The organism is Megasphaera sp. ASD88 (assembly GCF_002287425.1).
GTDB classification, from domain to species: Bacteria; Bacillota; Negativicutes; order Veillonellales; family Megasphaeraceae; genus Megasphaera; species Megasphaera stantonii.
Genome location: NZ_NQXW01000001.1, coordinates 52,555 through 110,225 on the forward strand (window position 1 = coordinate 52,555; position 57,671 = coordinate 110,225).

Genomic DNA, 57,671 nt, shown 5'->3' on the forward strand with positions numbered 1-57,671 from the left:
GGCAACAATAACTTCCATGTAAACGAAACCGGGAGTGTAACTGCACCAAGCGTAACCGGCCTTGAAAATACAGAATGGTCTGGCAATGCAGAAGATATTGTAGCAGACCGTGCAGCAACGGAAGGACAGCTGCAAGCCGTAGATACCAAAGTCAAGGCCAATGCCGATGCTATTAATAAGCTACAGACTGCAGGACAGGCTTTAAAAGAAACCAGTGCGCAAGTCGCTAACTTCGCGGCACAGACGCAGGGTATCAACTGGGATAATTTGAATGCCTTGTCACAAATTGCTCCTATGAGTTTGGATGTACCGATGATGACAAACAGTGTATTGTCGGCATCGCAGGAATCTCCAAAAGGGATGCGTGATCCGGATCCGAGTGAATGGGGCAACAATGTAACGACTGAAGATATGACGACTATTAATAATAATCTGACCGTTACGGGCGATACCCATCTGAAAGGCGATTTGAAAGTCGACGGTGAAGCTACGTTTAACAATAACGTTAGCATCAAAGGCGATCTGAACATGAACAACAACAAAATCACCGGCGTGGCTGACGGAGAAATCTCCGAAACGTCGAAAGACGCCGTCAACGGCAGCCAGCTCTACGGCGTACAGCAAGATGTCGAAGCTAACGCGAAGAACATCAGCACTCTCGGCGGCGCAGTCAATAAGCTGGGCAATCGCATTGATGAAGTCGGCGCGGGTGCTGCAGCCTTGGCAGCTCTCCATCCCCTTGATTTCGACCCGGACAACAAGTGGGACTTCTCGGCTGGGTACGGCAACTACCGCGGTGAAAGTGCTGTAGCCTTCGGTGCATTCTATCGTCCCAATGAAGACACTATGTTCAGTGTCGGCGGCACTGTCGGCAATGACGACAACATGGTCAACGCCGGCGTGTCCATCAAGATCGGCTCCGGCAGCAGCGGCGTTACTACGTCCCGCGTCGCTATGGCCAAGGAAATCAAGGCTATGCGCGATGTCGTCGCTAAGCAGGATGCGCAGATTCAGAAATTGACGGCTATGGTCAACGCTCTCGTCGGCATTCAGTCCGAACCGGATACGACGACGATGTTCCCGGATGTACCGGAAAACCACTGGGCTTACGAAGCTGTCGCAGCCATGGCTAGAAGCGGCTTAGTAAAGGGCTATCCCGACGGCGAATTCAAGGGCGATCGCACTATGACCCGTTATGAATTTGCCCAGATCATCCAGAACGCGATTCAGGCCGGAGCGGAAGTAGATTCCCGTCTGGTAGAAGAATTCAAGCCGGAGCTGGAATATTTCCACATCGCCACGGTCGCGAAGGATAAGGATGGCAACCCGACGATCGAACGCGTACGGGCTAACTAACTTCATACGGAAAGGCTTTGTGAATAGCTTATAGCTGACACAAGGCAAGAGAAACGAGTCGGGGGAAACCTCGGCTCGTTTTTTCTATCATTTTATTCATTTAAAGGAGGAACTTCCCATGAATCAAACCGTATGCCAATGGATAGAACGCGCTCAGAAAGGCGAGGAAGAGGCGGTCTTGCTGATATTGCAGCAGTTCCGGCCCTTGATTTGCAAGTACGCCCGGCGGCACCGCTATTGCTACGATTCGCTGGACGAGGCCGTGTCGGTGGCCCAGATGGCGATTTTGGAGTGCGTCCATGCCTTCGACGTAACTGGTGATGACGAAGCTCACAAGGCCTTCCGCCGGGCTGTAGACCGGGTGTTTAAGAAGGAGAGCCGGCGGTTTAAGGCCTATATGGAGAAGATAGAGACGGCTCTTCATATAGACGAGAGCGCCGAGGCCTTAGGCTTGATGGGCGGCGACGAGCAGGACCCGCACCGGCAGGCCGTGTTGTCTGAGATACGGGAGCTGGTACGCAAATGCCTGGATAACCTGACGGAAGAAGAACAACGATTTCTCCGCCTGCGCTGCCAGCACGACCTGACCTATCACGATGTCGCCAAACGCTGCGGCCTGTCCCTGTCGCAGGCTCATAAGCTGACGAAGGCGGCCATGGCCAAATTTCATGAGGCTATGGGCTGTCACGGCGGTGGAGAAGGCGAGGTTTATGGAGCACTGCGTCCAGACGGGCAGCTGTAGGCGGCAGGCCACACAATTTGACGATATTTTTTTGAAAAAATCATTGACGAATAGCCCCTGAAATGATATTATAATAAAGTATTTGCGTGGAGCGGTATCGAAGTGGTCATAACGGGGCTGACTCGAAATCAGTTAGGCCGAAAGGTCTCGTGGGTTCGAATCCCACCCGCTCCGCCAGACAAGAACCGCGCTGTTAAGCCATCTGCAAGGCTTGGCAGTGCGGTTCTTTTTTGCGTTTAAGAGCCTTTTACGGCTGTTTTTCTGCCTAAAAAACGGCATTGAATAGAATCATCGATGCTTGACATATAGCTTTCTACGCCGGTGCCTTCTCCATAAATATGGTAAAATTAACAAAGTAGCCGCATGAGAAAATAAGTCTTTGCATGCGGCCGTTTCTTTGATATGCGTGTAAACTATGTTGCATTATTATTAAATTTGTTATTTATCCCTATAATGAGAACCGCACTGGACGATTTTTATTATACCCTTTTCTATACGATACACGATGCGGTTAGAATCATCTATTCGACGACTCCAATAAGCAGATAAATCGCCGCTTAACAGTTCCGGCTTGCCAATTCCTTCATATCCGTTGCGGTCTATATCTCTCAGAAGTTGTAAAATGCGTTTCAGCGTTTTCTTATCTTGCTTTGTCCAATATTCAAAATCTTCCCAGGCTTCATCAGTCCATGCTTTGATCATCTGTAATTACCTCATGAATTGTACCGCCTGTAGCTTCCATCTGCGCGATAGAACGGCGAAGTCGAGCCATGTTTTTCTCAGAATAAAAGGGATCTATAGACACGTCGAAGGGGATACGTTTTTCCCTTGTCATTTTTTTGCCAGCATGGTAATAGCCGTAGTCATAGAAAGTCCCAGATCATTGCAAATGCGGTCAAATTCTTTTTTTAAGGATTCGTCCATTCGGACGCTGATTGTAGTTTGTGCCATCGTAAACACGCTCCTTTCTATTTATATTTTAATACAATATCCATACAACATCAATACAATTAGCAAAAAGTGTATTTGATGATTATTTGAAGAAGTATTGCAGAATGCAATGTTTCAAGAAAAATGGATATACTTATTGCCGCTGCAGCTGAATACAAAATCGTTGTATTTTTTACGTATATTTTTATCGATGAAACGCTTTAGGTTCATGAAGATATAAAAATTTAAGAGTATCACTCATTGTATGCCGAATATTCTAATTAAATTTCATCTTATGGTATAATATCTATATGTATATTGATTATAACAAATTCGGCGCAGGGAGGAATGCAGGATGTTTGAACTGGTGCAGGTCAACGAAAAGACTTATTATATCGAGAGTCCAGCGAAAATCGGCGTGTATGTAGCCAATGGCACGGATGTGTATTTGATCGACAGCGGCAATGACAAGGACGCAGGACGAAAGATTCGCAAGCTTCTCGACGAGAAGGGATGGACGCTGAAGGGGATTTTGAACACCCATTCCAATGCTGATCACATCGGCGGCAACGATTATTTGCAGCGTCAGCGGAAATGCAAGGTCTTTACGGGAGGGATTGAAACGGCGTTTACGAAGTATCCTATTTTAGAAACGTCCTTCTTGTACGGCGGCTATCCCTGCAAGGATTTGCGCCACAAGTTTTTGCTGGCGGCGGCCAGCGACGCCGTCGACTTTTCCGACGCCGATTTTCCTAAGGATATAGAAGTGATTCCCTTGCCGGGCCATTTCTTCGACATGGTCGGATTCCGCACGCCGGACAACACGGTCTTTCTGGCCGACTGCCTCAGCAGCGTAGAAAATCTCGACAAATACGCCGTGTCCTTCATTTACGACGTAGCGGCCTATTTAAAGACACTCGACGCCGTAGAGGCTATGGAGGGGGACATCTTTGTGCCGTCTCACGCGGCGGCCGGCTCGAAGGAGGACATGCAGAAGCTCGTACAGGCCAATCGGGATAAGATATATGAAATCAAGGCCTACCTCCTGTCGCTGTGCCAGGAGCCGATGATATTCGAGCACATCCTGCAGAAGGTATTTGACCGGTATCAGCTGGTCATGACGATAGAGCAGTACGTCCTGGTAGGCAGCACGATTCGCTCGTACTTGTCGTGGCTCCGCGATACGGGCGAGATGACCTATTCCTTTGAGGATCATTTGATGGTATGGAAAACTGTATAATGTATATATAAGAATAAGACGACAAGGCGCTTGCATAGGCAGGCGTCTTTTTTGTAAGAGAAATATGCCAGATAGGCAGGTTTGTTTGGGAAAAGTTTCACGTAAAATCTTGTTCATCATCCTGTGCACGAACACAACCGTGGAAAAGGCTTATTGTAATTGGATAGGCCGTATATACTATATAAGCGTCACATAGGTATGGTGGTTTTTATGATATAAATATATCATAAAATTAAAAATAAAATGAAAAGACTATTGCATTTTACTAACGAATGAGTATAATAAAGGTACAAACAAGGTTTACCAAGGTTTTACAGTATTCTTACATGACGAAGGGAAATGTATTGAAAGGACGGGATGACATATGCCAATGGATTCGGCAAATCAGGAAGTTTGGATTGGCGTCGACGTAGGGACGACAGGCGTGCGGGCTATCGCCTACACGGAAGAAGGGACGAACGTCTGCTCTTCCGAAGCATTTTATCCGCTGTTAACGCCTCATCCGGACTGGGCGGAAGAAAGTCCGCTGCAAATTTATGAAGCTATCGAACAGGTCGTACGCAAGACGGCAGACCAACTCCGCTATAAGAACAAGGAGCTGGCAGGCGTAGCCCTGAGCACGGTCATGCATAGCTTTGCCGGTCTGGACGACATGAAGGAACCGCTCATGGATATGCAGACCTGGGCCGACAGCCGCAGCACGGGCATCGTGCGGGAAATGAAAAAGAATCCGGAGCTGTGCCGGTCGTTCTACGAACGGACAGGATGCCCCATTCACGCCTGCTATCCCCTGGCGAAGATCATCTGGCTGCGGGAAAACCAGCCGGAGCTGTTCAAACAGATGAAATACGTCGGTTCCTTAAAGGATTATATTTTTTACAACATGACGGGCGAATGGGTTATCGACAAGTCGGCGGCCAGCACGAGCGGCATGTACAACGAGCATACGCTGGACTGGGACGATGAAATCCTGGCGTACGCCGGTGTGACGAAGGACTACATGCCTCCCGTCGTATCGACGACGTACAGCCATCCGCTGACGGACGAAGCGGCGGCGGCCATGCATCTGCCCAAGGGATTGCCCGTCGTTATCGGCGCGACGGACGGCGTATTGGTCAACGTCGGCATCGGCGCCGTCGAACCGGGCCAGCTTAGCGGTACTATCGGCACGAGCGGCGCGCTGCGCATGCTGACGAAGGAACCGATGACGGACCCGCAGATGCGCACGTGGTGCTACAACCTGACCGACGACATGTGGGTAGCCGGCGGCGCTATCAACAACGGCGGCATGATCCTCCGCTGGGTCCGCGACAAGATCTGCCATTACGGCGGCAGCGCCCTGGAAAACCTGGATATCGACCCGTACGACCTCATGACCATGAAGGCGGAACACGTCGACGCCGGAGCCGACGGCCTCATCTGCCTGCCGTACTTTACGGGCGAACGGGCTCCGTACTGGAATTCGGAGCTGCGAGGCATGTTCTTCGGCTTCTCCCTCAACCACAGCCGGTCTCACATGATCCGGGCCGTCATGGAAGGCATTTGCTACAGCCTGAACAGCGTCATGCAGGCCTTGAAGGAATTCGGAGAGGTGAAGGACATCCGCGTCAGCGGCAGCTTTACGAAATCGAGATTGTGGATTCAAATCCTGTCGGATATCCTCAATCAGCCCATTACCTTGCCGGACAACAGCGAAGGCGCGGCATTCGGCGCCGCCGTACTGGGCTTCATTTCCAGCGGCAAGATGAAGAGCATCGCCGATACGGCTCACCTCGTCCATCCGCGCCGCATTTACACGCCGCAGGAGGAAAACCGCGAAGTGTACGACGAATTGTACGACATTTTCGTCCGCTTGTATCACAACTTACAGACTGAATTTTCCGATATTACGGAATATCAGAAGAAAATATAAGGAAGCAGAGAGGAGATAGATGATTATGGAATTACGGGATATCGGCGTCGTAGGCATGGCCGTCATGGGCAGCAATTTGGCTCTTAATATGGCCGACCACGGCTTTGCCGTATCGGTATACAACTACACGCCGGACTTGACGGAAAAATTTGTAACGGAACGGCCTCATGACAACATTAAAGGCTACTACGACTTGAAGGAATTTATCGGCTCCCTGAAAAAGCCCCGCAAGATCATGCTTATGATCATGGCCGGCGCACCTGTCGACAGCATGATTGAACAGCTTATTCCCATCCTCGATGCCGGCGACATCATCATCGACGGCGGCAACTCATACTTCGGCGACACGCGCCGCCGTTATGACCGCTGCAGCGAGGCGGGCATCCACTTCTACGGCATGGGCATTTCCGGCGGCGAAAACGGCGCCCGCCGCGGCCCGTCCATCATGCCCGGCGGCAACAAGGACACGTATCCGGAAATCCAGCCGGTCTACGAAGCCATCGCCGCCAAGGCTGCCGACGGCAAGCCGTGCTGCACCTACATCGGTGAAGACGGCGCAGGCCACTACGTCAAGATGGTCCACAACGGCATCGAATACGCCGACATGCAGCTCATTTCCGAAGCCTACCTGCTCTTGAAATACGTCGGCGGCTACGACAACGCCAAGATTTCGGAAATTTTCCATGAATGGAATCAGGGCGAGCTCAAGAGCTTCCTCATCGGCATCGCCGCCGATATCTTTGCAGAAGACGACGAAGCAGGCGGACAGGTCGTAGACTACATCGTCGACGCTGCCGGCCAGAAGGGCACAGGCCGCTGGACGAGCATCGAATCGATGAAGCAGGGCGTAGATATTTCCATGATTACGGCGGCCTGCAATGCCCGGGTCATGTCCAACCAGCCGGGCCGCAAGATGGCCCAGGAAGTCATCCATAAGCCGGCCCTTACGAAGCAGGAAGGGGAGGCCTTTATCGAAGCCGTCCGCCAGAGCCTGTACACGGCGAAAATCGTCGCCTACGCCCAGGGCTTCTCGCTGTACCGCAGCGCCTCGGAAACGTACGGCTGGAACCTCGACTACGGCCGCATCGCGTCTATTTTCCGGGCCGGCTGCATCATTCAGGCCGAGTTCCTGAACAAGATCACCGAAGCCTACGAAAAGAACCCGAATCTGGAAAACCTCATGTTCGACGAATTCTTCCTCGACAAGATCAACGCCAACCAGACCAGCCTGCGCAAGATCGTCTGCCTGGCCGTCAGCGAAGGCATTCCCGTACCGGCTTATGCCAACGCCATGGAATACATCGACGCCTACAGCAGCCCCCGCGTCGGCGCCAACCTCATTCAGGCCCTGCGCGACTACTTCGGCGCTCATACTTTTAAGCGCGTAGATAAAGAAGGCACGTTCCATCATCAGTGGAAAGAACATTATACGAAATAATAGAAGGAGGTTATACTCATGCCGCTAGTCATACTTGCCATCGGTATTCTCGTACTGTTTTTCCTCATCGTCAGAGTCAAGCTGAACAGCTTCCTGGCCCTCCTGGTCGTCGCCGGTCTCGTCGGCCTGGCTGAAGGAATGCCTATCGATAAGCTGATCCCGACTATTGAAAAAGGCTTGGGCGGAACCCTCGGCGGCCTGGCTATCGTCGTTTCCTTCGGCGCTATGCTGGGCAAGCTCATGGCCGAAAGCGGCGGCGCTCAGCGCATTGCCACGACGCTCATCAACGTCTTCGGCCGCGAAAAGGTAAAATGGGCCGTCTGCTTGACGGGCTTCATCGTCGGCATCGCCCTGTTCTATGAAATCGGCTTTGTCCTCTTGATTCCCCTCGTATTCACTATCGCCGCAGAAGCGAAGATTCCCCTTCTCGAAGTAGGCATCCCGATGGCCGCGGCCTTGTCGGTCACGCACGGCTTCCTGCCGCCTCATCCCGGCCCGACGGCAATCGCTATTATTTACAACGCCGATATCGGCACGACCCTCGTATACGGCGCGATTATCGCCATTCCGACGGCTATCGTCGCCGGCCCGCTGTATTACAATTTGACGAAGGATATTAACCCGGAAATTCCTAAGGGATTGTACAATCCTAAAATCTTTAAAGACGATGAAATGCCCGGATTCGGCGTTTCCGTTTTCACTGCTCTCGTGCCGGTCGTCCTCATGGCTGCATCAGCTATTGCGAAATTGGCTCTTCCCGAAGCTTCGGGAGCGCGCCATATCCTGACCTTCCTCGGCCAGCCGGACATGGCCCTGACCATCGCTGTGGCCATCGCCATTTACACCTTCGGCCTGGGCCGCGGCAAGAAGATGGATGAAGTCATGAAAATCGTCCAGGACGCTGTCTTGGCTATCGCCATGATCCTCCTCATCGTCGGCGGCGGCGGTGCGCTCAAGCAGGTCCTCATCGACAGCGGCGTCGGTACCTATATCGGTGATTTGGTCGCTGGTGCCGATTTGTCCCCCTTAGTATTGGCTTGGCTCGTGGCCGCCGTTATCCGTACAGCCTGCGGCTCGGCTACCGTCGCGGCCTTGACGGCTGGCGGCATTGCCGCTCCGATCTGTGCGGCTACCGGGGCCAATCCCGAGCTGATGGTACTGGCTACGGGCGCAGGCTCCCTCATCTTCAGCCCGCCTAACGACCCCGGCTTCTGGCTGTTTAAAGAATTCTTCGGCCTGACCGTCAAGGAAACGGTGCGTACCTGGTGCGCGCTGGAAACGATCATCGCCGTCATGGGCCTCCTCGGCGTACTTGTTATCGACGCATTTTTAGTATAAAATTAAATAGAGTCATAGAAATGCTATGAAAATTTGCAAGGTAGGGGAGACGCGCCTATGGATGAAAAAGCAATCCAGCAATTTCCCGTGCTGCGCAGCGCATACGGCGGTCTGACGAAATCAGAGCGCCGTATTGCCGATTATATCGTCGCTGCGCCGGAAGAAATCATGGAGCAGACTATTTCCGATATTGCCAACGCTACGGAAAGCTCGGAAATTACCGTATCGCGGTTTTGTAAAAAGCTGGGGTTCAGCGGCCTGCAGGAATTGAAGCTGAATCTCATTGCCGGCATGTCGGCGGCAGAAAATAAAGAGTTTCACGACATCCGCAGCGGCGACCGCTGTTCTGTCGTAGCGTCCAAGATGTTTCAAAACATCAGCGACGGCCTGCAGGATACGCTGGCCCTGCTGGACTACGACGCCGTAGACGATGCGGCCCGTATCCTGCGCCGGGCCCGTCGCGTCGCCGTGTTCGGCTTCGGCAACTCGGCGACGGTGTGCCGGGACATCGCCACGCGGTACCTCCGCCTGGGATTGGCGATTCAGGCCTATGCGGACTCGCACATGCAGGTTACGTCGGCAGCCCTCTTGTCGCCGGCCGATGCGGTCATCGCCGTCTCCCACAGCGGCGCGTCGCAGGAGCTGCTCCAGTCCGTGCAGGTGGCGAAGGACAGCGGCGCGTCTGTCGTCGTCATTACGAGTCATGCCAAATCACCGCTGGCAAAGCTGGCCGACGTGTGCCTGTGCGGCATGGGCCGTGAAGTCCGCTATTCCTCCGAAGCCGGCGCGTCGCGCCTCATTCACATGGCCATCGGCGACGTCCTGTACACGCGTATCGCCATGGCCGACGCCGAGCTGTTTCAGGACAACATGCAGAAAATGCGGCGGGAAATTACGAAAAAGAGAATATAAGGCATATCGCTTTGTGGTCTTGTATGCGAAAAAAGTATATAACTTGCCAAAGAAATGACACACAATTGTAACATTTGTGCTGTATACTATATGTATCAACCAAAGGAAAACACTGGAATGGCAGCTAAAGGAGTGGTACAGATGATGAAGCGCATAAAGAATATTTTGAAGATGACGTTGATCACGACGTTGGTACTGACGACGTTCAGCGGAGCCGTTGCCGTTCAGGCTGCCGGCCCGAGACACGACCGGCCAGGCTGGGAACAGCGCGACGACCGGTATCGTGACCATGACCGCCGCGACAGAGATCGCCGCGATCATGACAAAGATTGGAAACGCGACCATAAGAGCAAAACTCAGGAAGATGCTGACGATGCTAACAAGAAGGCAAACTGGGCCTTGGGCGTAGCTGCTGTCGCAGCGATTATCGCCATCGCCAAATAACATGGCTCCCCAATAGGGGAGGATATGATCTCCCTTTTAATCTCATATAATAAAATACCCGCAGGCAGCGACGACGAGCTGTCGGCGGGTATTTTATTGCCGTCTTGGGCTGGCGGCATATATGGCTTGACCGTGGTTTTTATGATACAATGTTTTCATAGCTTTTAAGAGTGAGGAACAGCAGATGAAACTAATCGTAGGAAACGTCATGCCCGAAGAAACGCGCATGGCTATCATAGAAGACGGTCGTCTCCGCGATTTCGCCGTCGAGCGGAACGACGAGACCCATATTGGCAATCATATTTACAAGGGAACCATACAGAATATCCTGCCGGCCCTGCAGGCGGCCTTTGTCAATATCGGCCGTAAGAAAAACGCCTTTTTGTATCTGGGCGATTTATTTCCCCGGGCGGCGACGAAGGAAGAAATTCAGCAGACCCATATTTCCGTCGGCCAGAGCGTCCTCGTCCAGGTCATCAAGGAGGAACGGGGCAGCAAGGGAGCCAAGGTGACGGCCAACGTCAGCCTGGCCGGGAGATACGCCGTCCTCATGCCGACGGTCGACTACGTCGGCGTGTCGAAAAAGATACGGGACGAAGAAGAACGGAACCGCCTGCGCGATATTACGGCGAAAATCAAGCCGGCCGGCATGGGCCTGATTATCCGTACCGTCGCCAAGGGCGTGTCGGAAGAGGCATTGCTGGCCGATATCCGCTATCTGCTGCGGACGTGGGACAGCGTGCAGCAGCGGTATAAGCTGGCGAAAAAGCCCAAGCTCCTGTACCGTGAGGCCGACTTAGTCATGCGGATGATACGGGATCACTTCACGGCCGACGTAAAGAAAATCGTCGTCGACGACAAGGATGCCTACGACCGCATCTGCCAAATCGTGACGGACGACCAGTGGCGCAGCCGCGTCGAGCTGTATCAGGGCGACCAGCCTGTTTTTGAATGCTACAATTTAGAAGACGAGCTGCGGCACCTTATGGCCCGTGAAGTCGCGCTGCCGTCGGGAGGCACGCTGGTCTTCGACCATACGGAGGCGCTGACGGTCATCGACGTCAACAGCGGCAAGTATACGGGCAACGGCACTCTGCAGGACACGATATTTCACGTCAATAAGGAAGCGGCCGTGGAAATTGCCCGGCAGCTGCGGCTCCGCGATATCGGCGGCATCATCATCATTGATTTCATCGACATGGCCCAGCCTGTGCGGCGCGATGAAATTCTGCAGATACTGGAACGGGAAATGGCCCAGGACTGCACGAAAACCCACGTCCTGGGCATGACGGCCCTGAATCTGGTGGAAATTACCCGCAAGAAGGCCCGGCAGGGCTTGTATCAGGTACAGTTCAGCCCCTGCGATATCTGCGGCGGCTCGGGATATTTGTATTCGCCCGAATCGGTGGCGATCCAGATTATCCGCCGCCTGCGCCATATGGTTCACGTGCGCCATATAAAGGGCGACCTGCTCATCTGCGCTCATGCCGACGTATTAGCCGTCTTAAAAGATAGAAAGCGGCGGGACGAATTGGAGCGGGAGCTGTCCCGGACGCTTCATTTTGAAGCGTCAGATCATCCGAACAGGGAAGTATTTTCGATTTTGTCGTATCATGAATAAATGAAAAACAGCTCGACACTGCATGTGTCGGGCTGTTTTTATGTTCGTCAATATGTTACTGGAGATAGAATGTCATGGTGACTGTTTCGCTTAAGGTGTTCGTGCCTGCTTCGACGGGGGCGTAGTCGGCGGCTTTTGCGGACATGCGCAGCGACGCGCCGGCGTATCCGTTTTCATAGGACGGCGAGCGGCCGGAAATGCTGATTTCCTTCACCTTGCCGAGGGACATGCCGGCGGCCTGGGCGGCGGCTTCGGCCTGCCGTCTGCCGTTGATGATGGCCTGCTTGACCAGGTTGTCCTTAATCTGTTCGGTCTTTTCGTTGGTGAAGCGGATGCCTTGAATAGAGTTGGCGTTCAGGTTGGCCGCCTTGGCGATGATGCGGGGAATCATGTCGAGATCGGACACTTTAATTTGCAGATTATTCGTTACGGTGTACGATACGATCTTGCGGCTCTTGCTGTCGTAGTTCGGCGACATGTAGAAGCCCATGGTCTTGAGGTTTTCCGGGGCGATGCCCATAGATTTCATGGCCGCCGTGACCTGGCTCATGACTTCGTTGTTCTGCGTGCGGGCCTGCTGAGCGTCTTCTCCTGTCGTTTCCATGCCGATGGTGACGTAGGCCGTGTCGGGAGCGACTTCCTGCTGGGCGTAGCCCGTGACATGGATGACCGACGGTTCGGGAGCTGCGGCATAGGACGGGGACATAAAGGCCGTGGAACCGATGAGCAGGGCGGCGACGGCCAAGGCTTTGACGGGATAATATTTCATGATAGGACCTCCTTTTAGCGCAATGTATCTTATTGGTAGGCCTATTATAGCATTTCACCGGAAGGCCCTTCAATACGAAGGGACGGACTGTGCAGAAACTGTAACAATTATGTCAGATAGTTGTGCTTTGCTTACTTCCGCCGCCGGCTGCGGAAGAAATCGCGCATGATGGCGGCGCATTCGTCGGCCCGGACGCCGGCCGTCACTTCGACGCGGTGGTTTAAAGCCGGATTGTCGACGATTTGAAAGAGGGAGCGGACGGCGCCGCCCTTTGGATCGTCGCAGCCGTAGACGATGCGGTCGAGGCGGCTGTTGACGATGGCACCGGCGCACATGGGGCAGGGCTCGACGGTGACGTAGAGGGTACAGCCCGTAAGCCGCCAGCGTCCCAGGGCCCGGCAGGCTTTTTCGATGGCCAGGAGCTCGGCGTGGGCCGTGGCGCAGGGCAGGGTTTCACGCAGGTTGTAGGCTCGGGCAATGGCCCTTTTTTGATAAATGACGACGGCACCTACGGGAATTTCCCCGACGGCGGCGGCGATTTTCGCTTCTTCTATGGCTTTGCCCATGTAAAATTCGTCTTTTGTCATGACGTGTCTTGATTCTCCCTATATAATATAGTATGGTAAGGTATGTATTGTATTATTTTACTAAATCGAGGTGTCATATGCAATCTATTTGGTGGCAGGTTTTTGATATATTGGGAACGTCGGCCTTCGCCTTGTCAGGGGCGCTGGTGGCGATTTCCCGTCGCATGGATTTATTCGGCATTTTTGTCCTGGCGGCTGCGACGGCTGTCGGCGGAGGAATTGTCCGCGACCTGATGCTGGGTCATACGCCGCCGTCGGCGTTCCGCACGACGCTGTACGTCTGGATTATCGCCCTTTCCATCGTCGCCGTCGTCTTATTTATCCGCTACGTCAACGTGTCGTCTCGCCAGCGCCTGGTTCATCAAATGGAATCAGTCTATCTCGTCTGCGACGCTATCGGTCTGGGTTCCTTTACTGTCACGGGGACGCTCATGGGATTTTATTACTATCCCCAGTACTGGGTGCTGAACGTCACCCTCGGCGTGCTGACCGCCGTAGGCGGAGGCGTCGTCCGCGACGTGCTGGCCGGGCAGATACCAGGCGTATTGAAAAAGGAAATTTATGCGACGGCGGCCTTGGCCGGGGCGTGCATATTGCTTTCCGTCCACATCTATTGGGGCTTCACTATATACGCCGCGTCGACCTTGAGCTTTGCCTTTACGGTCTGCCTGCGGCTAGTTGCAGTGCGCCTTCACTGGAACTTGCCCCGCGTGCGCAGGACGACGAAGAGTTCCATTTTTTAACGGAGTTTGCTATAATCATTACAATGATTTCATTATATTTGATAGGAAGTGGTACTTTTGAAGGGTTGGCAAAAAGCCGTAGGCGCCGCCGTCTTGTCCATGCTCATGAGCGTCGGGCCGACGGCGATGGCGCGGACGATTTTATACGTTCCCCAGGATAATCGTCCCGTCGATCTGGCGTATACGGTCAACACGGCGGAAGACGCAGGATATACGATTCTCACGCCGCCGGAGCAATATTTGTCCGGATCTAATTTCCAGGGCTCGCCGGACCGGCTCCTGCGCTGGGTCAATGAGAACGCCGGCCTGGCCGACGCGATGGTCTTATCTATTGATTCTCTGGTATACGGCGGCCTCGTCGATTCGCGGAAGCACAATTTCGACATGGAAACCCTCGTCGGACGGCTGGAAAAGGTGGAAAACCTGCATAAGCTTCATAAAAACGTGCCTATTTATGCTTTCAGCACGGTCATGCGCAGCCCCTGGGCCGGCGGCAAGGGCGTAGAGCCTGACTATTACCTGAAAATGGGGACGGACATGTATCAGCTGGCGGCCCTGCAGGCCAAGATGGACGTAGATAACCTGACGCCCCAGGAGCGGAGCAGCTGGTTTGCCGTCATGCGCCGTATTCCTCTGGAATATCTGCAGGACTGGTATAATCGCCGGCAGAAGAACATGATGATCAATTACCGCCTCATTCAGGACGCCAAGAAGGGGATTTTCAAGTATTACAGCCTGGGCCATGACGATAATTCCGTCAATACCCAATCGTCCCTCGAATCGAAGTATTTGGAAATGGCCGGCGCCGACGTGCCCAAGACGTCCTTCGGCTCTTTCCCCGGTGCGGACCAGCTGGGGCTGCTGCTTATCACGCGGGCAAACAATGATTTTACGAACTATCATCCCAAGGTCACGGTGATTTATCCCCTGGGCGGCGGCGAGAAGACCGTGCCGAGCTACGACGGACAGGCTATTGGCAAGACGATTGCCGCTCATATCGAGGCGATTGGCGGGACGGTAACGGAAACGGAACGGCCCGATTTACTGCTGGCAGTGAACACGCCCCTTACGTCGTCGACGAGCGAATCGGGGAATTTTGAAAACTTCCCCATCATGCTGCAGTCGACGCGGGAATTCCTGACGCAGATAGAAACGGCCGTCAAGGCCGGCATTCCCGTCAGCCTCGTCGACATGGCCTTTTCCAACGGTTCGGACAATACTCTCGTATACGGCTTATATCAGGACAAGATGATGTACCGTTTGGCGGCGTACAACGGCTGGAACACGGCGAGCAATTCCGTCGGCTACGGCTTGTCTCAGGGCGTCCTGTCGCGGTATATGACGCCGGAAGCGCACCGCGACATGCTGACGACGCAGTATCTGGACAACTGGGCCTATCAGGCCAACGTGCGCGACTATATTTCCCGCATGGACCAGAAGCTGGAAGCCGGCACGGTGAAGCGCTATTATCCGACGGTGATGAGAGAGCTTCAGAGCCTGACGAAGGAGCAGCTCCAACGCTATGCCGGCACGTATTTGGGCGTCGACCCGCGGACCGTCGATGTAACCTTGCCGTGGAACCGCTTGTTTGAAGTGTACGTGGATGTCCACGATAAGCCCGACGTCGATCTGGAATGGCGGGAACGGCAGAAATTGAAGCAGAAAGAGCTGGATCGTCTGGGCAAAGTCCTGAACGACGCCAAGAAGGCCTTGGAGGACGCTAAGAAGGCTGCTAAGGGAGGCAAGGTGGACCCGGCCTTGGAAAAACGGCTGAAAGAGGCCGAAGCCGCTGCGAAAGCCGCGTATGAAGCGGAAAAGCAGGCCCAGGAATTGAACGCCAAGGAAGAAGCAGCTCAGAAAAACCGTACGTGGGCTCCTAAGTAATCGAAAGGGGAAGCGCGGCAAGCCGCATTGTGTCGACAATGACATCGTGCTGTAACAAAATTGTAACAATTATTAGCTATACTATTCATATACCAAACGTATTTGAATAAAGGGAGCTGATATACGATGAAATTGAAAGATTCGCTGCGCAAAAAGATCATAGCCTCTGTTATGACCGGCGTCATGGCCGTCGTTGTAGCCGCGCCGTATTCTATGGTTTCGGCTGCCGATATGACCCATGGAAGACTGCCTGTCAAAGCCGTTCAAAAGGACGGGCCTAAGCATGATAACGACATGCGGAAGCCGGGAGACCGGAAAGACGTGCGTAAGGACGTTCGGAAGGATGTCAAAAAAGACCGCAAGGCCGATAAAAAAGACATAAAGAAAGAATTAAAGAAGGATGCAAAGAAGCCCGGCGTCATGAAAAAGCAGCCGCCTAAGAAGGGCGACGTCAGAAACGGCAAGGATACGGTCAAGCACGACCAGAAGGGCCATGGCGACAAAAAAGATACGCCTCGCCGCGGACGGGCTTAATTAGGAATCAGATGGGCGACGGGAGAATATACTCCCTGCGCAGTTAAGCATATGAAACCACAGAAAGCGTGAAGGAGCTGAATCATATGAAAACGACAACATGGCGTAAAAAATTGGCATCTTTTGCATTAGTAGGCGCTGCTGCCGCCGTCATGACGGTTATGCCGAACAGCCAGGCTTCGGCCGCCGATATGCGTCCCGGCCCGCCGCCTCCGCCGCACCGCATCGGTATGGCCGGACCGGGGTTCCACGGCACCTTTGATTTTTCGCATCGCGTGCAGGCTATGGTACGGGACGGCAAGATTACGCAGGACCAGGCCTTTAAGCTGTATGACGAAATGGAACGGTTTGAACGGAAGGGGCAGCGGGATCATCGGCGGTTCATGCATAAGCTTCCCGAAAGGACGGGAATTTCTGAAGATACGCTGAAGGAATTGTTCGCACCGCCCCAGAGAGATCAGAAGTTTAAAGACGGCAAAAAGCATCGTCCGGCGCCGCCTCATCGCCGCGGCGACCGCCGGTAGCTTCATTGCTATGGAGAATCTGAACGATGGCTCCGGGCCATTGGCAATACAGCCGTAATGCGGTATAATACTGCCTATGGAACATAACAATAAGTATTCAGAAAAAAATAAAGAACATAAGGAAACGCAGGAAGTACGCAATACAGCTCCGGGCCGCCGAAAACGGCGCGCCGCAGGGGCTGTTCTTTGCGCGCTTCTTTTGTCTGCGGCCTTCGTGGCGGCGGCCTATGGCGCGCCTAGTCTTTTCCTGCCGGAAAAACGAGGCTACGTCCATGTTCGCAGCGACATGACGGCGTCGGAGGTGGCCGATATGCTCTGCGAACAAGGCTATATTGCCAGCCCCCTCCTGTTCCGCGCGGCGGCCGTGGCTACGGGGCAGGCCGGCGATATCAAGGAAGGCGAGTACGTCATCGATACGTCTATGAGCGTCCACTCTATTCTGGAAAAGCTGACCAGCGGCAAGTCGGAGGCCCTGCGCCTGGTCGTTCCCGAAGGCTACACGGTGTGGCGCATTGCCAAGGAAGTGGCGGCCATGGGAAAAATTTCCGAAAAGGATTTCCTGGCGGCGGCTAAAAAGGAAGAATATCTCTATCCGTATATGAAGAGCCATCGCGACGTAACCTTCCCGACAGAGGGCTTCCTCTTTCCCGACACGTATTTTATTCCCCTGAACGCGACGGCTGACGACATCGTCAAGATGATGCTGAAAAACTTCGACGACCATCTGACGGAGGAAATGAAAAAGGGCATCGACGAGGAAAACCTGTCCATTTACCAGTTCGTTACCTTGGCGTCGCTCATTGAAAAGGAAGCGAAGTACGAAAAGGACCGGCCCCTCATCGCCTCGGTATTCCTCAACCGCCTGGACAAGCACATGAAGCTCCAGTCTGACGCCAGCATTTCCTATGCCATGGGGACGCACAAGGCGGCGTACAGCATCGCCGAGACGCGCTACGATTCGCCTTATAATACGTATATGTACGAAGGCCTGCCGCCGGGACCGATCGGCAATCCCGGCATGGACTGCATGAACGCCGTACTGAAAGCGCCTCATACGTCGTATTTGTATTTCGTAGCCGATGAAGACGGCCACAACTACTTTGCCGCGACGTACGAAGAGCACATGAAAAATGTAGAGGAGCACATGCCATGACGGAGCTGTGGGCAGAGATGAAGGCCTATGCCAAAATCCACCAGGTTCCGATTTTGCGCGACGCCGAGCTGCTCTTATTCCGCGGCCTGGTGACGGCGGCTCGTCCGTCGTCGGTCTTAGAAATCGGCGCGGCTATTGGGTACTCGACCTTGCAGATCGCCTCGTGCCTTACGGCGGAAAGCCGCATTACGACAATTGAAATCGATGCGGAACGCATTGCCGCGGCCCGGGATTTCATCGGCCGCTCGCCCTATGGCGAGATGATACGCCTCCTCGAAGGAGACGGCACGGCCCTCCTCGACGAGCTGGACGAGACGTGGGATTTCGTTTTCCTCGACGGCCCGAAGGGCCAGTATTCGCGGCAGCTGGCAAAAATCATGCCCAAGCTGCGGCCCGGCGCCGTCGTCGTAGCCGACAATATAAGCTACCATGATATGTTTTACATCAAAGGAACGGTGCCCCATAAGCACCGCACGGCTGTAGGCCGCCTGCGCGAATTCTTGGACATGGTCTATGACGACGGCCGGTTTGAATCGGTGTTTTTTGAAAACGGAGACGGCATGACCGTTTCCCGATGGAAAGGATAGATAATACGCATGCAGAAAATGGAGTTGCTGGCTCCGGCCGGCAATATGGATAAATTGAAAATGGCCCTGCTGTACGGGGCTGACGCCGTGTATTTAGGCGGCAAGTCCTTTGGGCTGCGGGCTTTCAGCGACAATTTTTCCCTGGAAGAAATGGAAGAAGCTGTCCGCTACGCCCACGGGCTGGGGAAGAAGGTTCATGTGACCGTTAATATCTTTCCCCACAACGCCGACTTAAACGGTTTGCCCGAATACCTGACCAGCTTGCGGGATATTCACGTTGATGCCGTGCTCATTGCCGATCCCGGCATATTCAGTCTGGCCCGGCAAATCGTGCCTGATCTGCCCGTTCATATTTCGACGCAGGCCAACGTGACCAACTGGGTGTCAGCAAAGTTTTGGCATGACGCCGGCGCCAAACGCGTCGTCATGGCCCGCGAGGTCAGCTTAAAAGACGTAAAGGCTATTCACGACAAGGTGCCCGTCGAGCTGGAAGGATTCGTGCACGGTGCGATGTGCATTTCGTATTCGGGGCGCTGCCTGCTGAGCAATTACTTTACGGAAAACCGCGATTCCAACCGGGGCCAGTGCGTCCAGTGCTGCCGGTTTAAATACAACGTCGTAGAAGAAAAGCGGCCGGGCCAGTATTTCCCGGTCATGGAAGACGAACGGGGCACTTATATCTTCAATTCCAAGGATCTGTGCCTTCTGCCGTATCTGCCCGATCTATACGACGCTGGGTTATGCAGCCTGAAAATAGAAGGCCGCATGAAGAGCGTCCATTACGTTGCGACGGTCGTCAAGGTATACCGCCAGGCCATCGACGCGTATGAACGGGACCCGGAGCATTTCCGCGTCCTGCCCGAATGGATAGAGGAATTGGAAAAGATTTCTCACCGGCCGTATACGCGGGGCTTTTCCGTATCTCGTCCGACGGAAGCCGATCAGGTGTACAGTCATTCAAGCAATACGCAGACTCATGAATTCATCGGTCTCGTCCGCTCGTATGATGCAGAGCGGAAGCTGGCCTGGATTGAGCAGCGCAACCATTTCAAAGTCGGACAGACCGTCGAATTTCTCCAGCCCAAGGGACATCTGGTCCGCTGTACGGTCAGCCGTATTATCGATGAAACCGGGCAGGATCTCGACGCGGCTCGCCACGCCCAGCAGGTTGTTGCCATTCCGGTAGACGAGCCGTTGGAGGCCTATTCTATGATGCGCCGGGAGATGAAACGCCATGCTTGAGCCAGAATGGGTGTATTTCCGCATTCCTCCGCAGGAAATGACGTATCTCACGCGGATTCTTGAGGGCTGCGAGTATTTGGGCGTCGTTACTGCAATAGATGGAAAAGCTGGCGTCGGCTTCGTGCGGACGACGGCCGATACGGCGGCGGAGACGCGGGACGTCCTGCTGTCTCTGCCCTTTCCTGTCACATTGCTTTCGCATGAGGAAGCCTGTCGTTGGCAAGCCGGGAAAGAATAAATTATCAATTTATAAATATTTAATATGCATGAAAAGTTACGGAACCGCGTCTGCTTGGCAGAGGCGGTTTTTTGTTGCGAAACGGTAATCTTTCCGTAAAAAGTCAATAATATCTGTGAAAAAGACGTAATTTGCAGCGCGATTTACTCTTAATTTTCTTGGCAAAATGTTGTATAATTAGCGTATATTATTTAAAATATGCATAGCTATTCGCGGAAGTATATTTATAAAAGAAAATCCTATAGCATATAGACATAACGCGCGCGTTTGACAGAGTATGACTGGGATTTTCTTGACGTGAGGAGGAATTTTATATGAGAAAATCCAATTGTCTGGCAATGATTCTGGCTGGCGGGCGAGGGAGCCGTCTGGGCGTCCTGACGAAAGATCAGGCAAAGCCCGGACTCTTGTTCGGCGGCAAATACCGCATTATCGACTTTCCGCTCAGTAACTGCCGCAACTCCGGCATCAATACCGTCGGCATCCTGACCCAGTACCAGCCGCTGGAACTGAACTGGTACGTCGGCAACGGCAGCTCGTGGGACTTGGATTCCAATCGGGGCGGTGCATATATCCTGCCGCCGTATGAAAGCGACGGCGGTTCCAACTGGTACCGCGGCACGGCCGACGCTATTTATCAGAACTTGAATTTCGTCGAAATGGTCGGAGACGACTACGTCCTCATCTTGTCGGGCGACCATATCTATTCTATGGACTACGCTAAGATGCTGGCCTTCCACAAAAAGCATCAGGCGAAAGTCACCATCGCGACGATCCGCGTTCCCTGGGACGAAGCCAGCCGCTTCGGCATCATGGTCGCCGACGAAACGATGCGCATCAATAAATTCCAGGAAAAACCGGCTAAGCCCGAAAGCAACCTGGCTTCCATGGGCATTTATATCTTCGACCGCGACGTATTGGAAAGCTATTTGAAAGCCGACGCGAAGGATGAAAAATCGGAACACGACTTTGGCAAAAACGTCATTCCCGCTATGCTGAAGGACAAGCTGCCCCTGTACGCCTATCCCTTTGAAGGCTACTGGAAGGACGTCGGAACGATCGACAGCCTGTGGCAGGCCAATATGGACCTCATCGCCGACGAACCGCCCCTCGACCTGAACAATCCGGCATGGCGCATTTATTCTGCCAGCCAGAGCATGCCGCCTCATTTCGTAGGTCCCGAAGGCAGCGCCAAGAGCTCTATCGTCGCCGAAGGCTCGGCTATCCTGGGCAACGTCATCAACTCGATCATCTTCTATGACGTGACGATTGAAAAGGGCGCGAAGGTAAGCAATTCCGTCATCCTGCCGGGCACGGTCATCAAGAAGGGCGCCGTCGTCGACAAGGCGATTATCGGCGAACGCTGCGTCATCCATGACGGCGCCGTCGTACAGAATGAAGACGGCTCTATCGCCGTATTGGGCAGAAACGAAGAAAAGCTGGCAGCTAAAAAAGGGGAGGCATAACATATGAACAGCAACATGATTGCAATAATTAACCTTAGAAACGAAAGCCCGCTCCGCGAGCTTAATGAAAAACGGCCCTTGGCGACCATTCCCGTAGGCGGCAAATTCCGCCTCATCGACTTTACGCTGTCCAATCTGGTCAACGCCGGCGTATCGCAGGTCGGACTCTTGTTGTCGGCCCAGTCGCGCTCCGTATTGGACCACATCCGCTCCGGTAAGGAATGGGGCCTGGCACGCAAAGGCGACGGCCTGTTCTATCTGCCGGAAGAAGTAGAAGATGTCGTTCATCCTACGGAAGGCGACGTACCGGCTTACTATAAAAACCTCATGTTCGTCGAACGGGGCAATAAGCCGTACATCTTGCTGACAGGCTGCGACATGGTGCAGAACATCGACTACGACGAAGTGCTCCATTTCCACCGCCGTCACAACGCCGACGTCACCCTCATTTACCAGAAGCAGAAATACGAATTTAACCGCAGCGGCTACGCCCTGAATGTCGGCGAAAACGACCGCGTCCTGGACATTGAATCGCGGGAAACGCTGGCAGCCGGCGAAAACCTGTATCAGCGGGGCGTCCTCATCGACAGCAAGGTCTTTGAAAGCTGCATCCGCAAGGCCTATACGCAGGGGTACAACTACCTGATTACGGACGTGCTGAAGCGCAATGTAGACCGCTTGCGCATTTTCGGTTATAATTATCAAGGATATGCGAAGCGGATCGATACCATCGATTCGTACTTCCAGGTCAACATGGATCTGCTCGACGCCAAGACGTGGCACGACTTGTTCCTCAAGGACAAGCAGCACCACATCTACACGAAGATCAAAGACGAAGCGCCGGCTAAGTACATGGAAGAATCGCATGTCAGCAATTCTCTCGTAGCAAACGGCTGCATTATCGAAGGCCGCGTCGAAAATTCCATCTTGTTCCGTAAGGTCAAGGTCGGCAAGAACGCCGTCATCCGCAACAGCATCATCATGCAGCATACGGTCATCGGCGACGACGCCCAGCTCGACTACGTCGTATGCGATAAGAACGCCGTAGTGCAGCCCGAGGCCATTTTGTCCGGCACCAAGGACAAACCGCTGTGCATCGGAAAATGCACTGTAATTTAAGAAGAGGTATAGAAGAACAATGAAAAAATGGCAGGATAAGGAAGAATTCAAGAAGATATTTACTGAAAAGGCGCATGTCTTGTGGGAAAAAGAGCTCAGAGATCTGACGCTCAACGAAGTATACCAGACGATTGCCTACATGATACGCGACTTGGTCAGTGAAGATTGGATTCGTACGAACGAAGTGTACGCCGAGCAAAAGGCGAAACAGGTCTATTATTTCTCGATTGAATTTTTGCTGGGACGCTTGCTCCAGTCCAACCTCATCGGCATCGGCTTGGAAGACATTTGCCGGCAGGGCTTGGAAGATCTGGGCTGGAAGCTGGAAGACGTCGTTCCGCAGGAACGGGACCCGGGCTTGGGCAACGGCGGCTTAGGCCGTCTGGCAGCCTGCTTCATCGACTCCCTGGCGGCGCTGCAGCTGCCGGGACACGGATGCAGCATCCGCTACCAGTACGGGCTGTTCAACCAGCGCATCGTCGACGGCCAGCAGGTTGAGCTTCCTGACAACTGGCTGGTCAACGGCTATCCCTGGGAAGTCAAGAGAGTAGATAAGGCCGTAAACGTCCGCTTCGGCGGCAACGCCTACATGCGGCCGACGGAAGACGGAGAACTTGAATGCGTTCACGAAAATTATTCGTCTGTCCGCGCCGTCCCGTACGACGTTCCTGTCATTGGTTATCATAACGACACAGTCAATACGCTGCGCCTGTGGCGGGCCGAATACTCCCGGGAAGACTTGTACCGCGAGCTGACCCTCGGCGACCGCCACCGGGCGTTCCGCTACAAGAACAACGTACAGCTCATTTCCCGCTTCCTCTATCCGGAAGACAGCACGGAAGAAGGCCGCCGCCTGCGCCTGATGCAGGAATACTTCATGGTTTCGGCAGGCCTGCAGAGCATCGTACGTCACTATAAGAGAAAATACAAGGAAAGCATGTACAAGTTCGACCAGTACATCGCCATCCACATCAACGACACCCATCCGGCTCTGGTCGTGCCGGAACTGATGCGTATCCTCCTCGACGAAGAAGGCATGGCCTGGGAAGACGCATGGGATATTACGTGCCGTACCGTGGCCTATACGAACCACACGATTTTGCCGGAAGCCATGGAAAAATGGTCTATCCCCATGTTCCAGTCGCTCCTGCCGCGCATTTATCTCATCGTCGAAGAAATCAACAACCGCTGGCTCAAGGAAGTGCGCCGCCTCTATCCGGGCGACGAAAACAAAGCCCGCAGCGTAGCCATCCTTTGGGACGGCCAGGTTCACATGGCTCATTTGTCCGTATTGGGCAGCCACAGCGTCAACGGCGTTGCGGAAATCCACTCGCAGATCCTGAAGGATTCGACGCTCCATCAGTTCTACACGATTTTCCCGAACCGTTTCTCCAACAAGACCAACGGCGTTACGCACCGCCGCTGGCTTATTGAAGCCAATCCGCAGCTGTCGAACCTCATCGACGAAGCCATCGGCGACGAATGGCGCCTCGAACCGTCCAAGCTCATCCGCTTGAAGACCGTTTCCAGCGACAGCGCTTTCCTGGATAAGCTGGCTAAGGTGAAGAAAGCCCGCAAGGAAATTCTGGCTGACTATATCAAGAAGGAATACGATACGAATATCGCCGTCGATTCGATTTTCGACATTCAGATCAAGCGCATTCATCTATACAAACGGCAGCTGTTGAATATCCTCGGCATCCTTCACCTGTACTATACGCTGAAAGCAAATCCGGACCTGCGCGTCCGCCCGCACACGTTCCTGTTCGGCGGCAAGGCTGCGTCGGGCTACGGCGAAGCTAAGCAGACAATCAAGCTTATCAACGTCGTGGCCAACATGATAAACCGCGACAAGCAGGTGAACAAGCAGCTGAAGGTACTGTTCCTGGAGAACTACAACGTATCCTTGGGACAGCTCCTGTTCCCGGCGGCCGACGTGAGCGAGCAGATCTCCACGGCCGGCAAGGAAGCGTCCGGCACGGGCAATATGAAATTCATGATGAACGGGGCCATTACGCTGGGTACGATGGACGGGGCCAACGTAGAAATCTGCCGCGAAGTCGGCATGGAACACTGCGTCATCTTCGGCCTGCGGGCGGAAGAAGTCATGAATTACTACATGCACGGCGGCTATTCGTCGTGGAACATGTACAGCTCGGACCCGCGTATCCGCCAGCTCATGAACTCGCTTGTAGACGGCTCCATCAACGGCGAACATTTCGGCATGCTGTACGAATCGCTGCTGGACCGCAACGACGAATTCTTTGTCCTCAAGGATTTCGCCGCCTACTGCGAGGCCCATACGGAAATATCCCGCCGCTACGCAAATCAAAAGCAGTGGTTCCATTCCAGCGCCATCAACATCGCCCATTCGGGCTACTTCTCCAGCGACAGGACGATTCAGCAGTATGCATCTGACATTTGGCGTATTAAACCCGTCAAGGTATAATCAGTCAGGGGGAATGCTTACATGAAACTCAGTGCAATTGACGAATACGGTACGTTTCTGTACCATCAGGGAACAAACTACGCCAGCTACCGTTTGTTCGGCGCTCATTTTACCGTTCTCCGCCGCAGATCGTGCGTGCGCTTTTCCGTCTGGGCTCCCCATGCCCAGAAGGTAAGCGTCGTCGGCGATTTCAACCAGTGGGACATTGAAGCCAATCCTATGGAACGGTGCGGCGCCGGCAACGGCATCTGGGTTACGTATATCGAAGGCCTTCAGGAAGGGGACATTTACAAATACGCCGTCACGACGGCGTCGGGCGAAGTGCTCATGAAGAGCGATCCCTATGCCTTCTGGTCGGAAGTGCGCCCCAACACGGCCTCTAAGATCACCAAGCTCCGCTATACGTGGAAGGACAAAAAGTGGCAGAACAGCCGCGAGCAGTACGACTCGTACCGCAAGCCCATGCTGACCTATGAAGTGCATCTCGGCTCGTGGTGCCGCGACGAAGAAGGCAATATGCTGACATACCGCGAAATCGCCGACAAGCTCGTGGAATACGTCACGTCCATGAACTATACGCACATCGAAATCATGCCCCTGTGCGAATATCCCTTCGACGGCTCGTGGGGCTATCAGGCGACAGGGTACTTCTCGGCGACGAGCCGCTACGGTGCGCCGGAAGACTTCATGTACCTCGTCGACACATGCCATAAGCACGGCATCGGCGTCATCCTCGACTGGGTGCCGGGCCATTTCTGCCGCGACGCCCACGGTCTGCGCTATTTCGACGGCGAGCCCTGCTATGAATCGGGGAACCCCATGCTGGCAGAAAACAAAGAATGGGATACGATGAATTTCGACTACGGACGGACGGAAGTACAGTCCTTCCTCATTTCCAGCGCCATGTTCTGGCTCAGCCAGTTCCACATCGACGGCCTGCGCATCGACGCCGTGGCCAACATGCTGTATCTCGACTACGGCCATCCCGATGGAAATTGGCAGCCCAATAAGTACGGCGGCCGGGAAAACCTCGAAGCCATTGATTTCCTGCGCAATTTGAATAAAGCTGTGTTCAGCGAATTTCCCCATGCCCTCATGATTGCCGAAGAATCGTCGGCCTGGCCGCTGGTGACCAAGCCTGTCGACGTCGGCGGCCTGGGATTCAACTATAAGTGGAATATGGGCTGGATGAACGACATGCTCCGCTACATGTCCATGGACCCGCTGTTCCGCAAGGATAATCACAATCTCGTTACGTTTTCCCTGTGCTACGCCTTTTCGGAAAACTTCATCCTGCCTTTGTCGCACGACGAAGTCGTCCACGGCAAGCACTCGCTCTTGGACAAGATGCCCGGCGACTACTGGCAGAAATTTGCCGGCCTGCGGGCTTTCTACGGCTACTGGATGTCTCATCCCGGCAAGAAGCTCCTGTTCATGGGCAGCGACTTCGGCCAGTTCATCGAATGGAAATACGACGACAGCCTCGACTGGCATCTGCTCGAATATCCCATGCACAAGGCCATGCACGACTACGTCAAGGAGCTGAATACGTATTATGTAGAGCATCCTGAATTCTGGGAAGAAGACTGCGACTGGTCGGGCTTCTCGTGGATCAGCTGCGACGACCGCGACAACAGCGTCATCGCCTTCTTCCGCAGCGGCCAGGAAACGGATGACATGACCGTCGTCGTATGCAACTTCACGCCTGTCGTCCGCCATTCGTACCGCTTCGGCGTGCCGCGCAAGGGGACGTATGTCGAAGTATTCAACAGCGATTCCGAAGCCTTCGGCGGCTCCAACGTCCTCAACGAAGGCGAATTTGAAGCGCAGGATATTCCCATGCACGGCATGGAACAGTCTCTGGAGCTGACGCTGCCGCCGCTGGCGACTATATATTTACAGCTCAAGACGTCGGCCGATAAAAAAAAATCTCTGAAGGCTGGCAGCAGTACTGCCAAGACGCGGAAGACGACTGGCTCGGCTAAAAAGGCCAAGAGCAGCGAAAAGAAACCGGCTTCCAAGACGACGAGAAAACGCGCCGTTAAAAAGACGACGAAAAGCGACGCGGCGAAATAAATAGTAAACTGCATTCCAAAGGGAAAGTGGGGGAGTTAAGATGGAAAAAATATTATTCGTGGCGTCAGAAGCCGTGCCTTTTATCAAGACGGGCGGCTTAGCCGACGTCATGGGCGCTTTACCGAAGGAATTGGCCGCCAAGGGCATGGACGTCCGCCTGGTCATTCCGAAATACAGCCTGATTAAAGACGAAGCAAAGCAGCAGATGAAGCAGGTGACGACGGGGATCGTCAATCTGGCCTGGCGTCAGCTGTACTACGGCGTCGACGAAATCGATATGGACGGCGTCAAGGTATACTTCATCGACAATGAATGGTACTTCAAGCGCGACCGCCTGTACGGCTATGCCGACGACGACGAACGGTTCGCCTATTTCTGCCGCGCCGTGCTGACGATGCTGCCGCGCATCGGCTTCCAGCCCGACATCATTCACGGCAACGACTGGCATACGGGCATGCTGGGCGTCTTCTTGAAGGAAGATTTCTACCATGACGATTTCTACAAAAATATGAAATTCGTCTATACCATTCATAACCTGAAATATCAGGGGATTTATCCGGCGTCTATCATGCAGGATATCATCGGCCTGCCGCAGCACTTGTTCGACAATGGCAATCTGGAATGCGACGGCTGCGTGAACTACATGAAATCGGGCATGGTCTACGCCGACTACATCACGACGGTCAGCCCGACGTACGCTCAGGAAATTACCTATCCGTACTTCGGCGAACGGCTGGACGGCTATATCCGCAGCAATCAGGACAAGGTCGTCGGCATTATCAACGGCCTCGACGAAGATGCCTATAATCCCGAAACGGACCCCTATATTGCCCAAACGTATACGTCGAAGGACGCCCGCGCCGGCAAGCGCGTCAACAAGGACGCCCTGCGCAAGGAATTGGGGCTGCGCATCAAGCGCGGCGTGCCCATGGTCGCCATGGTATCGCGCCTCGTCGAAGACAAGGGCATGGATTTGGTAACGCGCATTATGGACGAGCTCGTCGAAGACGACGTACAGCTGGTTATCGTCGGGACCGGCGACTGGCAGTATGAAGAAGCCTTCCGCGATTTGGCCCGCCGCTATCCGACAAAGGTATCGGCCAACATCATGTTCAACGAAGGCCTGGCGCACCGCGTCTATGCGGCGGCGGATATCTTCCTCATGCCCTCGCGGTATGAACCGTGCGGACTGAGTCAGCTCATCGCCCTGAGATACGGCGCCGTGCCCGTCGTCCGCGAAACGGGCGGCCTGCGAGACACCGTCGTTCCCTTTGATAAATACAAAAATCAGGGCAACGGCCTGACGTTCCCGAACTTCAATGCTCATGAACTGTTGTTTACGGCAAAGACGGCTTTGGGATACTACGAAGATACTGCCTTGTGGGATCACATCGTCAAGAACGCCATGGAAAGCGACTACAGCTGGAAGCGTTCGGCTCAGGCGTATGCAGACTTGTACAAAAAGGTATTGAACCGATAAGAACAATACAGCCAAATCCCCCGCCGTACTTGCTCGGCGGGGGATTTTACAAAAAGGAGATTTCATGGATTTAGGACTGTATCACAATTCACATGAATTTTATTGCCGCTCTGTTTTCGGCGCCGTTCCCTCGGGCAGCCAGGTCGTCCTGCGCCTGCGGGCCGACAAAAATATAGAAGAAAACTGGCAGGCCAGCGTGCGCCTGTGGCAGAGCAACGCCGGCGAAACGATCGTTCCCATGACCTGGGAGGGCGAGGCCTTCAAGGCGACGCTGACCATGCCGGATAAGGGGTGCCTCCTTTGGTACTATTTCATCGTTTCCTACGACGGCAAGACCGTCTATTACGGCAATAACCACGAGCAGCTCGGCGGCAAGGGCCGCATTACGGCTCAGGAGCCGCCATCCTATCAGATTACCGTATACGATAAGGACGTCAAGACGCCGGACTGGTTCAAGAATGCCATCGTCTATCAGATTTTTCCCGACCGGTTCCGCCGCGGCAAGGACACGACGGCGGTGCTTACGGGAAAGAAGGGCGCCGTCATTCACAGCGACTGGGACGACATACCGGCCTATTGGAAGAACCCCGATACGGGAGAGATTGCCTTTTACGATTTTTACGGCGGCAACCTGGCAGGTATCCGGGAAAAGTTTTCGTATCTGAAAGAATTAGGCGTGACGGCGATTTACCTCAACCCTATTTTTGAAAGCTGCACGAACCATCGCTACAGCACGGCCGATTACCACCGCGTCGATCCCTTCCTGGGGACGAACGAAGAATTTGCCGCGTTCTGCCGGGCAGCTAAGGAAGAGGGCCTGGCCGTCATCCTGGACGGCGTGTTCAGCCATACGGGGGCCGACAGCATTTATTTCAACCGCTTCGGCCATTACGACAGCGTCGGCGCCTACCAGTCCAAGGAATCGCCGTACTATTCGTGGTACCGGTTTAAGGAATACCCGAACGACTACGAGTCGTGGTGGGGCGTCATGGATTTGCCCAACGTGGAAGAGACAGAGCCGTCGTATATGGATTTTGTCATCCATAACGACGACAGCGTGCTGCGCTACTGGATGCGCCAGGGCATCAGCGGCTGGCGTCTCGACGTCGTCGACGAGCTGCCGGCGGCGTTTCTCCGCGATTTCTATAAGACGCTGAAGGAAGAAAACCCCGATGCCGTGCTCATCGGAGAAGTGTGGGAAGACGCGTCGAATAAGATCAGCTACGGCGAACAGCGCGAATACCTGTGCGGCTATGAGCTCGACAGCGCTATGAACTACGCCTTGCGGACGATTGCCGTCGATTTCATCATGGGGCGCAAGGAAGGACGGCGCATGCTGGCTGAAATGACCCATCTCATTGAGAATTATCCGCCTGAGCACTTTTACGCCATGCTCAACCTCATCGGCAGCCACGATATCGAACGCATCCTGACGGTCCTGGCCAAGGACGCCGACACCAATACGCTCTCGGCCGAGGACATTGCCAAGAAGCGCCTGCGCATGCTTCTGACCTGGCAGATGACGATGCCCGGCGCGCCCTGTATTTATTACGGCGATGAAGCCGGCGTGACCGGCGGAAAGGATCCGGACAACCGCCGCACCTATCCGTGGGGGCATGAGGACGAAGAAATCCTGTCGTGGACGAAAGGGCTGACGGGACTGCGCCGTAGCAGCGACGCCCTGCGCACGGGCCGTTTCATCCCGCTGTACGCCGACGGCGACGTCTTTGCCTATGCCCGCAGCATCGAAGGCGGCCGGGATATATTCGGCCAGAAAAAAGAAGACGGCTTCTTTATTATCGTCATGAATAAAAACACGACGTCCTTGCGGACGGTCAGCGTGTACACGAACGGATTAGCCTACGGCGAGCTGACCAATGCTTTGTATCCCCGCATGAAGCCTATCCGCACGATTAACAGCCGCTTCACCCTGACGCTGCCGCCTCTGAGCGCCGTCATCCTGAAAGGGCAGGAAACCCGCAAAAAGCGGGCCGGCGTCCTCCTGCATCCGACGTCGCTGCCTTCGGCAGGCGGGAACGGCGACCTGGGGCCCAACGCCTATCGATTTATCGATTTTCTCAAGACGGCCGGCCAGAGCCTATGGCAGATCCTGCCGCTGACGCCGCCGCTCATGGGCGATTCGCCCTATCTGGCCCGATCGGCCTTTGCCGGGAACGAACGGCTCATTTCCCTCGACGTGCTGCACGAATGGGGATGGCTGTCTGCTGAAGAGCTGTGCGAATATAAAGAAGCTGTCGGGAAGACGAAATCCTGGGACGAAGCCTGGAAGATCAAGAAGGACGCGCTCTGGCGCATGTCCCATAAGAAAGACCTGAACGTGCCGTGGTCGCCTTATGCCGATTTCTGCAAGGAAAACGCCTACTGGCTCGACGACTACGCCTTGTTCCGGTCCGTTAGCGATTTCTTCGGCGGCAAGGTCTGGACAGAATGGCCCGATAACATCCGCTGCCATGCTGCCGACGGCGTAGCCTATTATAAAAAAGAATTGTCCGGCGCTATATCCCATTATAAATTCTTGCAGTACATTTTCTGCTGCCAGTGGCAGTCCCTGCGGAAATATGCCCATGACAACGGCGTGCAGATCCTCGGCGACATGCCCATGTTTGTCGCTCACAACAGCGCCGACTGCTGGGCTCATCAGGAGCTGTTCCAGCTGGACGAAGCCGGAAATCCTACGGCCGTCGCCGGCGTGCCGCCTGATTATTTCAGCGTCGACGGCCAGCTGTGGGGCAATCCGCTGTACGACTACGAGGCCATGGCTGCCGACGGCTATCGCTGGTGGGTAGAGCGGTTCCGCGCGATATACCAGTTTGTAGACGAAGTGCGCATCGACCATTTTCGCGGCCTCGAATCGTACTGGGCCGTGCCCGCCGAAGCCAAGACGGCCCGCGAGGGCGCCTGGGTCAAGGGGCCGGGCCTCGACCTGTTCCGCGCCGTGTATAAAGAGCTCGGCTTCCTGCCCATGGTGGCGGAGGATCTGGGCATCATTACGGACGACGTATGCGCCCTGAAAGACGCCCTGCGCCTGCCGGGGATGAAGATACTCCATTTCCACATGGCAGAACGGGGCGACGGCCGCTATTCCTTCGATACGGAGCCGAACTGTCTTGTCTACACGGGAACGCACGACAACAATACGACCCTGGGCTGGTATGAAGACGACCTGGACGAATCGGGACGGCTGCAGCTGCGCCAGGCTTTGGGCCTGCCGGACGACGCCGCGCCGGAAGCTGTCGTCCGCGCTGTCATCGCCTATGTCTACAGCCGCCGTGCCGAAACGGCCGTCGTACCCCTGCAGGACATACTGGCCCTGCCGGGAAACTGCCGCATGAACGTACCCGGCGTTGCCGAAGGAAACTGGCAGTGGCAGATGGACGGCGGCATGCTCAAGCTGGACATCGCCAAATGGCTGTCTGAATTATGCAAAGAATACGGACGGTAACTGCGCCCGTTTCAGAGGGGGAAGAGACGCATGTCTGATATGACAGATAAAAATGAAAAATTTAAACGGGCCTTGGAAGTCCACGCCCAGCTGCACGGCAAACTAGCCATTCACAGCAAATTGCGGGCCGATTCCAAGGAAGCCCTGTCCATCTTATATACGCCCGGCGTCGCCGCGCCGTGCCTGGAAATCGCCCAGGATAAAGAGCTGGCCTATACGTATACCGGCAAGGGCAACGACGTGGCCGTCATTACCGACGGCAGCGCCGTCCTGGGGTTGGGGAATATCGGCCCTGATGCGGCCATGCCGGTCATGGAAGGGAAGTGCCTGCTGTTCAGCGAGTTTGCCGGCATCAACGCCGTGCCCCTGTGCGTAGGCACGCAGGACGTAGACGAATTTGTCCGCTTCGTCCAGCTGGCCAGCCCGTCCTTTGGCGGGATCAACCTGGAAGATATCAGCAGCCCGCGCTGCTTTGAAATCGAAAAGCGGCTTCGCGAAACGCTGAATATCCCCGTGTTCCACGACGATCAGCACGGCACGGCCATCATCGTCCTGGCCGGCGTCATCAACGCGCTGGAGTATTTAGGAAAGTCTGCCGAAACGGCGTCGGTCGTCATCAACGGCGCCGGCGCAGCCGGCATCAGCATCGCCAATCTGCTGCTGGAATATGGTTTTACAGACGTGACGCTCTGCGACATCAACGGCGCCGTCTGTGAAGGCGACGATACGCTCAATCCGGCTCAGGCCGCTATGGCGAAGCGGACGAACCGCCGTCACGCCAAGGGCAGCCTGAAGGATGTACTGGCAGGCAAGGACGTGTTTATCGGCGTGTCCCGCGGCGGCCTCGTGTCCCAGGAAATGATTGCCTCGATGGCTGAGAAAAACGTCGTCTTCGCCATGGCCAATCCCATCCCGGAAATCTATCCCGACGAAGCGAAGGCTGCCGGCGCGTCCGTCGTCGGCTCGGGCCGGTCCGATTTCCCCAATCAGGTCAACAACGTCCTCGTATTTCCGGGAATTTTCCGCGGGGCCATCGACTGCCATGCGTCGGATATCAGCGAGGGCATGAAGCTGGCTGCAGCGAGAGCCATTGCCGACGTAGCGAAGCAGGACGGCCTGCGGGAAGACTACATCCTGCCCGATGCCTTCGACCATCGCGTCACCATCGCCGTAGCGGCTGCCGTTGCCGAGGCTGCGGCAAACGAAGGCATCGCCGGCAATCCTTTGACCTATGAAGAAGAAGCGGCGAAGGCCGAAGCCTTTTTGAACGAAGTATAGCAGGCTATGAAAGCACTGGCGTCATCTGGCGGTGACGCCGGTGTTTTTTCGTTTCTGCTCGGGAAAAGCAGGGACGCAAGGCGCCTGCGTCGAATATTATACTATTACGGTATGTTGCGAACGGATTCTATACAGGCGGTGATATTGTGCATATCCATTACATGCATATTGAAAATTATCGAAATTTGACAGACGTGGAGATGACCTTTCATGAAAAGGCCAACTATCTCGTCGGCGAAAACGCTATTGGCAAAAGCGGGTTTCTGCGCTTGCTGTCGGTCATGAGCGAAGGCTTCGGCATCAGGGAAGACGATTACGCCGACCCGGCGCGGCCTATCGTCATTACGCTGGAAATGCACCTGCTTCGGAACCAAAACGAGTATTTCGCCGCGTTTCCCGATGAGCGGCGGGAGACGATGAAGGTGCGCCTGGAAAAGAGGGTGGAAGAAATCTACCCGCGGCTGTACGATGCAGAGAGAAACGAAGAACTGCCTCTCGACCTGATACGCTGCATCCATTATCTGCCCAATTCCGTCGTCGACCCGGAAGAACTCAAAGTGCCGGCAACGGTATACCGCGCGTTGGAACGGCGGCTGTATCAGTGGGAGCATTCCCATGACGACGGGCTGGACGAAGATACGCAGGCCTTTATCCATCATGAAGTGCAGGTAGGCAGCCTCGACTCGTCGTATTTTGTCAATATCTTCCTCTTGTCCCGCATCCTGAGCCGCCAGGATCGCTCGACAGCCGACAACATGAAGTTTATTTCCCTCGTCGCCCTGCGTATCCTCACGCAGATTTTCATCATGTCCCGAAGCAAGGCCATGCCCCTGGAGCAGAGCCTGATTATCGACGGCAAGGGGCGGCGCTATTTGCCTCTCGTCGTATCTATCGACGAGCCGGAGGTGCACCTCCATCCATACATGCAGCGGTCTATTTTAAATTATTACAAGCAGCTCCTGAGCAACGGCGATTCCCGCTTCTGCGAGCTCCTGAAGGATTTGTTCGGCATCGACGGCCTGCGGGGGCAGCTGTTCATCGTCACGCACTCGACAGACGCCCTCGTCGACGATTACCGCAATATCGTCCGCCTGTACCGCGGCGACGCCGGTCAGGTCTGCGCGGCCTGCGGAGCGACCTTTCATTTCAGCGAGGAAATCGAGAAGCACCTGATCATGCATTTCCCCGAAGTGAAGGAGGCCCTGTATTCGCGGAGCGTCCTCGTCGTCGAAGGGGAAACGGAGTTCGGCTGCTTCCAGCTGTTCGGCACGACGCTGGGGCTGCCCTTTGACTACTACGGCATCTGCCTCATCAACGCCCGCGGCGAAAGCTCGATTTCAAAGATAAAGAAGCTTCTGGAATACTTCAAGATTCCCACCGTCGCCTTATACGACGCCGACGTAAAGGGCGGCCATAAGGGCGAGACGGGCGTGTTCTTTACCGACGAAATTTGCTTTGAAATGGATTTGGCCAAGACGATGATCGACATGGGCCGCCGCCGCGAGCTGGACCGCATCATCAATACCGTAGCCGGCGAGCACGGCCGGGCCACGTCGGACATGATTAAAAAGGCCTGCCGCAAGCTGGACGTCAATTTCCACGACTATCCGCCGCGCATGCTGGGCAACGTCAACGCCCGCAATATCAAGGCACTGTACATCTATTATTTTGCCTGGCTGTACAGCAACAAGGGCGTCATCCTAGGCCGGCTCCTGGGGCAGTCCCTGCGCAGCCAGGAAATCCCCAGGGCCTTTGTCAAGGTCATCGAAGAGGCCGGCAAACTGGCAAAAGTATAAGCTGCCTTGCAGCAGACATTAGAGCAGGAGTTATCGTATAGTATGAAATTGTTTATCGCAGAGAAGCCCAGCATGGCCAGGGAACTGGCAAAATGCCTCCCGCAGCCGCAGCGGCAGGAAAAGGGCTTTATCCGTACGGGCGGCGGCATCGTCACCTGGGCCTACGGCCACATGCTGCAGCAGGCGGAGCCGCAGGATTATAATCGGCAATACAAGCAGTGGAAGGACGCCGATTTGCCCATTATTCCAGAGCATTGGAAGCTGCTCGTCAGCCCGAACAGCAGGGAGCAGTTCGACGTCATCTGCCGCCTCATCGGCGACGCCGACTCCATCGTCCATGCCGGCGACCCTGACAGGGAAGGGCAGCTTCTGATTGACGAAATACTCGATTATGTAGGCAATACGAAGCGCGTCGAGCGCATCCTTTTAAATGCCCTCGACGAAAAGAGCATCGGTGAAGCCCTTCATGATTTGCGGGATAACGGCGATTTTTCTCATCTCAAGGAATCAGCTTTGGCCCGCAGCCGTGCCGACTGGCTCATCGGCATGAACCTGTCGCGGGCTTATACGCTGGCCGCCCGCCGGCAGGGACACCGCGTCGTATTTCCCATCGGCCGGGTTAAGACGCCGACGCTGGCCTTAGTCGTCCGCCGCCAGCGGGAAATCGACAATTTCAAGCCCGTGACCTATTACGTCGTCAAGGCGCAGTTCAATCATGCCAAGGGCGTCATTACAGCCCAGTGGCAGCCTGGCGATACGCAGGCCGGCCTCGATTCGGAAGGGCGCTGCATCGATAAAAAGAAAGCTGAAGAAATAGTAGAAAGGCTGCGCGCTCAGCCCGATGGAACGATTGCCGAAGGGAAGAAGACGAAAAAGAAGGAAGCGCAGCGGCTGCCCTTGTCCTTGTCGTCCCTGCAGGTGCTGGCAGGTAAGCGCTACGGCTACAGCCCCCAGCAGGTATTGGACGCAGCTCAGCAGCTGTACGAACGCAAGCTGACGACCTACCCCCGGTCAGACTGCGAGTATCTGCCATTGAATCAACGCAAGGACGTGCCGGCTATTTTAGCTAATTTAGGCCGCCTTTCAGATAAAAACTTGTCCCAATGGGCTGGGCGAGCCGACGGCAGCATCAAGAGCCGGGCTTGGAACGACGGCAAAATTACGGCGCATCACGCGATTATTCCGACGACGGTGCCCTGTCCGTATGATAAGCTGACGGCTGTTCAGAAAAATATATATTTCCTCATTGCCCAGGCCTACATGGCGCAGTTCTATCCCGTGCATGAATATATACAGAACCGCATCGTCATCGCCGCCGCCGGCGAGCAGTTCGTCGCCCACGGCAAAACCGTCGTCGTGTTGGGCTGGAAAGAGCTGTATCAGTCCGATGGAGACGATGATGACGAAAAGGGAGAGCTACCGCCGGTCCGCAAGGGCGACGGCGTCCAGTTCCGCCGCGGCAAGGTCGAAGAAAAGGCTACGAAGGCGCCGCCGCGGTTCACCTCGTCGACGCTTCTTCAGGCGATGAAGGAAATTTATAAATACGTCAAGGACGATTCGCTGAAGAAAAAGCTTAAAGAAGTGCAGGGCATCGGTACGGAAGCGACGCGGGCCACGATTATCGGCGAGCTCATCGAGCGGAAATTTTTAGCCGAAGAAGGAAAGAAGAAGTATCTGAAACCGACGGATATGGCCTATCTTCTCGTCGATTCTCTGCCGGACGAGCTGCTGTATCCCGATGAAACGGCCGTTTGGGAAGAACGGCTGTATCAGATGAGCCTGGGAAAGGACAGCCTGGCCGACTTTCTCGGCGCCCAGGAATTATTTTTGCGCAAGCTCATTGCGGCAGCCCGGAACAATGACAGAACGCCGCAGCCGAAGGAAGGACGCGTATGTCCTCAGTGCGGCGGCGCTATGGTGCGCCGCCATGGAAAATACGGCGATTTCTGGGGCTGCACTAACTATCCCAAATGCCGCCATACGGAGCGCATCGACGCGCCGCCTGCGTCGGCAGCCGGCGACGGTTCATCTTATATTTGTCCGCGCTGCAAAGAGGGAATCTTTGTCCGCCGCAGCGGCCCGTACGGTCCGTTTTGGGCCTGCAGCAAGGAAGGCTGCCGCACGACCTGCGCCGATGTGAACGGCGTTCCCAGCATTTATGCCGCTTCGTCAAGAAAATAGTCCTGTCGGAGACGGGATACGGCGCGGGTGTCTGCGCCGTATAGTACAGCAGAGGAGAGGAGGGGCAAAGGATGGATACCGTGCAGGCCCGGCAGTGGTGCCGCAAACAGCAATACGATCAGGCAGCGGCTATGTACGCCCGGCAAATTGCCGCAATGGATACGTGGGGGCCGTGGGACTACTATTATTACGCCTACAGCCTGAGCAAGCTGAAAGAATATGCCGAAGGGCGGGAGATTTCCCGTCGGTGCATCATAACCTTTCCCGATTTCGCCCAAATCCGGGATGTATACGGCTGGTGCCTGTATTATCTGTATGTGCGTCCCTTTGTGCTAGGACAATCTGATGAAGGCGATTTCCGGCGGGCCGTCGAGTCCATCGTCAAGTACACCGAGCAAACGGCTCAATCCCCTTATGAACGGGCCGTCTGGAAGATGATCGACGTGCTGCGCCGGCAGAAAAAAGCTTCCGCTGAAGAAATAGACTCCTGGCTGACTCTCCTTAATCCCGACAGGCTGTCTTTGCAGCCGCAGGAGTACGTCAAGGACGGCGAATGGCTGAGCGGCGCGTCGTACCGCGAGCGGTGGTATGCCCTGAAGAGCGGCGTGTTGGTCAAGAAAGGGGAATATAATGCCTGCATTGCTGTCTGTAAAGAAGGGCTGCGTATTTTTACGGACTTTCACTATGACAATGATATCTGGTTCAAATATCGCATCGCCCTCTGCCGCCTCCGCCTCGGCGACGTAGGCGGCGCAGAGGGAGAATTTTCCGCCCTTTTACAGTATAAGCAGCATTGGATTATATACCGCGGGCTGTTTTACGCAGGGCAGGCGCAGAAAAGCCTGCGGAAGATGAAAACATACGGCGCAGCAGCCCTGCTCCTGCCGGGAGATATGGCCGATAAAGTTCAGTTCCTCGCTGAATTTGCCGATTCCCTGGCAGGACAGGAGGACTTGCGGACGGAACGGGCCTGGCACTATGCCCTGGCCTTGCGCATCCGGCAGGAACGAGGATGGTTTGTGCCGGATGCTCTGCGCAGGCAGGCCGCGACGTACGAAGGGCAGATTCCCCGTAAGGAGGAGCTGCTCCGATTGCTGCAGGAATTCTGGATACGGTGCCGGCACGACGGGGAAGAAGAAAAGCAGGGCTTTATCTCGGCCGTTTTGCCGGGGGGACGGGCCGGGTTTATCAAGGAATACGGCGGGCCGTCCTATTATTTCAAACGCGATGCCCTCTTGGGGCTGGACGCCGAGGCAGGGACGTACGTCACCTTTTTCGTCGAAGTCGGCCAGGATCGCTTTGGCGGCAAGGCATCGCGGCGGGCTGTCGATATCCGGAAAAAAGAAAGCCTGTTCTGACGATGAATTTTTCGCATATACTTTCTCATTTTGTATGGCGACGCGGCCTGTTTTGGTATATAATTTTGGTATACCACATGGAAAGGTGAAGGCACAACATGATTTTATCAGGCAAGGAAATCGTAAAGCATTTGGGTAAAGAAATTATCATTACACCCTTTCATCCCGAACGGGTCAATCCGAACAGCTATAATTTATCGTTATATAATCAGCTGATGGTATATGATGACTACGAACTGGACATGGCCAAGCCCAATCCAGCCTCGATTATCGACATTCCCGAAGACGGCTACGTCTTGCAGCCGAATAAGCTGTATCTGGGACGGACGAACGAGTATACGAAGACCGACGGCTATATTCCCATGCTGGAAGGCCGCTCGTCTGTCGGCCGTCTGGGCGTGTTCATCCACGTGACGGCAGGCTTCGGCGACGTCGGCTTTGCCGGCTACTGGACGCTGGAAATCTTCTGCGTCCAGCCGATCCGAATTTATCCCAACGTGGAAATCTGCCAGATTTACTACCACGACATCGACGGCGAGTACGACACGTATCAGCACGGCAAATACCAGAACAATACGGGGATTCAGCCGAGCATGCTGTGGAAGGATTTTCAGAAGAAATAATATAGGCAACGGATATAAAGCATGTCTGCGCGCAGATATGCTTTTTTGCGAAAGGAGAAAGGCTATGAAAGAAATTGCATTGCAGGATATTCAGGGATTTCGCATCGGCAACGCTCAGGATGAGCTGGGCGGCACGGGCTGTACTGTCCTCATATTTCCTGACGGCGCGCCCTGCGGCGTCGATATTCGCGGCGGCGGGCCGGCCAGCCGGGAGTCGGAGCTCCTCAATCCGACGGCGGCAGCGGAGAGAATTCATGCCGTACTGTTAAGCGGCGGCAGCGCCTTCGGTTTGAACGCCGCCGGCGGGGTCATGCAATATTTGGAAGAAAAGGGCATCGGCTTTCCGACGGGCATTTGCAATGTGCCCCTCGTCGTAGCGTCGTGCATTTTTGACCTGGGATGCGGCGACAACGTCCGTCCCGATGCGGCTATGGGCTATGCGGCCTGCGTCGCATCGGAGAAACATATGATCCGGGAAGGCAATTACGGCGCAGGAACCGGCGCGACAGTGGGCAAGCTCTGCGGCCCTAAAGGCATGATGAAGTCCGGCCTCGGCGTATACGCCGTCCAGGTCGGCGAGCTGAAGGTCGGCGCTGTCGTCGTCGTCAACGCCGTCGGCGACGTATTGGATGAACATAATGAAATCATCGCCGGCATGCTGAACGACGACGGCACGGGATTTGCCGATACGCGCCGCGTCATGCTGGAAGAATACGGCATGCACGATACGCTCTTTTCCCTGCGGGCGGCGGCCGGTACGACGAATACGACGATCGGCGCTGTCGTCACGAACGGCAAGTTCGATAAAAGTCACATGAAAAAAATCGCCGCTTTGGCCAGTAACGGCTTTGTGCGGACAATCCGGCCGGTCAACACGACAGCTGACGGCGATTCCTTGTATGCCCTGAGCGTCGGCGACGTAGAAGCCGATGTCAGCACGACGGGGACGATTGCCGCTTACGTCGTAGAACAAGCCGTACGCCGCGCCGTATTGACGGCGGAACAGGCATACGGCGTTCCGGCGGCTAAAAGCTTAACTACCTATTAATAAAAAACGGATTTACCATGCAGGCGTCTGATTCGCCAGGCTGCAGGTAAATCCGTTTTTGCGTTTTATATGAGTTTGATTAATACGACGCCGGCAATCATCGTCGCTACGCCGCATATGCCCAGAGGACGTATGCGCAGGCCGAAGAAGCGGGCGTCTACAGTCGTCGTCAGAATCAGGCCCAGGGCGCCGAACATGGCGTAGGCGATGCTCAAATCCATGATGCGGATGAGATGAGCCAGGCAGAAGAATGACAAGACGACAAAGGAGAGAGCGGCTATGCCGTACCGCTTTTGCGTAAATCCATTCGACTTTTTCAGACAAATATTGGCGCACAGGTCTAACCCGACGGCGCCGACGAGGAGCAGTATGCCCAAAAGATTAACTGTCATGAGAAGCAGCCTCCTTTTCCGGCAGGGACGTGCCCAGTTTAATCATGGCGAGTCCTGATAAAATGACAAAAAATCCTAATAGTTTCAGCGGCGGCATGGGTTCGTGAAATACGGACCAGGCGATGCATACTGTGCCGACGAGGCCGACGCCCTCCCATACGGCATAAGCCAGGCTGATGGGGATGCGGACGACGGCTTTACTGAGGACGAAATAAGACAATAACATACAAGAAATCATCGTAATATAGCCTTCGGAACCGCCCTGCATGGTAAAGTATTTCATCGACGACGTGCCCGTCAGCTCCAGCATAATCGCTAAAAACAACATAAACCAACAATATGCTGCAGTGTGCTTCATAGATAAAACATCCTTTCTGCTATCCTGTTGCCTTTTCTAGTTCCATTGGCTATACTAAGTATAAAGTATGGTGCAGCACCATAGTCAAGAGGTGAGTTTTATGTCAAAGAAATACCTGAAAACAGGAGAATTTGCCAGCTTGTGCGGCGTGACAAAGGATACGCTGTTTCACTATGACGACATCGGCCTGCTCAAACCGGCCCGGATCGGCGAGAACGGCTATCGTCTCTACGGCCTGTATCAGCTGGATACGTTCGATTTAATCAGCGTGCTCAAAGAAGTAGGGCTGACCTTACATGAAATCAAAGCGTATATTGAACGGCGAAATACGACGGAGTTTTTGCAGATGCTCAAAGAGCAGGACAAAGCCCTGGCGGCGGAAATTGAACGATTGAAACGCTTGCGGCGTATTTTAAAAAATACCATAGAGACTACGCAGAAGTCTCTTCATGTTCCTATCGACACTATTCAGTTTGTAGAAAAAGAGGAAGAATACTTTATCATTACGGACGGCCAGCGGAAGCAGGATGAAAAGTCCGTCGTAGAGGCAATCAGCGAACACTTCAAATACTGCAACGACCACCGTACGTACAACACCTTTACAATCGGCGAAATCATCGGGGAACAAGCGATTGCAGATCGGACCTATTACACGCAGTATTATTGCTCTAAAATCGACAAGCCCGTCCGGAGCAGGCACTGCCACGTCAAGCCGGCCGGCTTGTACGCCGTCAAATACATACAGGACTCGTACGACATGCTGCCCGAGGCGTATCGGCAGTTTGTCAACGAGGTGCAAGCCTTGGGATACAGGCTGTGCGGCAAGATATATGAAGAGGATATGCTCAATTATTTGACGGAAAAAGACGACGAAAACTATTTGCTGCGAATTGAAGGGCAGGTAGAGCCTGTGACCTGAGCGATGTATACGAAGAAAGCTATTGACTTTTGCAGACAAAAAAAGAAAGCATGAGGACGACGATGCGTATCTCATGCTTTCTTATATTGGTGACCCAGTAGAGATTCGAACTCTAGACCCACAGCTTAGAAGGCTGTTGCTCTATCCAGCTGAGCTACTGAGTCATAACGAAAATGGAGCGGGTGATGGGAATCGAACCCACGTAACCAGCTTGGAAGGCTGGCGCTCTACCATTGAGCTACACCCGCATGCTGCGATATGGTCGGAGCAGCAGGATTTGAACCTGCGACCCCCTGGTCCCAAGCCAGGTGCGCTACCAAACTGCGCTATGCCCCGCCAACAAAAAGTATTATATCGTGAATGAGTAAATTTGTCAAATTATTTTTTCACAAAGACGAGGACTATCGTATCGGCCAGTATCTATCCCAAAGCAATAGCCCGGCGAGGTTGGGCTCGTCGGGCTATATTGCTGCGTGATGAAAGAGCCAGCGTGACGCAGTGGGCGTTTTTGTACGTTTACAAAATGCGTTCCGGCGCGCGGCTGGAGAGAATTTTAAATGCCAGCGGAGAAATTTTCAGGATCTCCCTGTCTTCCGGCGCTAGCTTGGTACGGATCGCTTCGTCGTGCCCGTTTAAAAGCTTCGCAGCCCAGTTCGGGTCGATTAGGGCGGAACCGCCGACGGCGGCGATATCCGAGTGTTCGAGGGCCTGCTGTACGTCGCTGCGGGTCTGGATGTTGCCGACGGAAATGATGGGCAGCCGGCCGCGGACGGTTTCGTCAATATGCGCGAGAATCGGCTTGCCGCAGTATTCCGGCTCGGCGGCCGTGCTGGTAATATGGCTTTGGGAAATATGCAGGTAATCCAGCTTCAAAGAGGCGAGCTTGTCTACGAGGTACAGCGTATCGCCGAGGGCAATGCCCGGCGTCCATTGCTCGCGCGGAGACAGGCGATAGCCAACGATAAAATCTTTGGCTCCCATTTCTCGGACTGCGTCTAAGACGGCGTCGGCGACGGCCAGGGGAAAGGCGGCGCGGTTTTCCAGCGAGCCGCCCCAGCAGTCGGTCCGATTGTTGGAATGGGGAGAGAAAAACTGATGGATGAGATAGTTATTGGCCCCGTGGATTTCTACGCCGTCAAAGCCGGCTTTCATCGCGCGGACGGCGGCGCCTTTGAAATTTGCAATGACTTCGGCGATTTCTGCATCAGTCAAGGGACGGGGCGTACGGTATCCTTTCAAGGGCGCGGCGACGTCGCCGGCCGATACTAAATCATAGCCGAAAATAGCGTCTTCTTCAGCCATGCGGCCGGCGTGGAAGATCTGCATGATCGCCTTAGTGCCGTTTCGTTTGATTGCGGAAGCCATCTTGGACAGGCCGGGAATAAATGAATCGTCGTAAATGGCTTCTTCACCGAGCCAGCCGCGGCCGTTCGGCTGGATGTAGGAACAGCCTGTAATGTACAGGCCCACCTCGCCCGTACGGGAGGCGTAATAGTCGACTTCCTGCGGCGTGACATAGCCGTGGGGGTCGCTGAGGCAGACTGTAAGCGGAGCAATGGCCAAACGGTTTTTCAGCACAACGCCGTTGGGCAGCGTCAGTGTATCGTGGAATGAACGCATCGTATCACCTCTCTATACCATATAAGTTGATTAAAAAAGTATAAATTTATAGGGCCATTATATCATGAAACAGAGGCGATGCAAAGAGTGCCGATACAGTTCGTCATAAAAGGCACCGTCATTGTCATAGTGAAATCAGAAGCAATCAATGATACAATAAGAAGAACACCGAATCTTGTTGTCGTCGGCGAAGGAGGCATAGCTGTACGGTATGGAACAGAATAAACGCGGGGGCGCGGCGCCCGACTGCATTCAGATACGGGGCGCGCGAGTCCATAATTTAAAAAATCTCGATATAGACATCCCTTTGGGGAAGTTGGTAGCCATAGCCGGCGTATCCGGCTCAGGGAAATCGTCGCTGGCCTTGGGCGTATTATATGCCGAAGGGTCGCGGCGGTATTTGGAAGCCTTGTCAGTCTATACGAGGCGGCGCATGACCCAGGCAGCGGAAGCGAAGATCGACAGCATTGAAAACGTGCCGGCGGCCTTAGCCCTTCATCAGCGGCCGGCTGTGCCGGGTATCCGCAGTACCTTCGGCACGGCGACGGAACTGCTGAACAGCCTGCGCCTATTGTTTTCCCGTCTCGGCAGCCATCGTTGTCCCAACGGCCACTATTTGGAGCCGTCGGCTGCCGTGGCTATGGGGAAAAGGCTCGTTTGTCCTGTATGCGGCGTTGCATTTGACGGTCCGGCGGCGGAGGATTTTTCTTTCAACAGCGGCGGAGCCTGCAGGACCTGCGGCGGCACGGGCATCGTGCGGACTGTCGACGAGGCGTCGCTGGTTCCCGACGAATCCTTGTCCATCGACGAGGGAGCTGTCGCGCCGTGGAATTCTCTCATGTGGTCCCTTATGACCGACGTGTGCCGGGCTATGGGCGTCCGTACAGACGTGCCCTTTTCGGAACTGACCGATAGGGAACGGGACATCGTCTTTCACGGCCCGGCAGTCAAAAAGCACATTTTTTATAAGGCGAAGAGCAGCAACCAGGCCGGCGAGCTGGACTTTACCTATTACAATGCCGTGTATACCGTAGAAAATGCATTGGCGAAGGTCAAGGACGACAAGGGTATGAAGCGCGTAGAAAAATTTTTAAAGCAGGACGTCTGCCCTGACTGCGGCGGAACCCGCCTTAGCGAGCGGGCCCGGTCGACGCGCCTCTGCGGATTGGATTTGGGTGAGGCCTCGGCGATGACGCTGGATGCCCTTATCCCGTGGGTCCAGGCCGTACCGGCGGCTATGCCCGAATCGCTGCGGGATATGGCCGACAGCATAGCGGCTCAATTTCTCCATACGGCGAAGCGCCTTGTAGAATTAGGTCTGGGATACTTGTCTCTCGACCGGGCCGGCGCGACGTTGTCTACCGGCGAGCGTCAGCGCGTCCAGCTGGCCCGGGCCGTTCGGAACCGTACGACAGGCGTGCTGTACGTGCTGGACGAGCCGTCTATCGGTCTTCATCCGGCTAACGTCGACGGCCTTCTGGGGATGCTGGGCGATCTGACTGCACATGGAAACTCCGTCGTCCTCGTAGACCACGACGTGCAGGTCCTGAAAGCGGCGGACTGGCTCATAGAAATGGGCCCTGGAGCCGGAGCGCACGGCGGCCGCCTCGTCTGCGCCGGTACGGTGCAGGACGTAGCTCTGAATCCGTCGTCGCGCATCGGGCCCTTTCTTGCAGGGAGCGGCTCGCCAGTTGTGCGCCGGCGGGCTGATAAAGAAACGATGTTTGATCATGGAACGATACGCATGGTTTCCGGGCCGATTCACACGGTTCAGCCGTTAGACGTCGCGCTGCCCAAAGGAAGGCTAGTCGCTGTGACCGGCGTGTCCGGATCAGGCAAGACGACGCTGATTTTGGAAAGCCTGATACCGGCGCTGCAGCGTCAGGCCGACGGGCAGCCTCTGCCAGGACATGTCCTGGCCATAGAAGGCGGCGGCATACGAAGGGTCCACCTGATCGATGCCGCGCCGATCGGCGCAAATGTCCGCTCGACAGTAGCGACGTACAGCAACGTCCTGGACGACCTGCGCCGGGTCTATGCGGCCCTGCCGGCAGCGAAGGAAAAGGGCTATGGCATGAAGGACTTTTCTTACAATACGGGCTCGCTGCGCTGCCCGGCCTGCGACGGCACGGGACAGATTACGATGGACGTGCAGTTTTTGCCCGACGTGGCTGTGACTTGCCCGGCCTGCGGCGGCTCGCGTTACGGCAAAGAAGCCGCAGCCATTAGACGTCCGGCAAAGGACGGCGGCCAAGGGCTGTCTCTGCCGGAATTGATTGCACTGACAGTGGAACAGGCTTTGGAAGCCGTAAAGAACGTGAAAAAAGTCCGCGACCGCTTGCAGACATTAGTGGATTTAGGACTAGGGTACTTGACCCTCGGTGAAGCGACGCCGGCCTTATCGGGCGGCGAAGCCCAGCGGCTGAAGCTAGCCGCCGAAATCGGCAGGGGACAGGACGAGGCGCTCTTTGTTTTTGACGAACCGACGATTGGCCTTCATCCCTTGGACGTGCGCAGCCTCATCGCGATTTTTCAGCGCCTCATTGACCAGGGGGCGACAGTAATCGTCATCGAACACGACCTGGACATGATTGCCAACGCCGACTATATCATCGACATGGGTCCCGGCGGCGGTGCGCAGGGCGGCCGCATTGTAGCGGCAGGGACGCCAGGAGACATCGCGGCGGCTCCGCAGAGCGCGACTGGACGATATCTTCGCCCTTTGCTATAATCAGAGCGGCGAATGGTAAGCCGATGAAGTTATAGATATGAAATTGGAAAGGAGCATGACGGCATGGCCGAATATATTATGCTGCAGGGGACGAGTTCCCATGTCGGCAAGAGCGTATTAGCCGCGGCACTATGCCGCATTTTTCTGCAGGAAGGAAAGAGCGTCGTCCCTTTTAAGGCGCAAAACATGGCGCTGAACTCCTATGTGACGGCTGACGGCCGGGAAATGGGCCGGGCCCAGGTGGCGCAGGCCGAAGCGGCAGGATTGGAGCCGGCTGTCGATATGAATCCTGTCCTGCTCAAGCCTACGGGAAACTCCTGCTCCCAGGTTATCATCGACGGCCTGTCCGTAGGCAATATGTCTGCTAAGGAATACCATAATGGATATGCCTTGGAGGCCTTTTCGGCAGTACAGAACGCCTTGTCGCGCCTGACAAAGGCCTATGACACTCTGGTCATCGAAGGGGCCGGCAGTCCGGCGGAAGTAAATTTGAAACCATACGATATCGTAAATATGCGCGTAGCTAAATATCTGCATGCGCCGGTCCTTCTCGTGGCCGACGTCGACCGGGGCGGTTCGCTGGCAGCCTTGGTAGGTACGCTCGCATTATTGGAGGAAGACGAACGGGATTTGGTCAAGGGGCTCATCGTCAATAAATTCCGCGGCGACGTATCCTTATTTGCCCCGGCCGTAGACTTTTTGGAGAAGAAGACCGGCAAACCCGTCTTAGGCGTCATTCCCTATATAGAAAATTTAAACATTGACGACGAAGACTCGGTGTCATTGGAGGATAAGCCGGCAGATAGACAGGAAGGCGATCTGGATATTGCCGTAATCCGCCTGCCGAAGATTTCCAACTTTACCGATTTTGACAGTCTTCAAGGCGAAGGGGACGTATCTCTGCGCTATGTCCGCGAGGCGGCCGATCTGGGCCGTCCTGACGTCGTCATCCTCCCGGGAAGCAAGAATACCATTGAGGATATGGCCTGGCTGCAAGACAGCGGCATGGCGTCAGCCCTTTACCAGGTGCTGTCGGCAGGCGCGCCCGTCGTCGGCATCTGCGGCGGATATCAGATGCTGGGCCGATATATTTATGACCCGGAGCATACGGAGTCGTCGACGGAAGGAATAGGAGGATTGGATTTGCTGCCCATAGAAACGACCTTTACAGCCGGAAAGACCTTGGCCCAGGTCAAAGGCGAATGCTGCGGCCTGCCGTTTTTAGGGCAGGTGCTGTCGGCGGAAGGGCTGGAAGGCTATGAAATCCATATGGGCCATACGGCTGATGCCGAAGCAGGGCTGCTTCACCCCATCGTTGTGACGGAGCGGTCTCAGCAGGCCTGCCATGTCGTGCATGGCACGGCACGATGCGACGGCTTGGTTTGGGGGACGTATATGCACGGTATATTTGACAACGACGCCTTCCGCCGGGATTTCCTCAACTGCCTGCGGCGGCAGAAGGGACTGCAGCCCTTAGCGGTGCGGCGGAATTTCCGGGCGGAAAAGCAGAAGAGCTACGACCGGCTGGCTGCCGTCGTCCGCGCGCATTTAGACATGGATACGCTGCGGCGCATCATGGCTGGGAGGGACTGATCATGGCGGTTATCTGGGCGCTGCTGTTCGACACGCTGTTAGGCGACCCGCGCGTCAAAATACATCCTGTGGCGCTGATAGGGTCGCTTATTGCTTGGCTGGAACGGATATTTTACCGTTCGGCAGCAGGAAAAAAGGAGCAGTTCCTTGCCGGCATGGTCTTGTCTATCATTGTTCTGCTGGCCGTATATGATATCGTTTACGCCGTCATGCTGGGGATATCGTATATAGACAATGCCTATGTATCCTATGCGGCCGAAGGATTTATCTTGTTCTGGACGATTTGCCCCCGCAGCCTGGCCCAGGCGGCCAACGAAATCCGTCATTATTTGCTTCATCACCGCCTGCGCATCGCCCGGGCGAAGGTGGGCTGGATTGTCGGCAGGGATACGGAGAAACTGAGCGAGGGCGAGGTCGTGCGGGCGACGGTCGAAACGGTAGCGGAAAATACGATTGACGGTATTTTGTCGCCGCTGTTCTTTTTTGCCCTCGGCGGCGCGCCCCTAGCGGCATGTTACAGAGCGGCGAATACCCTCGATTCAATGATCGGCTATAAGAATGACAAATACTTGTATTTCGGCCGGTTTGCTGCCCGGCTGGACGACGTGCTCAATTACATACCAGCCCGCATCGGCGCATTGCTGTACATCCTGATGGCCGCGTTGTTGCGCTATGACTGGAAGGGAGCGTGGCGCATCGTACGGCGCGACGCGTCCAAGCACCCCAGTCCGAACGGGGGCTATGCAGAAGCTGCCGTAGCCGGCGCGCTAGGCATTCGGCTGGGCGGATATAATTCCTATTTCGGCAAGGTTTCCTTCCGGGCCTATATGGGCGATCCCAGGCACGAGCTGGGGCCTGGCCATATTCGTCAGGCCGTCCATCTCATGTATGCTGTTGCGTTGTCTGCGGCGGTGCTGACGGCGTGGTACTGCTGGCAGGTGGCGTGATGGAATTGATCGTGCGCGTTCCCGGTTCGTGCGGCGAGCTGGCGCAGGGTTACGCCAACGGAGAACCTTTTCTTATTACCTGCCCTATCGACCGCTGCGCCGAGGCCGTTGTCAAAGACGACGGCCTTCGATGTATTGCCGCCGGGGAAAAATCGCGGGCCGCTTTGGCGAAAACGCTGCAGTATCTGGGCGTCAGCCAGTTTCCGTTCAGCCTGTATGTGACGTCGGAGCTGCCGGCAGGGAAGGGGATGGCGTCGAGCAGCGCCGACATAGGGGCCGTCGCTGTAGCTGTTGCAGCGGCTTGCGGACGGGCGATAACGGAGCGGGAAATCGCCTCCATCGCCGCGTCTATCGAGCCGACAGACGGCGTATTCTGCCGCGGCATCGTGGCAATCAATTATCAAACCGGCAACATACTTCATTCTTTTGGCGTCATGCCTGCCCTGGCTATTGCTATGTTCGATTTGGGTGGGACCGTCGATACGCTGGCCTTTCATGAACAGTACGATGAAGCCGCCAGGATGTACAGCATTGACGCGGAGCAGATACTGCCGCTGCTGACGCCGCCATATACGGCGGAAAAGCTGGGCGCTGCCGCAACGCACAGCGCCCTGGCCCATCAGCGCGTCGTCTGTAAGCCGCAGCTGCCGGCGCTGCTGGAACTAGGGAAGGCATTCGGAGCTGTCGGTGTGAATATCGGTCACAGCGGCACGGTTTGCGGGTTGCTGTTTCCAGAACATTGCTCTTTACAATGGCTTGACGACTGCATGGGACCATACGCAGCGGAACGGCTGGCGGCGGACTATATGGGCGCGGCTTCGTTAAGCGGCGGCGGATGGACTATCGAGAGGAGATGAGGGCCTTGCCCGAACGATTTGAACACGGCGGAAATATATATATACCTATTGATGGCGGGAAGTGGCTGGATTTCAGCGCCAACATCAACCCTCTCGGCCTGTCGGACTCGGTCCGCGCGGCGATTGCGGCGGAAATCGATACCGTCGTCCACTATCCAGACCCGCAGGGACGGCGGCTTAAGGAGGCTTTGAGCAGCTATTACGCCGTGCCGGAAGCCGAGCTTCTGCTGGGGAACGGCGCGGCCGAACTATTTTACGTGTACATGCACTGCGTTCGGCCAAAGCGCGTCCTAATTCCGGTTCCCTCCTTTAACGAATACGAGCGGGCGGCGTTGGCGGCGAGGGCAGAGGTAATCTATTGCTATATGAAATGTGAAGATGGCTTCGCCATGCCTGTCGATGAATTGCGCCGGCAAGCCGGCAATGCAGACTGCATCCTGCTTGGCAATCCCAATAATCCGACGGGGACGCTGACGCCGGCAAGAGACATAGAGTCCTTGGTGTGGACGGCGCAAAAGGCTGGGACGGACGTTGTCGTCGACGAGTCCTTCCTCGATTTCCGCAGTGACGGCGAGCGGTATACCATGCGTTCGCTGGTAAAGCAGTATGATAACCTGTTCGCCATGCAGTCCCTTACGAAGTATTACGCCGTTCCCGGTCTGCGCCTTGGCTTTGCCGTCGTGCCGGAGGGGAAACGCAGGCAGCTGGAAATGCACAAGGATGTGTGGAACGTCAATTGTCTGGCCCAGTCCGCCGGCATTGCCGCCCTGAAAGACAGGGCGTATCAGGAGAAAACGCAACAATACGTGCGGAATGCGGCAATGCGCTTGTACGAAAAAGTACGAGCCATACCCGGGCTGGAGCCGCTGCCGCCGACGGTTAATTTTATGCTGACCGACGCTGTGGGAACGGGACTGACAGCCTGTCATATCGGCGCCGCGCTGCGCAACGAGGGTATACTAATTCGCGATTGTGCTAACTATCCTGGCCTGACGCCCTTTTATTTTCGCCTCGCCGTGCGGACAGAGAAAGAGAATGAAATGCTTTGCAAAGCCCTTAAACATGTTGTTTCTATTGAAAGTTAAAGGACGGTATTTAAATTTTACCGTCTTTTTATTGCCCAACATAAGTTACAAAAATCACGTATTTATTAAATTAAAATTAAAATAAAATTAGAAGAACATTAAAAGTAGGGTTTGCAAATGATTTTTTTTGATTTTATGATACAATAACATCATAGATTAGATAACGTAATCGCAAAGATTAAATTATTTAATGTATGCTACACTTTATTCCCGTCCTTATTTATATGTAGCGAAAAATTTAAAAGGGTTAGGAGGAATTCATATGGGAGAAAAGAAACAAAACAGAACCGTAGCTATCGGGTTAATGCTGTTCGCCTTGTTCTTTGGCGCCGGCAACTTGATATTCCCGGCATCTATGGGGCAGAACGCAGGCGTGAATGTCTGGTGGGCCGTTTTGGGCTTCGTTCTGACAGGCGTTAGCCTTCCGCTGCTGGGCGTACTGGCTATCGGCTATTCGGGCTGTAAAGACTTGGAGGAGCTGGCAGGCCGCGTGCATCCGAAGTTCGGATTGTTCTTCGCAGTTATTTCATCGCTTACGATCGGGCCTTGCTTTGCTACGCCGAGAACGGGCAGCGTTTCCTATGAAATCGCCGTTCGTCCGTTCTTGTCTGACGGCGGCAGCGACATGGTTATGACCATATTCCTGGTCGTTTTCTTCGTCGTTTCGTGGTGGCTGTCCGTATCGCCGAGCAAGCTCGTTGACCGTATCGGCAAGATTCTGACGCCGACCTTGCTGTTTGTCATTTTAGTTCTTATCGTTAAGTCGTTCATTACGCCGCTCGGCACGCCTCTTGAAGCGACGGAAAAATACGCGACGCCTATGCTGGCGACCGTACAGGGCTTCATCGACGGCTACGGCACGATGGACGCCATCGCATCGCTTATCTTCGCTATCTTGGTCGTAGAATTCGTCGTAGAAGACGGCGCGTCTACGCCGGAAGAAGTGACGAAGGAAGTATTTAAGGCCGGCATCATCGCCGTCGGCTGCCTGGCTTTCGTCTACATCTTTATTTCCAAGATCGGCGCCGACAGCGTTATGGCATTCGGCATTCAGGACACGGGCGCGCCGGTACTTTCCAAGAGCGCTATGATCCTCTTCGGCGACGTAGGGGCTATCATCCTGGCTATCATCGTATTGCTGGCCTGCTTGTCCACGGCTATCGGCCTGATTTCGTCCTGTGCGAGATACTTCAACCGCTTGATTCCGAAGATCAGCTATAAAGGCTGGGTAACGATTTTCTCCGTTTGGTCCTTCGGCGTCGCTATGTTCGGTTTGAAGACCATCATCGTTGCGGCTATTCCCGTTTTGATGTTCATTTATCCGCAGGTTGTCGCGATTGTATTCCTGACGTTCCTGCACAAGTCCTTCGGCGGCCGTCAGTGCGTATACGCTTGGACGATGGGCCTGACGATTATTCCGTCCCTCATCGCCGGTACGCAGACTGCCGGTATTTCCCTCGGCGGCATCGATACATTCTTTAATACGATGGTTCCGTTCCATTCCATCGGTATGGGCTGGATTTCCTTTGCCATCGCCGGGTTTATTATCGGCCTGATTTGGAAGGGTGCAGTAAAATCTAAAGCAAGTTAAGAAAATTTTGTTGTCAATTGCCAAGTGACATGATATACTTTTAAGCAAGCATAACAAAACAGCTCTTAGGAATCCTAATTCTTAGGAGCTGTTTTGTTCATTACGCTGAATTTATAGTGTAAAGGGGAAAAAAGCATGAACATTTTGCGCCGTAAGTCCTTCGAAGATTTGATGGAGACTACGGAAGAAAAAAAATTGACGAAAGCCTTGGGAGCATTTGACATTACCCTCATGGGTCTGGGAATTATCATCGGGACGGGAATTTTCGTCCTGACCGGCATTGGCGCTGCTAAATATGCCGGACCCGGCCTGATGCTGTCCTTCGTGCTGGCAGCCGTTACCTGTACCTTCGTTTGCCTGGCGTATTCGGAGTTGGCCTCGTTCCTTCCTGTGTCAGGGAGCTCGTACACCTATGCCTATGCGTCGCTGGGTGAAGTATTCGGCTGGTGGGTAGGCTGGAGCCTGATTTTGGAATATTCCGTTGGAGCCAGTGCCGTCGCCGGCGGCTGGTCGGCATACTTTGTCGGTATTCTTCATTCGTGCGGCATTGATTTGCCTAAAGCGCTTACGGCCGTGCCGGCTGAAGGCGGACTCATCAATCTGCCGGCAGCCTTTATCGTCCTCGTCACGACGGCGCTGCTGGTCATCGGCGTAAAGGAAAGTACCCGTGTAAACCGGATTCTCGTGTACATCAAAATCGGCACGATTTTCGTATTCCTGTTTTTAGCAGCTCCCCATATTGAACCGGCGAATTGGCAGCCCTTCCTGCCGTACGGCATTCACGGCGTCGCCGCCGGCACGGCTGTGCTGTTCTTTGCTTACCTTGGTTTCGATGCCTTGTCCACAGCGGCGGAAGAAACGAAAAATCCGAAACGGGATATGCCTATCGGCATCATCGCCGCCTTGGCTATCTGTACGATTTTGTACATCGCCGTATGCGCCGCTATGACCGGCGTCGTGCCGTATCCCCTTCTTGATACGGCTGCTCCGGCATCGTTTGTATTGGAATACATCGGCCTGCATTTAGGCTCGGCTGTCGTCGGCACCGGCGCATTCTGCGGGTTATCGACAGTCGTGCTGTGCATGCTCTATGCCCAGAGCCGGGCCCTTTATTCCATGAGCCGCGACGGTTTGATGCCCATGAGTTTATATAAGGTCCATCCGAAATTCCACACGCCGTATATCATCCAGATTGTCGTCGGAATTCTCGTTGCCTGCATCGCCGGCTTCACGCCGATTCATATCGTCGCCGAAACGTGCAGTGCCGGTACGATTTTCGCCTTCCTGTGCTCGTGCGTCGGCATTCTCGTTCTGCGCCGCAAATACCCGGACAAGCCGAGAGGTTTCCGCTGCCCGGCGGTGCACGTCATCGCTCCCTTAGGGTTTATATTCTGTGCCTTCGTCTTTTCCCAGCTGTCGTGGCATACGCTCGTGCTGTTTGCCATCTGGTCGGTTTTGGGCTTGGTCATTTACTTGGCTTACGGCTATGGCCACAGTACGTTAAACAAGTAAAGCCGTTGGAAAAGGGAGAAGAAACTGCATTTCAAGGGATATATCTGTAAAACTGAAAACACCGCATCCTGCAGTTGTCCTGTGCGATGCGGTGTTTTTGGCTAAGTAAGACCACTAGCCTTGAAACCTTGTGCAGCCCGTTTAGAGCAGCTGTACCTTTCAAAGGATTATCTTTGCAGGTAATGGTATCGTTTTCTTTTTCTCCTGTTTTCAAGCGTTTGATCTATTGTGAGGCTATGAAATGACGTTTTTGCTAAGGGAATGGCAGGAAAATTAAAAATAGGACTTGTAAAACTCCATGAATCTTGTATAATAAATACATGTCATGGGGATGTAGCTCAGCTGGGAGAGCGTACGGTTCGCATCCGTGAGGTCGAGGGTTCAAGCCCCTTCATCTCCACCAGTATTCATGCGGTTTCCGAGGTTTTGTCATTGAAGTGGTAGTTTCCATTTTTGTGACAAAAATGGAAGCCGCCTTCCTTTTTAATAAACCTCTTTTTTGGCTAACTTGGCAGTAAAATCAACAGAAATGACTTTGTGACCTTTCGGAGCCGGGGGCCTCGGAGTAGGAGCGTCTATTTGCTGCCCGAATACGGTTGCCGCCATGTTGTCCATAAAGTCACTCATTTTTTGTGAAGGCTTGCTCTGGGCCATATAGTGAGTATAGACTCGCATAATCATGGTCAAGTCTCTATGGCCGACTTGCCGCATGACTTCGGTGGGTGGAACACCGGCATTGATGGCTTCGGTTATGTAGATATGCCTTGCCATATGAGTTGATATATTTACGCTAATCTTCAATTTCTTCCCGATGTCGGAAAAGTACCTTGTACTGAAATTATTTGGGTCAATAGGTTTCTTCCCGGTATCGTCACCTGCAAACCAGATACCTTTACGCGATTTCATTCCTTTTTGCAGTATAGGGACGATAGAGCGCGGGAAGTATACCTTACGGTCCCGATACTTGTTCTTCGTCGTTGTGAGGCCGCTGGTGCCCTTTTTGACGATTGTATAGGCCTTATTGACCACCGCATAACACTCGTCAAAGTTAAAATCGCTTTTGTGCAACCCAAGGGTTTCACTGCGGCTTGTCCCGGCGCAAAACATAAATAGCACTACATAGGTCATCGGTTTCTTGCATGTTTGCATGTAGTGGTAAAACTGCATCAGCTCATCATACGTGGGTAACTGCTTTTCTTTGCGCTTGACAATCCGTTCGCCATTTTTATCATACTTGGGCCACTTCAAGCCCTGGCTGACATCTTTTTGGATGTAATCATCCCAGACCAACTCAGCAAACGTGTTTGTGATGATTTGTTTGGCTTCTTCTGGTCGCCCCTCGCAATTTGCGATAACGTAGCGCAGGTAGTCCCTTGTGATTTCATCTGCCGGGATTTTATCGAAGAATTTTTTCAGATGGTTGTCGAGGTAGGTCAATAATTTTTCTTTTGTGACCGCCTTGACATCGACCTTGCTTTCGATGAGACGTTTTGCGTAATCATAAAAGATGGGGCAGGTTTTGCTTACGGTAATTTTCTTGTATTTATAAGTCTTTACGGTCCCGTCTTTTGCTTTGTATTTCCGCTTGATTACAGAAATTCCCGAACGTTTAGTCATTGATTCTCCCTCCCTGATTTCAAAGAAAGATTCAACGTCTACCATATCTTTGTTGAATCGAACGATAGGGAGGTAGCCCTTATACTTCCAATTATACACGGTCGATAAGGACTTTCCAATATGTTCAGCGAATTCCCTCATAGTCAGGAACCTATCCGGCATTCAAAACCCTTTCAATATTTTCCAATCTATTTCAACTCCTTTCAGGCCGCCTCAGCAGCGGCCTTTTTGTTATTTTACCGTTCGATGTACACGTCTATGGTTTGGCGTCCGAAATTGATGCAGTCGTCGTAGCTAGGCATAAAGATGTCTATACGGTCGGAATAACCACCACCAAATCTGTCTGCAACGACATATCGGACTCCATTGATGACCACAACCGTGCCGAACGGCAAGTCATCCGAAGCAACAATCCCTTCTCGAACCCATTCGCCGCTTGCAGTGTACCCTTGGTCACAATAGGCCGAAACATTCATTGTGCGCCATTCTGCAAAGCAAGAGAAGGGGAGAAGGGTAAGTAATATTACTAGAAGTAGTCTAGTCATTCTTACCCCCTTTCCAGATATAAAAGCTATACCTAAACGCTAGTCTGCGTTTTTATCTTTGAAGGTTATCTCTATAGTGTGGATTGGCTCTTCAAGGAACAGATATTTGAACCCACATAGGAACGCTATAGTTGCCAATGTCGCTACAGCGTCCACGAAAAAGAACAAGTACCAGAAGAGGACACATGCAGCAATCGTTGCCACGAGTCTAATTTTGTCCCGATGGGCCTTCCAAAAAGTAGATAGTTTCTCCATTATTGCACCTTTTCGTATTGCGATAAAAAGTCTTTTTTGTACTTTACGTCAACCTTGCCGCCGTCTTTTATAACGAAATCGTTCGGGAATATATCAAAAATAGGAGTTTCGTAATCGTCACGGTCACTTTTGTCCACAGCGTAGTAATTTTCTTCGTAATCGCTATAATAAACATCGGCCGAACCTTTTAGGAAATCTATTATTTCGTTTATGTTGTCGCCGGTATATAGCATTGCTTCGACCTCATGTGGTCGTTGTCTCCATTTCATATCAACCAACCTCCTTGCATTACCCTAATATTTTCTCGGCATAGTAGTATTGGCTATCTAGCATAGCTAATATTTGATTGTAGTTATTCAGCGTAGCTCCTGTGTCCGCATAGCAAAGGATAATCTTGATGTCATTCGCGTGTTTGGTTATGCGCATTTCGACATTATCGGCTACTAGTCCACCGTATGTTTCATAGATTGTATATCTCTCTCCAACCCTCATCCCAAAATCTCTGTACAGAATATGATTTAATGTCATTGCTTATTCCGCCCCTTCCAAATAAAACACATTTGATTGATTCCCATATACTTTCCTTTTCGTAGTGGGGAGTAGGCCTGCTTGCTGCTTCTATGTCTTTGTCTAACATGGCTAATCCTCCTGTTCGATGGGGACGACTTTGTATCGACCGGTTAACAATTTCATAAAATAGGTGGGAAAGAGGACTCCATCTTTTCCTTGCAACCCACGTTTCGTTAGTTTAAACGGGCCATTTGGGATTTCCGTTCCATCCTTGTTCATGTTAAATTCCTCGTCCAATTTAACCCCTAGGATTTTCGCCACTTGCTCCATCTTGGTAACAGGTTGGCATCTGCCGGTAAGTAAACCTACGAGAGCCACAGAAGCAATCTCCGAGACATCCTGTCGACATTTTTTCCATAAAACCAAATCCTCATCAAAAACATACTCGCCACTGAGTTTGTCTATTTTAAAACAGACGCCAATATACAATTCGTTGTCTTCCATAAATTGTTCAATGTAGTTCATGATACCTCCTACCATCTAGGTCCATCTGAATCAAGGCAGCAAGGGTAGTCAAACCTTACGTACCACCCAAGGCTATTGATTCT

General features: G+C 54.0%; 49 protein-coding genes and 5 tRNA genes. 39 read left to right on the forward strand and 15 right to left on the reverse strand.

Going from position 1 to position 57,671, the window contains the following annotated elements:
- The 3 genes from CJ260_RS13050 to CJ260_RS00275 all read left to right on the forward strand — a co-directional run.
- Nucleotides 1-1,356, forward strand: a 1,356-nt coding sequence (locus tag CJ260_RS13050; RefSeq protein WP_233127843.1) for an S-layer homology domain-containing protein, incomplete at its 5' end; no start/stop codon positions are given.
- A gap of 118 nt (nucleotides 1,357-1,474) precedes the next feature.
- Nucleotides 1,475-2,098, forward strand: coding sequence for an RNA polymerase sigma factor (locus CJ260_RS00270; RefSeq protein WP_095628700.1), 624 nt, complete (start codon nucleotides 1,475-1,477; stop codon nucleotides 2,096-2,098).
- Nucleotides 2,099-2,186: 88 nt separating this feature from the next.
- A tRNA-Ser gene (locus CJ260_RS00275) sits at nucleotides 2,187-2,275 on the forward strand.
- Nucleotides 2,276-2,536: 261 nt separating this feature from the next.
- On the opposite strand, the gene CJ260_RS00280 is transcribed toward CJ260_RS00275, so the two are convergent.
- Both CJ260_RS00280 and CJ260_RS13055 read right to left on the reverse strand, forming a co-directional pair.
- Entirely contained in the window at nucleotides 2,537-2,800 is a 264-nt protein-coding gene (locus CJ260_RS00280; protein ID WP_095628701.1) for a Txe/YoeB family addiction module toxin, read from the reverse strand.
- 129 nt (nucleotides 2,801-2,929) lie between these two features.
- The gene (locus CJ260_RS13055; RefSeq protein ID WP_233127844.1) at nucleotides 2,930-3,049 is read right to left on the reverse strand and encodes a type II toxin-antitoxin system RelB/DinJ family antitoxin; all 120 of its coding nucleotides are present in this window, start codon (nucleotides 3,047-3,049) and stop codon (nucleotides 2,930-2,932) included.
- A gap of 334 nt (nucleotides 3,050-3,383) precedes the next feature.
- On the opposite strand from CJ260_RS13055, the gene CJ260_RS00290 reads away from it, so the two are divergent.
- The 7 genes from CJ260_RS00290 to CJ260_RS00320 all read left to right on the forward strand — a co-directional run bounded on the left by CJ260_RS00290 (nucleotide 3,384) and on the right by CJ260_RS00320 (nucleotide 11,933).
- Nucleotides 3,384-4,268, forward strand: a complete 885-nt coding sequence (locus CJ260_RS00290) for an MBL fold metallo-hydrolase (RefSeq protein ID WP_095628702.1) — start codon at nucleotides 3,384-3,386, stop codon at nucleotides 4,266-4,268.
- 364 nt (nucleotides 4,269-4,632) lie between these two features.
- Nucleotides 4,633-6,180 (forward strand): gluconokinase, encoded by a 1,548-nt coding sequence (locus CJ260_RS00295; protein WP_095628703.1) that lies wholly within the window; start codon nucleotides 4,633-4,635, stop codon nucleotides 6,178-6,180.
- 25 nt (nucleotides 6,181-6,205) lie between these two features.
- Nucleotides 6,206-7,618 (forward strand): decarboxylating NADP(+)-dependent phosphogluconate dehydrogenase, encoded by a 1,413-nt coding sequence (gene gnd / locus CJ260_RS00300; RefSeq protein ID WP_095628704.1) that lies wholly within the window; start codon nucleotides 6,206-6,208, stop codon nucleotides 7,616-7,618.
- An 18-nt stretch (nucleotides 7,619-7,636) separates the two neighbouring features.
- Nucleotides 7,637-8,956, forward strand: coding sequence for a gluconate:H+ symporter (locus CJ260_RS00305; protein ID WP_087477329.1), 1,320 nt, complete (start codon nucleotides 7,637-7,639; stop codon nucleotides 8,954-8,956).
- 57 nt (nucleotides 8,957-9,013) lie between these two features.
- A complete protein-coding gene (locus CJ260_RS00310; protein WP_095628705.1) occupies nucleotides 9,014-9,868 on the forward strand; it encodes a MurR/RpiR family transcriptional regulator in 855 nt (284 codons plus the stop codon).
- Between the two features lie 141 nt (nucleotides 9,869-10,009).
- Nucleotides 10,010-10,312 carry a hypothetical protein gene (locus CJ260_RS00315; protein WP_233127845.1) on the forward strand — a complete coding sequence of 101 codons (303 nt, stop codon included), beginning with the start codon at nucleotides 10,010-10,012 and terminating at the stop codon, nucleotides 10,310-10,312.
- 184 nt (nucleotides 10,313-10,496) lie between these two features.
- The gene (locus tag CJ260_RS00320; RefSeq protein ID WP_095628706.1) at nucleotides 10,497-11,933 is read left to right on the forward strand and encodes an Rne/Rng family ribonuclease; all 1,437 of its coding nucleotides are present in this window, start codon (nucleotides 10,497-10,499) and stop codon (nucleotides 11,931-11,933) included.
- A 55-nt stretch (nucleotides 11,934-11,988) separates the two neighbouring features.
- Here the strand turns inward: CJ260_RS00320 and CJ260_RS00325 are convergent, their stop codons facing one another.
- Together CJ260_RS00325 and tadA are read right to left on the reverse strand one after the other, a co-directional pair.
- On the reverse strand, nucleotides 11,989-12,702 hold the full coding sequence (locus CJ260_RS00325) for an SIMPL domain-containing protein (protein WP_095628707.1): 714 nt from the start codon (nucleotides 12,700-12,702) through the stop codon (nucleotides 11,989-11,991).
- Between the two features lie 131 nt (nucleotides 12,703-12,833).
- Complete coding sequence (gene tadA, locus CJ260_RS00330; RefSeq protein WP_095628708.1) at nucleotides 12,834-13,289, reverse strand: tRNA adenosine(34) deaminase TadA; 456 nt, start codon at nucleotides 13,287-13,289, stop codon at nucleotides 12,834-12,836.
- A gap of 77 nt (nucleotides 13,290-13,366) precedes the next feature.
- On the opposite strand from tadA, the gene CJ260_RS00335 reads away from it, so the two are divergent.
- From CJ260_RS00335 to CJ260_RS00430, 20 genes are all read left to right on the forward strand, one after another.
- Nucleotides 13,367-14,032 carry a trimeric intracellular cation channel family protein gene (locus CJ260_RS00335; RefSeq protein WP_095628709.1) on the forward strand — a complete coding sequence of 222 codons (666 nt, stop codon included), beginning with the start codon at nucleotides 13,367-13,369 and terminating at the stop codon, nucleotides 14,030-14,032.
- A 99-nt stretch (nucleotides 14,033-14,131) separates the two neighbouring features.
- Nucleotides 14,132-15,916, forward strand: coding sequence for a DUF4127 family protein (locus CJ260_RS00340; RefSeq protein ID WP_369831671.1), 1,785 nt, complete (start codon nucleotides 14,132-14,134; stop codon nucleotides 15,914-15,916).
- A 126-nt stretch (nucleotides 15,917-16,042) separates the two neighbouring features.
- Nucleotides 16,043-16,450: a hypothetical protein gene (locus CJ260_RS00345; protein WP_095628711.1), complete on the forward strand. Its 408-nt coding sequence runs from the start codon at nucleotides 16,043-16,045 to the stop codon at nucleotides 16,448-16,450.
- Nucleotides 16,451-16,536: 86 nt separating this feature from the next.
- On the forward strand, nucleotides 16,537-16,974 hold the full coding sequence (locus tag CJ260_RS00350) for a hypothetical protein (RefSeq protein WP_095628712.1): 438 nt from the start codon (nucleotides 16,537-16,539) through the stop codon (nucleotides 16,972-16,974).
- A gap of 76 nt (nucleotides 16,975-17,050) precedes the next feature.
- On the forward strand, nucleotides 17,051-18,127 hold the full coding sequence (mltG, locus tag CJ260_RS00355; protein WP_095628713.1) for an endolytic transglycosylase MltG: 1,077 nt from the start codon (nucleotides 17,051-17,053) through the stop codon (nucleotides 18,125-18,127).
- Complete coding sequence (locus tag CJ260_RS00360; protein ID WP_095628714.1) at nucleotides 18,124-18,714, forward strand: O-methyltransferase; 591 nt, start codon at nucleotides 18,124-18,126, stop codon at nucleotides 18,712-18,714. Before mltG ends, CJ260_RS00360 begins: the two co-directional genes overlap by 4 nt.
- A gap of 18 nt (nucleotides 18,715-18,732) precedes the next feature.
- Entirely contained in the window at nucleotides 18,733-19,956 is a 1,224-nt protein-coding gene (locus CJ260_RS00365; protein ID WP_095628942.1) for a U32 family peptidase, read from the forward strand.
- Nucleotides 19,949-20,194, forward strand: a complete 246-nt coding sequence (locus tag CJ260_RS00370) for a DUF4911 domain-containing protein (RefSeq protein ID WP_087477340.1) — start codon at nucleotides 19,949-19,951, stop codon at nucleotides 20,192-20,194. The genes CJ260_RS00365 and CJ260_RS00370 overlap by 8 nt, the downstream gene beginning before the upstream one ends.
- 314 nt (nucleotides 20,195-20,508) lie before the next feature.
- Complete coding sequence (locus tag CJ260_RS00375; protein ID WP_095628715.1) at nucleotides 20,509-21,660, forward strand: glucose-1-phosphate adenylyltransferase; 1,152 nt, start codon at nucleotides 20,509-20,511, stop codon at nucleotides 21,658-21,660.
- Between the two features lie 15 nt (nucleotides 21,661-21,675).
- On the forward strand, nucleotides 21,676-22,779 hold the full coding sequence (gene glgD / locus CJ260_RS00380) for a glucose-1-phosphate adenylyltransferase subunit GlgD (RefSeq protein WP_095628943.1): 1,104 nt from the start codon (nucleotides 21,676-21,678) through the stop codon (nucleotides 22,777-22,779).
- Nucleotides 22,780-22,798: 19 nt separating this feature from the next.
- Entirely contained in the window at nucleotides 22,799-25,228 is a 2,430-nt protein-coding gene (locus CJ260_RS00385; protein WP_095628716.1) for a glycogen/starch/alpha-glucan phosphorylase, read from the forward strand.
- 21 nt (nucleotides 25,229-25,249) lie between these two features.
- Nucleotides 25,250-27,304: a 1,4-alpha-glucan branching protein GlgB gene (gene glgB, locus CJ260_RS00390; protein ID WP_095628717.1), complete on the forward strand. Its 2,055-nt coding sequence runs from the start codon at nucleotides 25,250-25,252 to the stop codon at nucleotides 27,302-27,304.
- A gap of 40 nt (nucleotides 27,305-27,344) precedes the next feature.
- A complete protein-coding gene (gene glgA / locus CJ260_RS00395) occupies nucleotides 27,345-28,784 on the forward strand; it encodes a glycogen synthase GlgA (protein WP_095628718.1) in 1,440 nt (479 codons plus the stop codon).
- Nucleotides 28,785-28,848: 64 nt separating this feature from the next.
- The gene (malQ, locus tag CJ260_RS00400) at nucleotides 28,849-32,247 is read left to right on the forward strand and encodes a 4-alpha-glucanotransferase (RefSeq protein ID WP_095628719.1); all 3,399 of its coding nucleotides are present in this window, start codon (nucleotides 28,849-28,851) and stop codon (nucleotides 32,245-32,247) included.
- A 39-nt stretch (nucleotides 32,248-32,286) separates the two neighbouring features.
- Nucleotides 32,287-33,525 (forward strand): NADP-dependent malic enzyme, encoded by a 1,239-nt coding sequence (locus CJ260_RS00405; protein WP_095628944.1) that lies wholly within the window; start codon nucleotides 32,287-32,289, stop codon nucleotides 33,523-33,525.
- Nucleotides 33,526-33,686: 161 nt separating this feature from the next.
- Entirely contained in the window at nucleotides 33,687-35,321 is a 1,635-nt protein-coding gene (locus tag CJ260_RS00410) for an ATP-dependent endonuclease (protein WP_233127846.1), read from the forward strand.
- A gap of 42 nt (nucleotides 35,322-35,363) precedes the next feature.
- Nucleotides 35,364-37,502, forward strand: a complete 2,139-nt coding sequence (locus CJ260_RS00415; RefSeq protein WP_095628721.1) for a DNA topoisomerase 3 — start codon at nucleotides 35,364-35,366, stop codon at nucleotides 37,500-37,502.
- A gap of 71 nt (nucleotides 37,503-37,573) precedes the next feature.
- Nucleotides 37,574-38,860, forward strand: a complete 1,287-nt coding sequence (locus CJ260_RS00420) for a hypothetical protein (RefSeq protein ID WP_095628722.1) — start codon at nucleotides 37,574-37,576, stop codon at nucleotides 38,858-38,860.
- A 98-nt stretch (nucleotides 38,861-38,958) separates the two neighbouring features.
- Nucleotides 38,959-39,483: a dCTP deaminase gene (gene dcd / locus CJ260_RS00425; protein WP_095628723.1), complete on the forward strand. Its 525-nt coding sequence runs from the start codon at nucleotides 38,959-38,961 to the stop codon at nucleotides 39,481-39,483.
- A gap of 64 nt (nucleotides 39,484-39,547) precedes the next feature.
- The gene (locus CJ260_RS00430; protein WP_095628724.1) at nucleotides 39,548-40,531 is read left to right on the forward strand and encodes a P1 family peptidase; all 984 of its coding nucleotides are present in this window, start codon (nucleotides 39,548-39,550) and stop codon (nucleotides 40,529-40,531) included.
- 65 nt (nucleotides 40,532-40,596) lie between these two features.
- On the opposite strand, the gene CJ260_RS00435 is transcribed toward CJ260_RS00430, so the two are convergent.
- Together CJ260_RS00435 and CJ260_RS00440 are read right to left on the reverse strand one after the other, a co-directional pair.
- Nucleotides 40,597-40,923, reverse strand: coding sequence for a multidrug efflux SMR transporter (locus CJ260_RS00435; RefSeq protein WP_087477351.1), 327 nt, complete (start codon nucleotides 40,921-40,923; stop codon nucleotides 40,597-40,599).
- Nucleotides 40,913-41,281 carry a multidrug efflux SMR transporter gene (locus CJ260_RS00440; RefSeq protein WP_198947357.1) on the reverse strand — a complete coding sequence of 123 codons (369 nt, stop codon included), beginning with the start codon at nucleotides 41,279-41,281 and terminating at the stop codon, nucleotides 40,913-40,915. The genes CJ260_RS00435 and CJ260_RS00440 overlap by 11 nt, the downstream gene beginning before the upstream one ends.
- A gap of 100 nt (nucleotides 41,282-41,381) precedes the next feature.
- Between CJ260_RS00440 and CJ260_RS00445 the strand changes: the two genes are divergently transcribed.
- Complete coding sequence (locus CJ260_RS00445) at nucleotides 41,382-42,200, forward strand: MerR family transcriptional regulator (protein WP_095628725.1); 819 nt, start codon at nucleotides 41,382-41,384, stop codon at nucleotides 42,198-42,200.
- Nucleotides 42,201-42,287: 87 nt separating this feature from the next.
- Here CJ260_RS00445 and CJ260_RS00450 read toward each other — a convergent pair.
- The 4 genes from CJ260_RS00450 to CJ260_RS00465 all read right to left on the reverse strand — a co-directional run bounded on the left by CJ260_RS00450 (nucleotide 42,288) and on the right by CJ260_RS00465 (nucleotide 43,820).
- Nucleotides 42,288-42,364: transfer RNA gene (locus tag CJ260_RS00450), tRNA-Arg, on the reverse strand.
- Between the two features lie 10 nt (nucleotides 42,365-42,374).
- Nucleotides 42,375-42,448 (reverse strand) — tRNA-Gly (locus tag CJ260_RS00455).
- A gap of 11 nt (nucleotides 42,449-42,459) precedes the next feature.
- Nucleotides 42,460-42,536 (reverse strand) — tRNA-Pro (locus CJ260_RS00460).
- A 180-nt stretch (nucleotides 42,537-42,716) separates the two neighbouring features.
- Nucleotides 42,717-43,820, reverse strand: coding sequence for an NADH-dependent flavin oxidoreductase (locus CJ260_RS00465; RefSeq protein WP_095628726.1), 1,104 nt, complete (start codon nucleotides 43,818-43,820; stop codon nucleotides 42,717-42,719).
- Between the two features lie 211 nt (nucleotides 43,821-44,031).
- Between CJ260_RS00465 and CJ260_RS00470 the strand changes: the two genes are divergently transcribed.
- The 8 genes from CJ260_RS00470 to CJ260_RS00505 all read left to right on the forward strand — a co-directional run bounded on the left by CJ260_RS00470 (nucleotide 44,032) and on the right by CJ260_RS00505 (nucleotide 54,539).
- Nucleotides 44,032-46,551: an excinuclease ABC subunit UvrA gene (locus CJ260_RS00470; RefSeq protein ID WP_095628727.1), complete on the forward strand. Its 2,520-nt coding sequence runs from the start codon at nucleotides 44,032-44,034 to the stop codon at nucleotides 46,549-46,551.
- A 63-nt stretch (nucleotides 46,552-46,614) separates the two neighbouring features.
- Entirely contained in the window at nucleotides 46,615-48,144 is a 1,530-nt protein-coding gene (locus tag CJ260_RS00475; protein WP_095628728.1) for a cobyric acid synthase, read from the forward strand.
- A 2-nt stretch (nucleotides 48,145-48,146) separates the two neighbouring features.
- Nucleotides 48,147-49,091, forward strand: coding sequence for an adenosylcobinamide-phosphate synthase CbiB (gene cbiB, locus CJ260_RS00480; RefSeq protein WP_095628729.1), 945 nt, complete (start codon nucleotides 48,147-48,149; stop codon nucleotides 49,089-49,091).
- The gene (locus CJ260_RS00485) at nucleotides 49,091-49,948 is read left to right on the forward strand and encodes a GHMP kinase (protein WP_095628730.1); all 858 of its coding nucleotides are present in this window, start codon (nucleotides 49,091-49,093) and stop codon (nucleotides 49,946-49,948) included. Before cbiB ends, CJ260_RS00485 begins: the two co-directional genes overlap by 1 nt.
- Before the next feature lie 5 nt (nucleotides 49,949-49,953).
- Nucleotides 49,954-51,033 (forward strand): threonine-phosphate decarboxylase CobD, encoded by a 1,080-nt coding sequence (gene cobD, locus CJ260_RS00490; RefSeq protein ID WP_095628731.1) that lies wholly within the window; start codon nucleotides 49,954-49,956, stop codon nucleotides 51,031-51,033.
- 262 nt (nucleotides 51,034-51,295) lie between these two features.
- Complete coding sequence (brnQ, locus tag CJ260_RS00495) at nucleotides 51,296-52,624, forward strand: branched-chain amino acid transport system II carrier protein (RefSeq protein WP_087477359.1); 1,329 nt, start codon at nucleotides 51,296-51,298, stop codon at nucleotides 52,622-52,624.
- A 135-nt stretch (nucleotides 52,625-52,759) separates the two neighbouring features.
- Entirely contained in the window at nucleotides 52,760-54,136 is a 1,377-nt protein-coding gene (locus tag CJ260_RS00500) for an amino acid permease (RefSeq protein ID WP_087477360.1), read from the forward strand.
- A gap of 327 nt (nucleotides 54,137-54,463) precedes the next feature.
- Nucleotides 54,464-54,539, forward strand: a tRNA-Ala gene (locus CJ260_RS00505).
- 80 nt (nucleotides 54,540-54,619) lie between these two features.
- Here the strand turns inward: CJ260_RS00505 and CJ260_RS00510 are convergent.
- From CJ260_RS00510 to CJ260_RS00535, 5 genes are all read right to left on the reverse strand, one after another.
- Nucleotides 54,620-55,753: a site-specific integrase gene (locus CJ260_RS00510; RefSeq protein ID WP_158221333.1), complete on the reverse strand. Its 1,134-nt coding sequence runs from the start codon at nucleotides 55,751-55,753 to the stop codon at nucleotides 54,620-54,622.
- A 236-nt stretch (nucleotides 55,754-55,989) separates the two neighbouring features.
- Nucleotides 55,990-56,298: a 3D domain-containing protein gene (locus CJ260_RS00515; RefSeq protein WP_095628733.1), complete on the reverse strand. Its 309-nt coding sequence runs from the start codon at nucleotides 56,296-56,298 to the stop codon at nucleotides 55,990-55,992.
- A 254-nt stretch (nucleotides 56,299-56,552) separates the two neighbouring features.
- Nucleotides 56,553-56,822: a hypothetical protein gene (locus tag CJ260_RS00525; RefSeq protein WP_095628735.1), complete on the reverse strand. Its 270-nt coding sequence runs from the start codon at nucleotides 56,820-56,822 to the stop codon at nucleotides 56,553-56,555.
- A 191-nt stretch (nucleotides 56,823-57,013) separates the two neighbouring features.
- A complete protein-coding gene (locus CJ260_RS12720) occupies nucleotides 57,014-57,190 on the reverse strand; it encodes a hypothetical protein (RefSeq protein ID WP_158221334.1) in 177 nt (58 codons plus the stop codon).
- A 2-nt stretch (nucleotides 57,191-57,192) separates the two neighbouring features.
- Entirely contained in the window at nucleotides 57,193-57,588 is a 396-nt protein-coding gene (locus CJ260_RS00535; RefSeq protein ID WP_095628737.1) for a hypothetical protein, read from the reverse strand.
- Nucleotides 57,589-57,671 lie beyond the last annotated feature (83 nt).

Coding starts and splice junctions, on each gene's coding strand:
- CJ260_RS00525 (WP_095628735.1), bottom strand. CDS start 56,822: ATGAAATGGAGACAACGACCACATGAGGTCGAAGCAATGCTATATACC.
- CJ260_RS00340 (WP_369831671.1), top strand. CDS start 14,132: ATGCTCATGAGCGTCGGGCCGACGGCGATGGCGCGGACGATTTTATAC.
- glgB (WP_095628717.1), top strand. CDS start 25,250: ATGAAACTCAGTGCAATTGACGAATACGGTACGTTTCTGTACCATCAG.
- CJ260_RS00500 (WP_087477360.1), top strand. CDS start 52,760: ATGAACATTTTGCGCCGTAAGTCCTTCGAAGATTTGATGGAGACTACG.
- gnd (WP_095628704.1), top strand. CDS start 6,206: ATGGAATTACGGGATATCGGCGTCGTAGGCATGGCCGTCATGGGCAGC.
- CJ260_RS00405 (WP_095628944.1), top strand. CDS start 32,287: ATGACAGATAAAAATGAAAAATTTAAACGGGCCTTGGAAGTCCACGCC.
- CJ260_RS00445 (WP_095628725.1), top strand. CDS start 41,382: ATGTCAAAGAAATACCTGAAAACAGGAGAATTTGCCAGCTTGTGCGGC.
- CJ260_RS00310 (WP_095628705.1), top strand. CDS start 9,014: ATGGATGAAAAAGCAATCCAGCAATTTCCCGTGCTGCGCAGCGCATAC.
- CJ260_RS00410 (WP_233127846.1), top strand. CDS start 33,687: ATGCATATTGAAAATTATCGAAATTTGACAGACGTGGAGATGACCTTT.
- CJ260_RS00295 (WP_095628703.1), top strand. CDS start 4,633: ATGCCAATGGATTCGGCAAATCAGGAAGTTTGGATTGGCGTCGACGTA.
- CJ260_RS00420 (WP_095628722.1), top strand. CDS start 37,574: ATGGATACCGTGCAGGCCCGGCAGTGGTGCCGCAAACAGCAATACGAT.
- CJ260_RS00415 (WP_095628721.1), top strand. CDS start 35,364: ATGAAATTGTTTATCGCAGAGAAGCCCAGCATGGCCAGGGAACTGGCA.
- CJ260_RS00325 (WP_095628707.1), bottom strand. CDS start 12,702: ATGAAATATTATCCCGTCAAAGCCTTGGCCGTCGCCGCCCTGCTCATC.
- CJ260_RS00305 (WP_087477329.1), top strand. CDS start 7,637: ATGCCGCTAGTCATACTTGCCATCGGTATTCTCGTACTGTTTTTCCTC.
- CJ260_RS00470 (WP_095628727.1), top strand. CDS start 44,032: ATGGAACAGAATAAACGCGGGGGCGCGGCGCCCGACTGCATTCAGATA.
- CJ260_RS00430 (WP_095628724.1), top strand. CDS start 39,548: ATGAAAGAAATTGCATTGCAGGATATTCAGGGATTTCGCATCGGCAAC.
- brnQ (WP_087477359.1), top strand. CDS start 51,296: ATGGGAGAAAAGAAACAAAACAGAACCGTAGCTATCGGGTTAATGCTG.
- CJ260_RS00280 (WP_095628701.1), bottom strand. CDS start 2,800: ATGATCAAAGCATGGACTGATGAAGCCTGGGAAGATTTTGAATATTGG.
- CJ260_RS00465 (WP_095628726.1), bottom strand. CDS start 43,820: ATGCGTTCATTCCACGATACACTGACGCTGCCCAACGGCGTTGTGCTG.
- tadA (WP_095628708.1), bottom strand. CDS start 13,289: ATGACAAAAGACGAATTTTACATGGGCAAAGCCATAGAAGAAGCGAAA.
- CJ260_RS00440 (WP_198947357.1), bottom strand. CDS start 41,281: ATGAAGCACACTGCAGCATATTGTTGGTTTATGTTGTTTTTAGCGATT.
- mltG (WP_095628713.1), top strand. CDS start 17,051: ATGGAACATAACAATAAGTATTCAGAAAAAAATAAAGAACATAAGGAA.
- malQ (WP_095628719.1), top strand. CDS start 28,849: ATGGATTTAGGACTGTATCACAATTCACATGAATTTTATTGCCGCTCT.
- CJ260_RS00485 (WP_095628730.1), top strand. CDS start 49,091: ATGGAATTGATCGTGCGCGTTCCCGGTTCGTGCGGCGAGCTGGCGCAG.
- CJ260_RS00345 (WP_095628711.1), top strand. CDS start 16,043: ATGAAATTGAAAGATTCGCTGCGCAAAAAGATCATAGCCTCTGTTATG.
- CJ260_RS00335 (WP_095628709.1), top strand. CDS start 13,367: ATGCAATCTATTTGGTGGCAGGTTTTTGATATATTGGGAACGTCGGCC.
- CJ260_RS00315 (WP_233127845.1), top strand. CDS start 10,010: ATGATGAAGCGCATAAAGAATATTTTGAAGATGACGTTGATCACGACG.
- CJ260_RS00320 (WP_095628706.1), top strand. CDS start 10,497: ATGAAACTAATCGTAGGAAACGTCATGCCCGAAGAAACGCGCATGGCT.
- glgD (WP_095628943.1), top strand. CDS start 21,676: ATGATTGCAATAATTAACCTTAGAAACGAAAGCCCGCTCCGCGAGCTT.
- CJ260_RS00535 (WP_095628737.1), bottom strand. CDS start 57,588: ATGAACTACATTGAACAATTTATGGAAGACAACGAATTGTATATTGGC.
- CJ260_RS00510 (WP_158221333.1), bottom strand. CDS start 55,753: ATGACTAAACGTTCGGGAATTTCTGTAATCAAGCGGAAATACAAAGCA.
- CJ260_RS00290 (WP_095628702.1), top strand. CDS start 3,384: ATGTTTGAACTGGTGCAGGTCAACGAAAAGACTTATTATATCGAGAGT.
- glgA (WP_095628718.1), top strand. CDS start 27,345: ATGGAAAAAATATTATTCGTGGCGTCAGAAGCCGTGCCTTTTATCAAG.
- CJ260_RS00475 (WP_095628728.1), top strand. CDS start 46,615: ATGGCCGAATATATTATGCTGCAGGGGACGAGTTCCCATGTCGGCAAG.
- CJ260_RS00515 (WP_095628733.1), bottom strand. CDS start 56,298: ATGACTAGACTACTTCTAGTAATATTACTTACCCTTCTCCCCTTCTCT.
- CJ260_RS00370 (WP_087477340.1), top strand. CDS start 19,949: ATGCTTGAGCCAGAATGGGTGTATTTCCGCATTCCTCCGCAGGAAATG.
- CJ260_RS00365 (WP_095628942.1), top strand. CDS start 18,733: ATGGAGTTGCTGGCTCCGGCCGGCAATATGGATAAATTGAAAATGGCC.
- CJ260_RS00270 (WP_095628700.1), top strand. CDS start 1,475: ATGAATCAAACCGTATGCCAATGGATAGAACGCGCTCAGAAAGGCGAG.
- dcd (WP_095628723.1), top strand. CDS start 38,959: ATGATTTTATCAGGCAAGGAAATCGTAAAGCATTTGGGTAAAGAAATT.
- CJ260_RS12720 (WP_158221334.1), bottom strand. CDS start 57,190: ATGTTAGACAAAGACATAGAAGCAGCAAGCAGGCCTACTCCCCACTAC.
- CJ260_RS00375 (WP_095628715.1), top strand. CDS start 20,509: ATGAGAAAATCCAATTGTCTGGCAATGATTCTGGCTGGCGGGCGAGGG.
- CJ260_RS00385 (WP_095628716.1), top strand. CDS start 22,799: ATGAAAAAATGGCAGGATAAGGAAGAATTCAAGAAGATATTTACTGAA.
- CJ260_RS13055 (WP_233127844.1), bottom strand. CDS start 3,049: ATGGCACAAACTACAATCAGCGTCCGAATGGACGAATCCTTAAAAAAA.
- CJ260_RS00435 (WP_087477351.1), bottom strand. CDS start 40,923: ATGACAGTTAATCTTTTGGGCATACTGCTCCTCGTCGGCGCCGTCGGG.
- CJ260_RS00350 (WP_095628712.1), top strand. CDS start 16,537: ATGAAAACGACAACATGGCGTAAAAAATTGGCATCTTTTGCATTAGTA.
- cbiB (WP_095628729.1), top strand. CDS start 48,147: ATGGCGGTTATCTGGGCGCTGCTGTTCGACACGCTGTTAGGCGACCCG.
- CJ260_RS00360 (WP_095628714.1), top strand. CDS start 18,124: ATGACGGAGCTGTGGGCAGAGATGAAGGCCTATGCCAAAATCCACCAG.